General features: G+C 61.1%; 41 protein-coding genes and 2 pseudogenes (1 of these 43 running past the window's edge). 19 read left to right on the top strand and 24 right to left on the bottom strand.

What is annotated here, in order from left to right; translation table 11 throughout:
- Positions 1-488 carry the 3' portion of a hypothetical protein gene (locus H043_RS0122465; RefSeq protein ID WP_027613753.1) on the top strand. Its footprint begins 4 nt before the window's first position, so the window shows 488 of its 492 coding nt (coding positions 5-492); the start codon falls outside the window, past its left edge; it ends in the stop codon at positions 486-488.
- A gap of 130 nt (positions 489-618) precedes the next feature.
- On the opposite strand, the gene H043_RS0122460 is transcribed toward H043_RS0122465, so the two are convergent.
- Positions 619-837 (bottom strand): hypothetical protein, encoded by a 219-nt coding sequence (locus H043_RS0122460; RefSeq protein ID WP_027613752.1) that lies wholly within the window; start codon positions 835-837, stop codon positions 619-621.
- An 18-nt stretch (positions 838-855) separates the two neighbouring features.
- A complete protein-coding gene (gene ccoN / locus H043_RS0122455; RefSeq protein WP_027613751.1) occupies positions 856-2,283 on the bottom strand; it encodes a cytochrome-c oxidase, cbb3-type subunit I in 1,428 nt (475 codons plus the stop codon).
- 344 nt (positions 2,284-2,627) lie between these two features.
- Here ccoN and H043_RS0122450 point away from each other — a divergent pair, with 344 nt between their 5' ends.
- The 3 genes from H043_RS0122450 (at position 2,628) to H043_RS0122440 (ending at position 6,059) form a co-directional block, all read left to right on the top strand.
- Entirely contained in the window at positions 2,628-4,301 is a 1,674-nt protein-coding gene (locus tag H043_RS0122450; RefSeq protein WP_027613750.1) for a nitrite/sulfite reductase, read from the top strand.
- Complete coding sequence (locus tag H043_RS0122445; protein ID WP_027613749.1) at positions 4,298-4,777, top strand: DUF934 domain-containing protein; 480 nt, start codon at positions 4,298-4,300, stop codon at positions 4,775-4,777. Before H043_RS0122450 ends, H043_RS0122445 begins: the two co-directional genes overlap by 4 nt.
- A gap of 307 nt (positions 4,778-5,084) precedes the next feature.
- Positions 5,085-6,059 (top strand): hypothetical protein, encoded by a 975-nt coding sequence (locus H043_RS0122440; protein ID WP_027613748.1) that lies wholly within the window; start codon positions 5,085-5,087, stop codon positions 6,057-6,059.
- Between the two features lie 132 nt (positions 6,060-6,191).
- On the opposite strand, the gene H043_RS0122435 is transcribed toward H043_RS0122440, so the two are convergent.
- Complete coding sequence (locus tag H043_RS0122435) at positions 6,192-8,552, bottom strand: tetratricopeptide repeat protein (protein ID WP_027613747.1); 2,361 nt, start codon at positions 8,550-8,552, stop codon at positions 6,192-6,194.
- Positions 8,553-8,767: 215 nt separating this feature from the next.
- Here H043_RS0122435 and H043_RS0122430 point away from each other — a divergent pair, with 215 nt between their 5' ends.
- The gene (locus tag H043_RS0122430) at positions 8,768-9,445 is read left to right on the top strand and encodes a DUF3313 domain-containing protein (RefSeq protein ID WP_027613746.1); all 678 of its coding nucleotides are present in this window, start codon (positions 8,768-8,770) and stop codon (positions 9,443-9,445) included.
- 136 nt (positions 9,446-9,581) lie between these two features.
- Here the strand turns inward: H043_RS0122430 and H043_RS0122425 are convergent, their stop codons facing one another.
- The 14 genes and pseudogenes from H043_RS0122425 to H043_RS0122365 all read right to left on the bottom strand — a co-directional run bounded on the left by H043_RS0122425 (position 9,582) and on the right by H043_RS0122365 (position 25,622).
- Entirely contained in the window at positions 9,582-12,086 is a 2,505-nt protein-coding gene (locus tag H043_RS0122425) for a fused MFS/spermidine synthase (protein ID WP_027613745.1), read from the bottom strand.
- A 193-nt stretch (positions 12,087-12,279) separates the two neighbouring features.
- The gene (locus H043_RS0122420; protein WP_027613744.1) at positions 12,280-13,869 is read right to left on the bottom strand and encodes an arylsulfatase; all 1,590 of its coding nucleotides are present in this window, start codon (positions 13,867-13,869) and stop codon (positions 12,280-12,282) included.
- A gap of 71 nt (positions 13,870-13,940) precedes the next feature.
- Entirely contained in the window at positions 13,941-14,963 is a 1,023-nt protein-coding gene (locus H043_RS0122415; RefSeq protein ID WP_027613743.1) for an HAD family phosphatase, read from the bottom strand.
- A complete protein-coding gene (locus H043_RS0122410) occupies positions 14,960-16,393 on the bottom strand; it encodes a BatD family protein (protein ID WP_027613742.1) in 1,434 nt (477 codons plus the stop codon). Before H043_RS0122410 ends, H043_RS0122415 begins: the two co-directional genes overlap by 4 nt.
- Entirely contained in the window at positions 16,390-17,970 is a 1,581-nt protein-coding gene (locus H043_RS0122405) for a VWA domain-containing protein (protein WP_027613741.1), read from the bottom strand. Before H043_RS0122405 ends, H043_RS0122410 begins: the two co-directional genes overlap by 4 nt.
- A 1-nt stretch (position 17,971) precedes the next feature.
- Positions 17,972-18,964 carry a VWA domain-containing protein gene (locus H043_RS0122400; RefSeq protein ID WP_027613740.1) on the bottom strand — a complete coding sequence of 331 codons (993 nt, stop codon included), beginning with the start codon at positions 18,962-18,964 and terminating at the stop codon, positions 17,972-17,974.
- Positions 18,951-19,199: a DUF4381 family protein gene (locus H043_RS30810; RefSeq protein WP_256214454.1), complete on the bottom strand. Its 249-nt coding sequence runs from the start codon at positions 19,197-19,199 to the stop codon at positions 18,951-18,953. The genes H043_RS0122400 and H043_RS30810 overlap by 14 nt, the downstream gene beginning before the upstream one ends.
- A gap of 165 nt (positions 19,200-19,364) precedes the next feature.
- Positions 19,365-19,793: pseudogene (locus H043_RS30805) on the bottom strand (DUF4381 domain-containing protein); the annotation flags it as partial.
- The gene (locus H043_RS0122390; RefSeq protein WP_027613738.1) at positions 19,790-20,725 is read right to left on the bottom strand and encodes a DUF58 domain-containing protein; all 936 of its coding nucleotides are present in this window, start codon (positions 20,723-20,725) and stop codon (positions 19,790-19,792) included. The gene H043_RS0122390 and the pseudogene H043_RS30805, both read right to left, overlap by 4 nt.
- Positions 20,722-21,702: a MoxR family ATPase gene (locus tag H043_RS0122385; protein WP_027613737.1), complete on the bottom strand. Its 981-nt coding sequence runs from the start codon at positions 21,700-21,702 to the stop codon at positions 20,722-20,724. Before H043_RS0122385 ends, H043_RS0122390 begins: the two co-directional genes overlap by 4 nt.
- Before the next feature lie 22 nt (positions 21,703-21,724).
- On the bottom strand, positions 21,725-22,675 hold the full coding sequence (locus H043_RS0122380; protein WP_027613736.1) for a transporter: 951 nt from the start codon (positions 22,673-22,675) through the stop codon (positions 21,725-21,727).
- 12 nt (positions 22,676-22,687) lie between these two features.
- Positions 22,688-24,064 carry a DUF1254 domain-containing protein gene (locus tag H043_RS0122375; protein WP_256214453.1) on the bottom strand — a complete coding sequence of 459 codons (1,377 nt, stop codon included), beginning with the start codon at positions 24,062-24,064 and terminating at the stop codon, positions 22,688-22,690.
- 46 nt (positions 24,065-24,110) lie between these two features.
- Entirely contained in the window at positions 24,111-24,902 is a 792-nt protein-coding gene (locus H043_RS0122370) for a hypothetical protein (RefSeq protein ID WP_027613734.1), read from the bottom strand.
- 294 nt (positions 24,903-25,196) lie between these two features.
- A complete protein-coding gene (locus H043_RS0122365) occupies positions 25,197-25,622 on the bottom strand; it encodes a YciI family protein (RefSeq protein ID WP_027613733.1) in 426 nt (141 codons plus the stop codon).
- A 770-nt stretch (positions 25,623-26,392) separates the two neighbouring features.
- Between H043_RS0122365 and H043_RS0122360 the strand changes: the two genes are divergently transcribed.
- The 8 genes from H043_RS0122360 to H043_RS0122325 all read left to right on the top strand — a co-directional run bounded on the left by H043_RS0122360 (position 26,393) and on the right by H043_RS0122325 (position 40,244).
- Positions 26,393-26,869: a hypothetical protein gene (locus H043_RS0122360; RefSeq protein WP_007969182.1), complete on the top strand. Its 477-nt coding sequence runs from the start codon at positions 26,393-26,395 to the stop codon at positions 26,867-26,869.
- A gap of 216 nt (positions 26,870-27,085) precedes the next feature.
- Entirely contained in the window at positions 27,086-27,586 is a 501-nt protein-coding gene (tpx, locus tag H043_RS0122355) for a thiol peroxidase (RefSeq protein ID WP_027613732.1), read from the top strand.
- 175 nt (positions 27,587-27,761) lie between these two features.
- Entirely contained in the window at positions 27,762-29,069 is a 1,308-nt protein-coding gene (locus H043_RS0122350) for an MdtA/MuxA family multidrug efflux RND transporter periplasmic adaptor subunit (protein WP_027613731.1), read from the top strand.
- On the top strand, positions 29,066-32,167 hold the full coding sequence (locus H043_RS0122345) for an MdtB/MuxB family multidrug efflux RND transporter permease subunit (RefSeq protein ID WP_027613730.1): 3,102 nt from the start codon (positions 29,066-29,068) through the stop codon (positions 32,165-32,167). The genes H043_RS0122350 and H043_RS0122345 overlap by 4 nt, the downstream gene beginning before the upstream one ends.
- Positions 32,168-32,309: 142 nt before the next feature.
- The gene (locus H043_RS0122340; RefSeq protein WP_027613729.1) at positions 32,310-35,417 is read left to right on the top strand and encodes an efflux RND transporter permease subunit; all 3,108 of its coding nucleotides are present in this window, start codon (positions 32,310-32,312) and stop codon (positions 35,415-35,417) included.
- Positions 35,414-36,883, top strand: coding sequence for an efflux transporter outer membrane subunit (locus tag H043_RS0122335; protein WP_027613728.1), 1,470 nt, complete (start codon positions 35,414-35,416; stop codon positions 36,881-36,883). Before H043_RS0122340 ends, H043_RS0122335 begins: the two co-directional genes overlap by 4 nt.
- 288 nt (positions 36,884-37,171) lie before the next feature.
- Entirely contained in the window at positions 37,172-39,253 is a 2,082-nt protein-coding gene (locus tag H043_RS0122330; RefSeq protein WP_027613727.1) for a bifunctional diguanylate cyclase/phosphodiesterase, read from the top strand.
- Between the two features lie 244 nt (positions 39,254-39,497).
- Entirely contained in the window at positions 39,498-40,244 is a 747-nt protein-coding gene (locus H043_RS0122325) for an SDR family oxidoreductase (protein ID WP_007968514.1), read from the top strand.
- 134 nt (positions 40,245-40,378) lie between these two features.
- Here H043_RS0122325 and mapR read toward each other — a convergent pair whose 3' ends face one another.
- From mapR to H043_RS0122310, 3 genes are all read right to left on the bottom strand, one after another.
- Positions 40,379-41,788 (bottom strand): GntR family transcriptional regulator MpaR, encoded by a 1,410-nt coding sequence (gene mapR, locus H043_RS0122320; RefSeq protein WP_027613726.1) that lies wholly within the window; start codon positions 41,786-41,788, stop codon positions 40,379-40,381.
- 141 nt (positions 41,789-41,929) lie between these two features.
- Entirely contained in the window at positions 41,930-43,360 is a 1,431-nt protein-coding gene (gene ccoG, locus H043_RS0122315) for a cytochrome c oxidase accessory protein CcoG (RefSeq protein WP_027613725.1), read from the bottom strand.
- 195 nt (positions 43,361-43,555) lie between these two features.
- Positions 43,556-43,804: a DUF3203 family protein gene (locus tag H043_RS0122310; RefSeq protein WP_027613724.1), complete on the bottom strand. Its 249-nt coding sequence runs from the start codon at positions 43,802-43,804 to the stop codon at positions 43,556-43,558.
- Between the two features lie 123 nt (positions 43,805-43,927).
- On the opposite strand from H043_RS0122310, the gene H043_RS0122305 reads away from it, so the two are divergent.
- On the top strand, positions 43,928-44,440 hold the full coding sequence (locus tag H043_RS0122305; protein WP_027613723.1) for an MgtC/SapB family protein: 513 nt from the start codon (positions 43,928-43,930) through the stop codon (positions 44,438-44,440).
- Positions 44,441-44,480: 40 nt separating this feature from the next.
- Here H043_RS0122305 and H043_RS30505 read toward each other — a convergent pair whose 3' ends face one another.
- Entirely contained in the window at positions 44,481-44,639 is a 159-nt protein-coding gene (locus tag H043_RS30505; protein ID WP_003224520.1) for a hypothetical protein, read from the bottom strand.
- Positions 44,640-44,856: 217 nt separating this feature from the next.
- On the opposite strand from H043_RS30505, the gene H043_RS0122295 reads away from it, so the two are divergent.
- The 3 genes from H043_RS0122295 to glgB all read left to right on the top strand — a co-directional run bounded on the left by H043_RS0122295 (position 44,857) and on the right by glgB (position 52,621).
- Positions 44,857-46,854: an alpha-1,4-glucan--maltose-1-phosphate maltosyltransferase gene (locus tag H043_RS0122295; RefSeq protein ID WP_027613722.1), complete on the top strand. Its 1,998-nt coding sequence runs from the start codon at positions 44,857-44,859 to the stop codon at positions 46,852-46,854.
- Positions 46,855-47,045: 191 nt separating this feature from the next.
- Positions 47,046-50,387, top strand: coding sequence for a maltose alpha-D-glucosyltransferase (treS, locus tag H043_RS0122290; protein ID WP_027613721.1), 3,342 nt, complete (start codon positions 47,046-47,048; stop codon positions 50,385-50,387).
- 2 nt (positions 50,388-50,389) lie between these two features.
- Positions 50,390-52,621 carry a 1,4-alpha-glucan branching protein GlgB gene (gene glgB / locus H043_RS0122285; protein WP_027613720.1) on the top strand — a complete coding sequence of 744 codons (2,232 nt, stop codon included), beginning with the start codon at positions 50,390-50,392 and terminating at the stop codon, positions 52,619-52,621.
- 91 nt (positions 52,622-52,712) lie between these two features.
- Here glgB and H043_RS0122280 read toward each other — a convergent pair whose 3' ends face one another.
- Both H043_RS0122280 and H043_RS0122275 read right to left on the bottom strand, forming a co-directional pair.
- On the bottom strand, positions 52,713-53,783 hold the full coding sequence (locus H043_RS0122280; protein WP_027613719.1) for an autotransporter outer membrane beta-barrel domain-containing protein: 1,071 nt from the start codon (positions 53,781-53,783) through the stop codon (positions 52,713-52,715).
- Positions 53,784-54,051: 268 nt separating this feature from the next.
- Positions 54,052-54,834, bottom strand: a complete 783-nt coding sequence (locus H043_RS0122275) for an endonuclease/exonuclease/phosphatase family protein (protein ID WP_027613718.1) — start codon at positions 54,832-54,834, stop codon at positions 54,052-54,054.
- A 700-nt stretch (positions 54,835-55,534) separates the two neighbouring features.
- Between H043_RS0122275 and H043_RS0122270 the strand changes: the two genes are divergently transcribed.
- Together H043_RS0122270 and H043_RS0122265 are read left to right on the top strand one after the other, a co-directional pair.
- Positions 55,535-55,906: a hypothetical protein gene (locus tag H043_RS0122270; protein ID WP_027613717.1), complete on the top strand. Its 372-nt coding sequence runs from the start codon at positions 55,535-55,537 to the stop codon at positions 55,904-55,906.
- Positions 55,907-56,047: 141 nt separating this feature from the next.
- Positions 56,048-56,407 (top strand): DUF6124 family protein, encoded by a 360-nt coding sequence (locus tag H043_RS0122265; RefSeq protein ID WP_027613716.1) that lies wholly within the window; start codon positions 56,048-56,050, stop codon positions 56,405-56,407.
- A gap of 203 nt (positions 56,408-56,610) precedes the next feature.
- On the opposite strand, the pseudogene H043_RS30500 reads toward H043_RS0122265, so the two are convergent.
- Positions 56,611-57,671 (bottom strand): annotated as a pseudogene (locus tag H043_RS30500) (hypothetical protein); the annotation flags it as partial.

Raw genomic sequence — 57,671 nt, 5'->3', positions numbered from 1 at the left:
ACGACGTACAACAACTGGGCGAAATGCTTCGTCACTATGCCGAGAGTGAAGCGCACAAGAAGCAATTGTTCGAAACGCAGTCACAGGCGTGGGCCAGCCGCATCACCGAGCTGTTCGGCCAGATCCAGCAATGGCTGGAACCGGTGCAGGCACCGAACCTGCTGGAGGTGAGCCGCGAGGCTTACGTCGCATTCGGGCCGAGCACGCCGGTGGAAACCTCGACCTTCAAGACTGAAAAACTGAGCATCGTGATTGCCGGCAAACCGGTGGAATTCGTGCCGGACGTGATGGGCAGCGCCGGGCAGATTTCCCTGGCGGTGATGGGCCTGACGGCGGCGCGCTATGGCAGCATTTCGCTGGTCGGGCTGCCGAACGGCGAGTGGCAATGGCGCAAGACCAATGGCCTGAAGGATCCCGACACCTTTGTGTTTGATGCGGATTTTCTCGCACAGCAGTTGCAGAGCCTGATTCCGCGCGATCGCGCCTAGATCTCAGGATTTGCACAAGTCCCCTGTAGGAGTGAGCCTGCTCGCGATAGCGGTATATCAGTCACCATACAGTTGGCTGAATGACCGCAATCGCGAGCAGGCTCACTCCTACAAAGGGGCGGTGGTGGGGTTACATCTCGAGGTTGATCCAGCCCGGTTTCGCCTCTTCCGGCGCCACGGCTTTCACGGTTTTACCGGTGGCCAACTCAACCCGCCGTGCCACCTCCGGATCATCAGCAAACGGCACCATGCTCGCATCATCCAGGCTCTCTGAAGTCTGATGGCGCAGGCAGTACTCCACCGCCAGCCACAGAAACACCACCCCCAGCACATTCAAGAAAATATCCATCCTCTGCGGCTCCCTGCCTCAGGCGATCTGCGCCTGGCTGCGTGCCAGCGCCACGTCGGCGACCCGCACCGTGCGCCAGACGTTGTAGGCCATCAGCAGCATGCCGCTGAGGAAGAACACCCCGCCGGCAAAGCGCACGATGAACCCCGGATGACTGGCCTGCAGCGCCTCGACAAACGAGTAGGTCAGCGTGCCGTCCTCGTTGATCGCTCGCCACATCAGGCCCTGAGTGATGCCGTTGACCCACATCGAGGCGATGTACAACACGGTGCCGATGGTCGCCAGCCAGAAGTGCAGGTTGATCAGCGGCGTGCTGTACATCTGCTCGCGGCCGAAGACTTTCGGCACCATGTGGTAGGTCGCGCCGAAGGTGATCATTGCCACCCAGCCCAAGGCCCCGGCGTGAACGTGGCCGATGGTCCAGTCGGTGTAGTGGGAGAGGGCGTTGACCGTTTTGATCGCCATCATCGGCCCTTCGAAGGTCGACATGCCGTAGAACGCCAGCGACAGCACCAGGAAGCGCAAAATCGGGTCGGTGCGCAACTTATGCCAAGCACCGGACAAGGTCATCATGCCGTTGATCATCCCGCCCCAACTCGGCGCCAGCAGGATCAGCGACATCGCCATGCCCAGCGACTGCGCCCAGTCCGGCAGCGCGGTGTAGTGCAAGTGGTGCGGGCCGGCCCAGATGTACAGGGTGATCAGCGCCCAGAAATGCACGATCGACAACCGATACGAATAGACCGGGCGATTCACCTGTTTCGGCACGAAGTAATACATCATTCCGAGAAAGCCCGTGGTCAGGAAGAAACCCACCGCGTTATGGCCGTACCACCACTGCACCATGGCGTCGGTCGCCCCGGAATACACCGGATAGGATTTGAACCAGTCCACCGGGATCGACAGGTGATTGACCACGTGCAGCATGGCGATCACCAGAATGAAAGCGCCGAAGAACCAGTTGCCGACATAGATGTGTTTGGTCTTGCGCTGCACCACGGTGGTGAAAAACACGATGGCGTACGCGACCCAGACCACCGCCATCCACACCGCACCGGAGAATTCGATCTCGGCGTATTCCTTGGTGGTGGTGTAGCCCATTGGCAGGGTGATCAGCATGATCACGATCACCGATTGCCAGCCCCAGAAGGTGAAGGCCGCGAGCTTGTCCGAATACAGCCGCACCTGGCAGGTGCGCTGCACCGCGTAGTAACTGGCGGCGAATTGCGCGCTGCCGGCGAAACCGAAAATCACCAGGCTGGTGTGCAATGGCCGCAAGCGGCCGAAGGTGGTCCAGGGCAGGTCGAGGTTCATGTCCGGCCACACCAGTTGCGAGGCGATCCAGACACCCATCGCCATGCCGACGACACCCCAGAAAACCGTCGCGATAACGAATTGGCGGACGACCTTGTAGTTATACGCCTGTCCGATTGTTGCTGTGCTCATGGTCAGTTCATCCACGGTTGCAAAGTCTTGCCAGGCCACCCTGGTCTGGCACGAGCTGCACTGTAGGAATACCACTGGAAACAAAACAGGCTCAGGAATCTTTCATTTGTACGGATCAGATTGAAGTGCTGCCTGCGGCGTTCTGCCGCGCCCTGATATGGTTTTTATGACTTCAGGTGAATCTGTTGCGTGCTGCGCTGCTCGTCCATAGTGCCGTTACGAAAACTGTGGGAGCGAGCCTGCTCGCGAATGCGGTGTGTCAGCCAACAATGCAGTTGCCTGACACACCGCATTCGCGAGCAGGCTCGCTCCCACAGAATTAACTGATGAGGCGGGGCAGGCACATGTATCAATACGACGATTACGACCGCGCACTGGTGTTCGAGCGCGTTGCGCAGTTTCGCGATCAGGTCGAGCGCTTCATGGCTGGAGAGTTGAGCGAGGAAGAGTTCCTGCCGCTGCGTCTGCAAAACGGCCTCTACCTGCAGAAGCACGCGTACATGCTGCGGGTGGCGATTCCCTACGGCACCCTGAGTGCCGAACAGATGCGCACGCTGGCGAGCATCGCCGCCGATTACGATCGCGGCTACGGCCACTTCACCACGCGGCAGAACCTGCAATTCAACTGGATCGAACTGGCGCAGGTGCCGGACATCCTTGAACGCCTGGCGCAGGTCAACATGCACGCGATCCAGACCTCCGGCAACTGCGTGCGCAACATCACCACCGAAGCCTTCGCCGGGGTCGCGGCGGACGAGTTGATCGACCCGCGCCCGTTGGCAGAAATCCTCCGCCAATGGTCGACGATCAACCCGGAATTCCTCTTCCTGCCACGCAAGTTCAAGATCGCCATCTGCTCGGCGAAGCAGGACCGTGCGGCGATCATGATGCATGACATCGGCCTGTATCTTTATCCGGGGCGAGACGGGCAGATGCTGCTGCGGGTGATCGTCGGCGGCGGGTTGGGGCGCACGCCGATCCTCGGTCTGCAGATTCGCGAAGGCTTGCCGTGGCAGCATCTGCTGTCCTACGTCGAAGCGATCCTGCGGGTCTACAACCGCCATGGCCGGCGCGACAACAAGTACAAGGCGCGGATCAAGATTCTGGTCAAGGCGCTGGGCATCGAGGCATTCGCCAAAGAGGTCGAGGAAGAATGGCAGCACCTCAAGGACGGCCCGGCGCAGCTGACCGAGGCTGAATACGAGCGGGTCGCCAGTGCCTTCGTGCCGCCGATCTATCACACCCTGGCTGACACCGATCTGGACTTCGGCACGCGTCTGGCCGAAAGCCCGGCGTTCGCCCGCTGGGTCGCGCGCAACGTGCAGCCGCACAAGAAACCGGGTTACACCAGCGTGGTGCTGTCGACCAAACCGGGTCTGAGTGCACCACCGGGGGATGTCACTGGCCAGCAGATGCTGGCGGTAGCCGACTGGTCGGAGCGTTTCGGTTTCGGCGAGATTCGCATTGCCCACGAACAGAATATTGTCCTGCCCGATGTGCAGAAGTCCGATCTGTATGAACTCTGGCAACTGGCCTGTGAGCACAATCTGGGCAGCGCCAACGTCGGCCTGCTGACCGACATCATCGCCTGCCCAGGCGGCGATTTCTGCGCGCTGGCCAACGCCAAGTCGATCCCGATCGCCCAGGCGATTCAGGCGCGTTTCGACAACCTCGACTACCTGCACGACCTGGGCGACATCAGCCTGAACATCTCCGGCTGCATGAACGCCTGCGGCCACCACCACATCGGCAATATCGGCATTCTCGGCGTCGATAAAAACGGCAGCGAGTGGTACCAGATCACCCTCGGCGGCGCGCAGGGTAAGCACAGCGCACTGGGCAAGGTCATCGGCCCGTCGTTTAGCGCGACCGAAGTGCCACAGGTGATCGAGCGGATCATCGGTACGTTTGTGCGTTATCGCGAAAGCGAGGAGTTGTTTGTCGACACCGTGGCGCGCATTGGCCTGGAGCCTTTCAAGGAACGCGTCTACCCGAAAGTGCTGGAGGCGTCGGCATGAACAATCTGCTGCGTCTGGAGCAAGGTGTCGCACGCCTGATCGAGGACGACCCATGGACGCTGGTTCGCGAGCCGGAGCAGGGCAGGCCGCAAGGGTTGCTGATCCTGCCGCTGGCGCACTGGCTGCAATCGCCCTCGACCCACGCGGTGTGGCTGGGGCCGGACGATGAAGTTGAAAGCGTGGTGCCGTGGCTGGCCTCGCTGCCGCTGATTGCCCTGGACTTTCCGAGCTTTCGCGACGGTCGCGCCTACAGTCAGGCGTATCTGCTGCGCAGCCGGTTTGGCTGGGCCGGCGAGTTGCGGGCGATTGGCGATGTGCTGCGAGATCAGCTCAGCCATATGCTTCAGTGCGGGTTCGACAGCTTCGCGGTGCGCGAGGATAAGTCGGCCGAGGATGCGCTGAAGGGACTGGCGGGGATGAGCGTGCTGTACGGCCGCTCGGTGATCGAACCACGGCCGTTGTTCCGCAGACGCTGAATATCCATTGCTTGATAGATACTTTGTGGTGAGGGGATTTATCCCCGATGGGCTGCGAAGCAGACCTAAAATCTGCCGAAGCATTTCTTCAGCTAAAACCTTTTGGCTGGTTCTGCGGCCGCTGCGCAGCCGGTCGGGGATAAATCCCCTCACCACAATTGTCTAGCGGCCCCTTCTATACAGGGGAAACCCTTACATCCCGCACCATTCCCGGATTTTTCCTTGGGTCGATGCTGGCCTTTTGGTAGAGTCCCCGTCGCCAGCGGGTTTTCGGCTGGACGACGGAACGAAGAAGGGAGTCTGTTTTGTGACTGCGGGTAAAAAAATCCTCGGTCTCACCGCGTTGCTTTTGATGCTGACGCTGTGGGCCAGTTACTTCTATGTGTTCAAGGAAAACCGCGACGGCCAGTTGGGCGGCGCCGGTGAAAGCACCGCGTGGTGCGGCGCGCCGCCGTCCACCGAAGCGGCGCTGTTGGGCAAGGATCAACTGACCTTGCGCGTCACCAACAACCTGCGCGGCGAGTTCATGCTCAGTGGCTCGCTGGTGGTCTCCGAACGCACCTTCAACCGCTACGATCTGGGTCGCAACGAACTGCGTCTGCGCCTGGAGCCGTTGCAGTGGTCGTACGGCGTGACGCCGATCTTCCTCGAACAGGTCAAGGTTCAGCCGCTGAGCCGCAACCTCGCCTCACCGACCAAAAGCGCCTACGCCGAGCTTGAGCCACGGCCCATCGGCGTCCAGGGCCAGGTTACCGAATTCCCCTTCGACACCTATCGCTACGGCTACAAACCGGTGCTGTATTACCTCAAGGGCAGCGAGCGCATCGACCTGCGCTTCAAGAACATCACCACGCTGATGGAGATGTCCAACACCTTTACGCCGATTCAGAAATACAACCGCGTCGAGTACATCAACGAGAAGAACTCGATGATCCGCGACGAGGATTACAAGGCCTACGGCCCGCACGAATGCGCGTTCAGCGTCGAGCGCAAAGGCTCGTTCAAGGTCGTGGTGCTGTTGTTGCTGCTGGTGCTGTGCCTGCCGCTGTTGCACGTGTTCTATCGCGACGAGCCGGGGATCGACTTCCTCGCCACGCTGGTGACGATTGCCGTGGTGCGGGTGCTGCTGGTGGGGCCGGTGCAGGACTTCCAGCTGTACAACATCGACTTCCTGTTCGGCGCGTCGATCCTGCTGGTGGGCTCGGTGTCGCTGATCAAGGCGATGCGCGCCAACAGCCGCCGGGAGATGGCGTTGAAGAGCGGCGCGACGTCTTCGTGGTAACACTCAGTGTTTGAGACCAATCACTGACCCTGTGGGAGCGGGCTTGCTCGCGAATGCGGTACATCAGTCACCCTTGATGTTGGCTGAGAGAATGCATTCGCGAGCAAGCCCGCTCCCACAAGGGATCAGCGCTCACTTCAGCGCCGGATCGCCCATGTTCATCTTCTTCCAGCCCTGCAACAGCACCTGCGCTTTCGGCTCCTGGCCGTTCTCCAGGTAGTACTGGATCAGCGACAGCCGCGCATTGCGGTTCGCCGGTTGCACCTTGAGCAAACGCTCCAGCTCAGCACACGCCTCGCTCACCTTGCCGCTGTCGTGCAACGCCACCGCCAGCACGTAACCGTATTGCGCGTTCTGCGGCTCCAGTTGCGCGGCTTTGTGCAGCGCGCCCATGGCTCCGGCAGTCTTGCCGGCGCGGATCAAGGACAGGCCACGGGTGTGCTGCAACAACGCAGCCTCCGGGTGCGCCTTGAGGCTGTCGTCCAGCAGGCTCTGCGCTTCCTGACCTCGGCCATTGGCCTCCAGCCATTGCACCAGCGTCACCAGTGCCGGGTAGAAATCCGGATCGCGTTTGAGTGCCGTGCGCAGCAACCCTTCGACTTCGGATGCGCGGCCACTGGCCTGATACAACATCGCCAGGTTCAGGTTGGCCTCGGCCCGTTCCGCGAGACTGTTCTGCACCGCCTCATACTCGGCAATCGCCGCGTCCCAATTGTCCTGCGCGGCGCCGAGGCCGTTGTTGCGCGCGACGCTGAGCAGGTCACGCGCCGCGACGATGCGCACGGCTTTCACCGGATCGCCGAGCAGTGGCGTCAACAACGATGCGCGCTCGATGGGTGGCAGGAAGGCACTGATCGCCCGCACTGCGCTTTCGCGAACCTGCGGCGCCGGATTCTGCAGATCCCGGGTGGCCAGTTTCAGCGATTGATCGCTTGGGTACAGCGGCAGTTCGGCGAGTAACGTCGCACGCTGAATCGCCGGCAGATCGCTGCGCTGCAACTGCTCATGCAAGGCGTCCGCCGCACCCGGCTGGCCGTTGCGGATCAGCCACAGGCTTTCGTCATAGCGTGGTGTCTGCAGTGTCGAGGCGGAGGCATTCCACAACTTGAACTGTGCGCTGACCTTGTCACCGGCCTTGCCCTGATGGCAGCTGAGACACGCATCGGGCGTACCGAGTTTTTGCGCGCGTTCCGGGTTGGGGATGCTGAAGCTGTGGTCATGGCGCCAGTCGTTGCCCATGTAGAACTTGCCGGGCATGTGGCAATCCACGCACTGCGAGCCGGGCTGGCCCGGGGTGTGGCGGGTGTGTTCGATGGAATCGTAGTTCTTCGCTTGCAGGCCCTTGCCGTCGACGCCAGCGACCGAAGTCTTGCCCGCCGTGTTGTGGCATTGCAGGCACACGGCGTTGCCCGGCGCCTTGAGTTCAGTGCTGTGCGGATTGTGGCAGTTGCTGCAGCGCACACCCTTGTCGAACATCTTGCTTTGCAGGAACGAGCCGTGTTCGAACACTTCATCCTTGATCTTGCCGTCCAGCGCATACAGTTCGCGGGTGAGGGTGCTCGGCAGGTAGTCGTCCATCAAGCGCTTGCCGACGGTGTAGCCATCGCCCAGCGGCGCCCGGCGCGCATGGCAGCGGGCACAGGTTTCGATCTCGACGCTGGCGTTCTTGTCCTTGAGGTCGACGACGAAACCCTTGTGGATCAGGTCGTCTTTTTTCTGCGCCCATTGCAGGTGATTGGAGGCCGGACCGTGGCAGGCCTGACAGCCGACACCGAGGCTGTTCCATTGGCTGTTGAACGTGTTGCTGGCCGCATCGAAATTGCGCTTGAAGCCGGTGGTGTGGCACTCGACGCACATGAAGTTGGCGTTCTGGCTCGGCTTGCTCCAGTGCAGCGGATTCTTGAAGTTCACGCCCTGGCCGGGGTAGAGGTGAAACCAGCGGTGTTTCTCGGTATCCCACGCCACGCCGAGCGCCTGTAAACGGCCTTCGCCGACCTCGATCAGGTATTGCTGCAACGGGGCGATGCCGAAGGTGTAGGCGACCTTGAAATCGGCGTTCTTGCCATCGATGCCCGGCGTATTGACCCAGAACTCGTCACCCTTGCGTGAGAAACGGGTGGTCTCGTTTTCGGCCTTGAAGGTGACGTTGTTGAAGTCGCCAAGCATGGTTTCGCCATTCGCGGCCTGCATCGCCAATTGGTGATGCGAGCCTTGCCAGTCCTTGACCTGCTCGGTGTGGCAGCCCTGACATTGTTGTTCATCGACCATGGTCGCGGGCTGCTGCGCCACAGGTTGCGGTCTGGCGACGACAGGCGCCGCCGCGCTGATCGGCGGTGCCGTGTACGGCGCGGGCGTGGGGCTGAACAGAAACCAGCCAATTCCCGCCACTGCGGCCAGCAGCACACCGATGGTGAGGGGGAACAGGTAACGTGAAAGGGGCTGTCGGGATGAATCAGGATCAGGCAGTACGACTTTATTTTTATGCTTGGGCATTACGACTTCCGTGGTCCAGGTGCATTGGCCTGCTGGCGTGCGTTCAAGCTCGATGCAGCTTTGCCGGATGCCCGGCGTCTGTCAAACGTCGGTTGTGAAGCAGGCCCCGAAGTTGTGTGAATTTTCCGGTTTTGCAGCGCAATCGGCGGGGTTTTAGCTATACCTGTAACTCCCCCATACGCAATACATTCAGGCCTTCTGACAGGAGTTACAGCATGAAGCTAGCAGTAATGATGGGCACCCTCTGCATCGCCACCTTGGGCGTGGTGGGTTGCTCCAGCAAAACCGTCGCTCCCGATGAGTATTCCGGCTTTCTCAAGGACTACAGCCAGCTCAAGGAGGCCAAATCGCCTTCCGGTGCCGAAGTGATGCGCTGGATTGATCCGAAGGTCGACATCAGCAGGTTCACCAGCGTGTACGTCGAGCCGACCCAGCTCTATCCAAAACCACAACCGACCGCGAAGATTTCGCAGCAGACCCTCAACGGCATCACCTCCTATTACGACCAGGCGCTCAAGCGTGAAATCAGCAAGGATCTGCCGTTGGCCAACGGCCCCGGCCCAGGGGTGATAGTGGTGCGGGCGGCGATCACTGCCGTGAGCAGCAAGACCGAAGGCCTGCACGCGTATGAAGTGATCCCTGTCGCTCTGGTCGCCGCAGCGGTCAGCACCGCCAGCGGTATTCGCGATCAGGAAACCACCCTGGCCACCGAAGCGGTGTTCCTCGATGGCGGCAACAACAAAGTGGTGGCGCAAGTGGTGCGCAAAGGCACCGGCAAACCACTGGAAAATGACACGCAGGCGATGAAGGCCACCGACGTCAAACCGGTGATTGATGGCTGGGCCAATGACATGCATCAGATGTACCTGAAGCTCAAGGCCAGCTCCAAATAATCCAGCGAGGCGTAGGCCCATTCGCGAGCAAGCCCGCTCCCACCTTGAGATCTGCGCCGGACACTCAGCCTGTGTCCACTGTAGATCCCCTGTGGGGAGCGGGCTTGCTCGCGAAAGCGGTCTTTCAGGCACCCCATTACTGCCCGGTAAACCAGCGGAAGTACGGGTTGCCGCCATCCCAACGCATCACTTCACGCATATCCCGCCCCCAGGCATCCCGATCCCCGTCATACGCATGCAGGCTCGCGCGGTAGAACTGCAGCAGACGCTGGCGGTGGGTCTCCATTCGCTCAGTGAACCCGGTATCGGCATTCACCAGCGGTGGCGGCACATACAGATCCAGCAGCGCTGGCAGCACCCGGGTGATTTCCTTGCTGCGCACCCACGGCGCGTATTCGATTCGGGGCTGATCGTCCGTCACCGCCGGCGCGTTTGCGGCAAAGCGTTCAAGGCCTGCGCGGTCGGTGACCCAGGTCGCGAGCAACGCTGGTGCCGAGCCAATCCCGACATCCTGCAAAGCGCTGCGTACGCTGGCTTGCTGGAAGCGCTCGGTGATTTTCGCCGCGTCCAGTTCCATCGGCTGCTGCGAACCGACCAGCAGCATCTCGTGGAACTCGCTGGTCCACAGCGAGGCATACGGGAACACGTCGAGGAAGCTGCGCACCAGTGAGCGAGAGTCATCAATGTTTTGGGTCGGCAACGGCAGCCATTGCGCGACGATGCCTTGTTGTTCAAGACGACTGGCTGCCAGTTGATAAAAGTCGCGGGAGTACAGATTGACCACGCCGGCCGCCGACGGCGGTGGCGGTTCGAGGGTGATCAGGTCATAGGTCTGCGGACTGCGCAATAGTTCCTGACGACCATCGCGCAGGCGTACTTCGACGCCGGGATCGTTGGCGGCGTTGAAGTTGCCCTTGAACAGAGGCGCGGCCTTGACCACCGATGGCAGCAGTTCGGCGACCACCCTGTGTTCCAGCCCCGGATAGCGCAGCAGGGCGCCGGCGGTGATCCCGGTGCCGAAACCGATCACCAGTGTCGAACGTGGCTCGCCGTTGTGGATCAGCAACGGCAACAGGGCCTGGATGCGCATGTAGCGCAGCGACGGCATGGCATCGCCGGTATTGGACACGCCTTGAATGTACAGGCGGTGGAAGCTGTTCTCACCACGGCCCTGAGCGACCACCGCCACGGTGCCGCCACGACCTTCTTCGTAGAACGCCAGCGTGCCGTTGCGCGCACCGGGCAACAGACTGGCAAGTTTGTCGACCGGCGTCAGCACAGCGAACGCAATCGACACCAGCCCCAGCGCGACCACCGCCTGACGCCGGCCTTTTTTGACGTGGTGGCCCTTGCGCACGGCCACGTAGCCGATGCCGGCCGCGATGATCGCCAGCAAGCCCAGCGTGCGCACCAGCCCCAGTAGCGGGATCAGCAGGAAACCGCAGAGCATCACCCCGATAATTCCGCCCAGGGTATTGAACGCGACCACGGCCCCGACATCGCGACCGACGCGTTCACGCCCCACACTCAAGCGCAGCGCCAGCGGAAACGCCGCGCCGAGCAAAAGCGTCGGCACAAACACGATGCTCAGCGCCGCCACCGCAAACCGTGCGCTCATGCCAGCCAGCTCGCTGGCGCCCAAGGCCAGCACCCAGCTCTCGGCGTGACTTTGCGCCCCTACCAGCCAGCGACCGAGCAGGGCGATTTCCAGCAAGGCAATCAGCCCGGCACCGGCAATCAACAGTCCGAACACGCCCCACGGATCGCGAATGCGCTCGACGCGGCGGGCAAGCAGGGCGCTGCCGATGAACAGCCCGGTCAGGTACGTCGCGAGCACCACGGCGAACGCGTAGGTGCGGGTGCTCATGAACTGCACGATCGACTGCGACCAGACCACTTCATACCCCAGCGCCACGCCGCCGGCGATGGAGTACAGCCACAGTGCGGTGCGGTCCGCGGCTTTCTCGGTGTGATGTTTGACCTCAGCCGCCACCGGCGTCGGCTGCTGACGTTGCAACCACAGCGCAGCGGCTGCGGCCAGCAGATTGAGCATTGCGGCAAACAGCGAACTGCCGCGCACGCCGAGGGTGGCGATCAGCACGAACGCGGCGAGCAGGGTGCCGACAATCGCGCCGAGGGTGTTGGCCGCATACAGCTGACCGCCGGCCCTGCCCGGATCCGCGGCCAGCGAGCGCACCAATACCGGGAGCGTGCCGCCCATCAACACCGCCGGAATCCCCACCAGCGTGAACGGCAAGCACCAGGCGAGAAGGCCGACATGACCTTGCAACCAGGCAAACGGGCTCGCCGCCAGGCTCATCGCAACCGTGGTGCCAACACCAAGAATCGCCACCAACACTTCCAGCCCGGCGTAAAGCAGCACCGGTTGCTGAAAGCGATCAGCCCAGCGCCCGAACAGCCAGCCGCCAATGGCCAGCCCGGCAAAAAACGCGCTGATGCCGGTGGTGATGGCATAGACCTCGACGCCGACCACCAGCGACAACTGCTTGATCCACAGCACCTGATACACCAGCGCGGCGGCGCCGGAGATGCACAACAGCAGGGCGGGGATCAGCAGCGCCGGGGTGGCGGCTTGAGTGGTGGGTATGGCCGACGGCTTGCTGGCGATACGTGAGGACATGCGGATTGCCTTATTTCAATTCGGAAAATGCTGTGTCGGTGCCGGCCTCTTCGCGAGCAGGCTCGCTCCCACAGGGGATTTGTATTGGACGCAAGTCCAGTGTGGGAGCGAGCCTGCTCGCGAATGGGCCGGCGCGGTCTCAGGTGAAAATCAGGGCCGCCCGCCCCTGCGGGCGGGCGGCAGTTCAACGGTCTTACTGCGCAGCCGGAGCCGCTTTCATTTTCTCTTCAATCTTCGCGTCAACCGCAGCACGGATCTGGTCGATGCTGAAGCTCGCCGGTTTCTGGCTCGGCGGATACTCGATGAAGGTCTGCAGGAAGCGCGCTGCCTTGGTTGTCGCAACGGCAACCAGGTAAACGTTTTTGGTCGACCAGTCGTAGTATTGATCGGAAACCACGTCGGCCCGCTCGTACGGGTCCATTCTCAGGTTGAAGATCTTGGGCACGCGCAAGGGCGTGAACGGATTGCTCCACACCGCAAAACCACCCGGCGCTCGCTGCTCGGCGAAGACGGCCTTCCAGTTACCAAAGCGCATTGAAACCAGCATGCCGTCGTCGTTGAAGTAGTAGAACTCCTTGCGTTCACCGTTGGGTTGCTGGCCGGTCAGGTAGGGCAACTGGTTGTAACCGTCCAGATGCACTTTGAAGTTGTTGCCTCCGGAGGTCGGCGCCCAGCCCTTGAGCAGCTTGTCTTTGACCTCGGCGTCACCGGCAGCCGCGAGCAAGGTCGGGAACCAGTCCAGGCCCGAGAACATCTCGTTGGACACTTCACCCGGCTTGATCTTGCCCGGCCAGCGAACCATCGCCGGCACCCGATAGGCGCCTTCCCAGTTGGAGTTTTTCTCGTTACGGAACGGCGTGGTCGCTGCGTCCGGCCATGAGAACTGATTCGGGCCGTTGTCGGTGGTGTAGACCACGATCGTGTTGTCGGCGATTTTCAGGTCGTCGAGGGTCTTGAGCAGTTTGCCGACATCTCCGTCGTGTTCCAGCATGCCGTCGGCGTATTCGTTGCCGGGCATGCCGCTCTGGCCCTTCATCGAGTCACGCACGTGGGTGAACAGGTGCATGCGCGTGGTGTTCATCCAGACGAAGAACGGCTTGTCGGCCTTGGCCTGTTTCTCGATGAACGCTTGCGCGGCAGCGGTGGTTTCGTCGTCGATGGTTTCCATGCGCTTGGTGGTCAGCGCGCCGGTGTCCTCGATCTTGCCGTCGGCGAAACTGTGGATTACGCCCCGTGGCGAGTTGGCTTTGACAAAGTCCGGGTCATCCTTGGGCCAGTAGGGGCGTTCGGGTTCTTCTTCGGCGTTCAGGTGATAAAGGTTGCCGAAGAATTCGTCGAAACCATGGTTGGTCGGCAGGTATTCATCTTTGTCCCCAAGGTGGTTCTTACCGAACTGGCCGGTGGCGTATCCCTGAGACTTGAGCGCCTGAGCGATGGTGATATCGCGCTTTTGCAGGCCGACAGTCGCTCCCGGCGCACCGACTTTCGACAGGCCGGTACGCAGCGGCGTCTGGCCGGTGATGAACGAGGATCGTCCGGCGGTGCAGCTGTTCTCCGCGTAATAGTCGGTGAACATCATGCCTTCTTTGGCAATCCGGTCGATGTTCGGGGTCTTGTAGCCCACCACGCCCATGGAGTAGGCGCTGATGTTGGTCTGGCCGATATCGTCGCCGAAGATCACCAGAATGTTGGGTTTCTCAGCCGCTGTGGCGGTTGCCGACAGCGCCATCACCGAGGTTGCCACCAGGGCGAGTTTCGGTAGCCACTTGCGTATGCGAGTCATCTGACTTGCTCCTTATCGCGGGGGTCGTTGTTGCGACTTACGTTTCTTGCAGTCCTGCATCACGCTTTTTCTTATTGCACCTGCCCGGTTGCCGGTGGATCGAACGGGTAGATCCGGCGCCATTCGGTCGTCATGTCCACCACGGTCCAGCCACGGGAATTCGCTTCGTCGAGGGCTTTGTCGAGTCGCCCGATATCGGATTTTCGGTCGTAGGCCCACTCGCGTCTGGCGTCGGTGTGGTGCACCAGCCCCATGAAGCGTTTGCCGGGGCCGGCGGCGGTCCACTGCAGCATTTGCAGGTCGCCGTCGGAATTGCCGATCGCGAGGATCGGCCGTTTGCCGATCACTGCATCAATGCTCTCCGGTTTGCCCGGGCCGTCGTCGTTGTGTGCCAGTTTCCGGGTGCGCAGGATCGAGGCCTGGCCGTCCTTGAACTGGAACGCGGTGACGAACGTGGTGCCGATCACCTGTTCCGGCGGGATGCCGTAGACCTTCTCGGCAAAGGCGCGCATGAACGCGGTGTCGCCGCCGGAAACGATGTAGGTTTTGAAGTCCTGGCTGCGCAGGTAGTCGAGCATTTCCAGCATCGGCTGGAAGATCATTTCGGTGTAGGGCTTGCCGGTCTTCGGATGTCGGGCCTGACTCAGCCAGGTCTTGGCGTAGTCGTCGAAAGCCTCGGTGGTCATGCCGGTGTGGGTGGCGCCGAAGATCTTGATAATCCCGTCCATGCCGGCGGCGGCCAGTGCCTTATGATCATTTTCCAGCACGGCTTTGAATGGCTGGGTGGTTTTCCATTCCGGGTGCTGCGGCGCATTGCGCTTGACCTCATCGAGGGCGAACAGCAACTCGAAATACACCGGCTGCTCGCTCCACAGGGTGCCGTCGTTGTCGAACACGGCAATGCGATCGGCGGGTTTGACGAAATCTTTGCCGGACTGATCGGTGACCGCTTGCACAAACTCGATGATGTGTTTTTTGGCCGGGCCGTCGTTCCATGACGGCAGTGGCTCGCTGGCCTGGGCCAGCAGTGGCAATGCCAGCGCAAACACCAGCGCAAGGCTGAAACGTTGACGCTGCTGCGGTGGATGGGTCATGGGAAATCCCTTTCATGAACGGGGTTGAGCGGGCGCAGGGCCGGGGCCGGTTTGCGCTGCTGTTGTTCGGCCTGACTGTGAAGCGTAGTCAACGATTCATGCAGTTGAGCGAGTGTTTGTGCAGTCTGTGGATCACGTCCATAAAGCCCGCGCAACAGGCCTTGCAGGCGCGGGCCGGCATTCACCAGTTGCAGCCCGAGGCGACTGCGCCGCAGCCACAGATACAAGGCGCTCAATTGCGCCGGTTGTGCCTGCAGCTGCGGGTTGATCTGCTGCCAGGCGAAGTCCGCCGATTGCTCCCAGGCCAGTTGCCGCGCGTACTTGCGCGCCTGCCATTGGTGCCGTGCACGCAACAGCGCCGGACGCAGCCAATAACCGACGCCAATGCACACGGCGAGCAGCGCCAGCCACAGCAACCAGCGCGTGGAAAAATGCGGGTTGTTGCGGCCGAGCTGCTGGAGATCGTCGGTGATCGAAAACACCGGTTTGTAGGCGCTGTTGGCTGCGGCTTCGAAGGTCACTGCCGGCACTTGCGCAATGCGGCTCTGCTGCGTTTTGACGTCCCACCATTTCACCGCGATGGCCGGCAGGGTGTAGGCGCCAGCCTTGTCGATGCGGTAGATGACGGCGTCGATCCGCTGACCGCCGAGCACGTTGCCGCGGCCGTCATCCAGGCGGGTGACTTGTGGGGCCTGCAGGTAACGACTCAGGCCGGCCACGTCAGCCAATGGCGGAACCGGGAGCGCCATCGCCAGTGCGCCATCGGCTTGCAGGAGCAGTTGCCGGGTGATGCTGTCACCGGTTTTCAACGGGGTTGCCGAGTTGGTCAGGCTTTGGCTCAGGCGCACACCGCTGGCCACCAGCGGCGTTTCTCCGGGTTTGAAACCGGGTGGCTGGGTGGCGCTGAAGTGCAATGGCTGGCTGTGTGCGCTGATCGCTGTGCTGGCCTGACCCGGTGTCGCACTGACCGTCAACGGCGGAATATCGAAGCGGCGGGCGACATTCGGGGTGATCAGGTAGCTGTAGCGCAAGCCGCTGAAAGATTGCCCGTCGATGGTCTGATTCAGGTGTTGGGCCTGGCCGTCCGGCGGCGTGACCAGGGCGCCGTCGAGTTTCAGTTCGGGCAGGGTGGCGGCGCTGGTGAACCAGGTGTCGGTGAGCACGTCGATTTGCAGCTCGACCAGACCGCCGACCATCGCGCCTTCGGCGGGTTGCAGGTGCGCCTGGATTTTCAGTTGGGGTTCGGCGGCAGAGGCATTCAGGCTGAGCAAGCCGGTCATGAGCAAGGTGCAGATTTTTTTGCTGGCAGATCTGGCCTCATCGCTGGCAAGCCAGCTCCCACAGGGGGTGTCTGTGTTTTCGCCAATCGAGTTAACAGCGCAAAACCTTGTGGGAGCTGGCTTGCCAGCGATGAAGCCAACCCGGTTCATGGCCTGGCCCCCGACTGATCCTGCAAACTGAATTTCTGCTTGAGAAACTTCGCCGGCGAGGTGCTCAGGTTCTGCAACCACAACGCATCGGACGTCGCTTGTTCAGTCTCGACCTTTTTGCTCTGGCCCTTGCCCGGCGCCTTGTCGAATTTCACTTCGTCCGGTTTGGTCTCGGGAGCGTTTTTCTCGGCGCTGTCGGTGTCCTTGAGCAACGCCTGCGCCAGCGCCAGATTGGCCGTGGCTTCGGGGAACTGCGGTTGCCGCTGCAAGGCCTGGGTGTAGGCGGCAATCGCCTGATCGAACTTGAAGCGCCGTACGTAAATGTTGCCCAGGTAGAACCACGCTTGCGCCGTGTCCAGTCGAGCAAAGTTCGCCAGTGCGAGGTCGTAGTCCGCCGCATGATAGGCCGCGACGCCTTTCCAGTACGGATCGACAAACAGCGCCGCCGCTTGCGGCCAATGCTCATGCTCGGCGGCCCAGCGCCCTTGCTGATCGCGGGTGAAGAACGCGTCGGTCAGTGCGCTGGCCTGGGCGGGTGCGGCAGGCCAGCCAAGGCTTGTGGCCAACAGCAGCGCCGGTACCCAGTTGACGCTCCAGCCCTTGCGCACACCGAGCAGCGCCAACAATAGAAGAGGCCAGCACAGCCAGTAACCGGCGTCCTTCCAGTGCAATTGCTGCTGTTCGGCGCTGGCACTCTGGAAGTGTTGTTGGGCGTGCAACTCGATCCAGTCCAGATCATCGTCGTCGAGGGTGAGGCTGCCCAGCGGCGCGCCCACAGCTGCGGCCAGTTTTTTGAGTCCCGCCGGATCGAAATGGCCGAGCAGCGGGCGCCCGTTGCTGTCGACTGCCGGCTGGCCGTTGGCGCCCTGAATCACGCCGCCATCCGCGTTGCCGACCGCCAGTAACAGTACCTGCAATTGGCTGTCGTCGAGTTGTTTGCCGAGACCCTCGAGCTGTGCAACGTCAGCGCCGTCGGTGATCAACAGCAGGCTGCCCGGGGTTTGCTCGGCGCTGAGCAGGCGTTTGGCCTGCTCGATGACGGCGCTAACGTCCTTGCCCGGTTTGTCGATGAGACCTGTGCCCAGCGCCTGAATGAAGGTGTCGAGCAGCGCCGGATCGTCGGTCGGCGGCAACACCAGATGCGCGCTGCCGGCATAGGCGATCAGTGCGGTGCGGGCGCCGGCGCGACGCTGAATCAGGTCGTGGAGTTTGTGCTTGGCCGCTTCCAGGCGCGTCGGTGGCACGTCGCTGGCGTCCATCGATGGCGACAGATCCACGGCGACGATCAGCGGCGCGCGATTCTGCAGAAAGTCCGGGCGATCCTGCTCCCAGGTCGGCCCGGCGGCGGCGAGCGCCCCGAGTGCCAACACCGCGCACAGCCAGTGCACCGGGCGCAGACGCTGCTGATCCGTTGGCGTGACCAGCAGGTGCGGCAGCAAGTGGTCGGCGATGTTGCTGCGCAGCCGCCGTTGCAAGTCGCGGCTGCGGCGCCAGAGCAGCGGCAGCAGCGCGGCGAACAGCGCGAGCAGCAACCACAGCGGGCGTAAAAAGTGGAAGTCGCTGAGATTGATCTCCATCTCAGGCCTCCTGCCGCTGGCGGGCCAGCGCCAGGCGCGGGCGCAGCAGGGCACCGAGGTGATACAGCGCCAACAGCGTCAGCGCCGCGCCCAGCGGCCAATGAAACAACTCGCGTTGCGGCTGATGGCTAAGGGTTTTCACTTGATGCGGCGTGAGGCGATCGAGGGTGCTGTAGACCTGATCCAGTGCCGTACGATCTTCGGCGCGGAAGAACTGCCCGCCAGTGGTTTGGGCGATCTGTTGCAGCCCGCGCAGATTGACCTGCGCCTCGCCGGACGCCGTCGGGTCGCCGATGCCGATGGTGTGAATGACCACGCCTTTGTTGGCGGCCATTTCCGCGGCGTGGTCGGGGGTGATCGCGCTGCTGGTGTCGTTGCCGTCAGTGAGCAGGATCAGCACCTTTTGCTGTTCGTGCGCCTGGTCGAGCAGCTTCAGGCTCAATCCGATGGCATCACCGATGGCGGTGTTGGGCCCGGCCATGCCGATACCAGTGTCGGCCAGCAACAGCGCAAGGCTGGCGTGGTCGAGGGTCAGGGGTGCCTGCGGATAGGCGCCGCTGCCGAACACGATCAGACCGATGCGGTCATCCTTGCGCTTGGCGATGAAGCCTTGCACCACCTGTTTGACGGCGGCGAGGCGATTGATTTTCTGGCCATCGGCATTGCTGAAATCTTCAGTCTCCATCGATTGCGAGAGGTCGATGGCGAGCATCAGGTCGCGTACCGGTTGCTGGCGTTCGATGGGCTTTTCGACGAACACCGGGCGCGCGGCGGCGAGCAGGATCATCGTCCACACCAGAAGATTGAGCAGCATTTGCCAGGGGTTCTGACGATTGCCGACCCGGCTCGGCGCTTCCCCGACGGCGCGGCTCATGGCGCCGAAAAACGGCACGCGCACGGCGCTGCGCGCCTCCTGATACGCCGGTAGATAACGCAAGGTCAGCCACGGCAATGGCAGCAGGAGCAACAACCACGGGTAATCAAGCTGCCACATGGTGCTGCTCCACCCAATGTTGGCAGGTGTCGAACAGCGCCTGGCGCTGTTCGGCGGGGAGGGCGCGCAAGGTGGCGTCGGGGGCGTAGGCGAGTAGGGCCAGTTGTGCGCTGAAGTCGTCGGGCAGCCTGGTTTTGCAGTGCTGCTGCAGAAAGGCTTGCCACTCATCTTTCCCCAGCGCCGCAGGACTCTGTGGGAGCGGGCTTGCTCGCGAAAGCGCTGTGTCAGGCGCCATCAATGTTGGATGTGCCGACGCCTTCGCGAGCAAGCCCGCTCCCACAGGGGTTGTGTTCCTGTTTCGGGATTGGGTTGGCATCGAAAGGGCCACGCGTTTGAGCAGTTCGGGCAACTCGCGCAGGGCATTGAGATCAGCACTGCGCCTACGTAATTGCGCCAGCCCTTGCGACTCATCTCTCCCCAGCGCCGCAGGACTCTGTGGGAGCGGGCTTGCTCGCGAAAGCGCTGTGTCAGGCGCCATCAATGTTGGATGTGCCGACGCCTTCGCGAGCAAGCCCGCTCCCACAGGGGTTGTGTTCCTGTTCCGGGATTGGGTTGGCATCGAAAGGGCCACGCGTTTGAGTAGTTCGGGCAACTCGCGCAGGGCATTGAGATCATCACTGCGCTCACGCAACTGCGCCAGCCGCACCAGCGCTTCGCGCCGATACTGATCCCGTCGCCACTGCACATAACGCCGCACGCCAACCATCAACGCCAGCACAACCAACAACGCCAGCAACAGCCACCAGCCCCAGGTCTGCGGCGCATAACTCACCGGCACCGGCAGGCTCAGCTCCTTGAGCTGGCTGATGTCGGGGATATTCGGGTTCATCGCCGTGGGCCGGCAGACTTGCCAAGCTCGGCGCGCAATTGCGCGTGGGCGTCTTCGGCGGTGCTGAACATCATCAACGGCACCTGACTGCGACGCAGCAGGGTGGCGACATCCTTGAGCCGGCCACCGAGGTAATCGCCCAATGGCTGATGCACACTGCGTTTCTCGACAGCCAGTTCCACCTGCAACTGACCCTGTGTAACGAGCAACCGACCATCGCTCGGCAGCTTCAAGGCCAGTGGATCGTAGACCTGCAGGGCAATTACATCGTTATGCGCGCGCAGTTGCCGCATCAATTGCAAGGTGCGTTCACCCGCCCCGGCGAAGTCGCTGACGATGCAGATCAAATGGTCATGCCCGGCCAGCGCCAGGCAACGCTGCAAGGCCTTGTCCAACTGGTCCTCGTCTTCGGCGTCGGGATTGGCCGCGTTCAGCGCCTGATTCTGTTGCGCCACGTGGCTGAGCAAGGCCTCGACCCGTTTGCGGCTGCGCAACGGCGCGATGCTGTCGATGCGCTGATCGTTGAACACCAGACCGCCCACCCGGTCACCGGCGTTGAACACCATCCACGCCGCCAGTGCCGCCAGTTCAGCGGCGAGGGCGGATTTGAAACTGCGTTGCGAGCCGAAGAACATCGACATGCGCTGATCGACCACGACCAATGCCGGGCGATCGCGTTCTTCAGTAAAAGTGCGAACCACCGGTTTGCCTGTACGCAGGGAAGCGCGCCAGTCGAGGTGGCGTAAATCATCACCGGGCTGATAGCGGCGCAACTCATCGAAGTTCAAACCACGGCCACGCAGGCGCGAGGCATGGTTTCCGGCAAGGATGCTACCCTGGGGCTGGCGCGCCAGAAAACTCAGGTCACGGGCCTTGAACTCCAGCGCCATCAATTGCGCCAGAGACACGTAGACCAGACCGTCCGTGTTCACGCCGGAATCGCCACTTTATCCAGCAAACGGTCGAGCACCTGATCAGCAGTCACGCCATCCGCGACCGCGTCGTAGCTCAATTGCAGGCGATGGCGCAGCACCGGATGCACCACGGCGCGCACGTTATCCGGCGAAACAAAATCCTGGCCCTGCAACCACGCGTCGGCCCGCGCACAACGATCCAGGCCGATGCCGCCACGGGGACTGGCACCGATGCTGATCCAGCGTCCGAGGTCTTCGTCGTAATCGGCCGGGTGGCGAGTGGCGTTGATCAGGTCGATCAGATAGCGGTCGATGGCCGGTGATACGTGCACCGCGCTGACCTCCTTGCGCGCAGCGAAAATCACTTCCTGTGACAGGCTGAAGCCCTTGCCCGGTGCGGTGTTCGCACCCTGGGCAAACTCCTCGGCGCGCAACAGGCGCAGCACCTGGCTTTCATTGTCGGCGCTGGGGTAATCCAGCAGCACCTTCATCAGGAACCGGTCCATCTGCGCTTCCGGCAACGGATAAGTGCCTTCCTGCTCGATCGGGTTTTGCGTGGCGACCACAATGAACAGCTCCGGCAGCACATGGCTGGTGCCGGCCACGGTAATCTGCCGTTCCTCCATGGCTTCCAGCAGCGCCGCCTGCACCTTGGCCGGGGCGCGGTTGATCTCGTCGGCGAGGATCAGATTGCCGAACAGCGGGCCTGGCTGGAAGCGGATCTCGTTTTGCCCGGCGACCTGATGCAGCACTTCGGCGCCGGTGATGTCCGAGGGCAGCAAGTCGGGGGTGAACTGGATGCGGCTCATCTTCGCGTCCAGATGCGTGGCCAGCGCCTTGACCGTGCGCGTCTTGGCCAGCCCCGGCAGGCTTTCGAGCAGCAAATGCCCGTTGGCCAGCAGGCCAAGGAGGATCTGCCGAATGACCTGATCCTGGCCGAGTACGGCTTCGGCGATGCTCGCTTGCAGGGCATTGAGGTCGGTGAGCGTGGTCATGGGACAGTCCTTTGTGGCCGGTCTAAAAAAACGCCAGGGTCATGTTGACGGCAATTCCGTTGCCTTCAGGGCGGTTCTTGGTGTCGAACTCCGGCACCCAACGCGCACTGATGTTGGCCTGAGCGTCAGCGAATTTTCCGGCCCAGGCGACCACCGGCCCGGCGCCGACGGAGCGTCCACGGAAGCCATTCAGGCTGTCGGCGGTCTGCCCCTTGTCGTCGGTGATTTGCTGGATATAACCCGCCGCCAGACCGGCGCTCCAGCCACTGCCGAAGCCATGAGTCCACAAGGCGTCGAGGGTGAAAATATTGCCGTTGCGGTAATCGGTGGCGGTGTTTTCGGTGTAGAACTCCAGGCCACTGGACAGGGTGAACTCGCCACCCTTGCCGTCCAGATGGGTGAAGGCCACGGTGGGCATGAACGTGTAATTGTTCTGCCCCGGGTTGGCCAGGCGATTGTCGTTGTAGGCGCCGGTCGGCACGTAGATCGGCAGGGAGAACGCGATGTGGTTCAACTCGTCGAAGTGGTAGCCGGCGGCAATCGGGGTGACCAGCGCGTCGGCGAACTGAGTCCCGGAATCGCTGGTGCCGAGGGTGCGTCCGCGCGGGCCGGTGATGGCTGCGTCAATGTCGGTGTACTGCACTGGAACGCCGATTGCCGAGGCGAAGTTCCATGGGCCTTTGCCGGTGTCCCAGATGTGCGTCAGGTTGGTCATGGTGTAGGACACTTTCATGTCGATCCCGGCACTGACTTCACCGGAAATCGGCGCGCCGCGACTGCCCTTGAGCGATCCGTCGTACCAGATGCTGGTGACCGAGACTACCCAGCCCGGTTCGGGCGGGATGATCCCGGCGTTGGAATACACCTGTTGCCCGGTGATTGGCCGGCCCACGCCACCTTCAGCTGCATAGAGTTGAGTACTGCCGATCATGCACAGCGCCAGCAGCGGACGCACAACGTAAGGCTTGACCATCACTGGCTCCGTTTATTGTTTTGAGTTGACCGGGTTGAGCAGCGGCATCTTCCATTCGCCGCTGGCCACTTCCGGCTTCGGCAGGTACAGGCGCAACACGCCGTAGAACGGCCCGTTCGGTGCCGGCAGCCAGTTGGCCTGCTTGTCCTTGCCGGGATTTTTGTGCTGCACGTAGAGGGTCAGCCCGCCGTCGGCATCGAGCTTCAAGTCGGGCAGCATCCGCGAGTTGATCAGGTAGCGATTGAGCGGGTTGGCCACCAGCAATTTGCTCTTGCCGTCATACATGGTCAGCGACCAGAAGGCGTCGGCCGGGGGCAGGGCGCCTTTGTCGAAATGCAGGGTGTAGTCGTGTTTCGCCGCGTCGACCGGCTGGCCGTCCTTGTCGACGAAATAACCGATGTAGTTCGCCTCTTCGGCAGAGTTGCCGAAAATGCTCATGTTGGCGCCGGCGTAGCGATACAGGTAATTGCCCTTGAGGTGATCGCGGGTGCCAAACAGGTCACCACTGCTGATTTCGTGCGTGTCGACCTTGTCTTTCTTGAACGCGGCGAATTCCGCTTTGGCATCACTGATGCCGTCTTCAAGGGCCTTGCGTTGCTCGGCGCTGAGCTGTTTCAGGTCGAATGGCTGACCGGCACCGATGCCGATTTTGGCGAAGCGCGCGAGCAGGTCTTTTTCGACGTCCTGCGGCGGAGTGAAGGCGAGCATGAAGTTCAGGTAGCGAAACAGCTCCGGCGTTTCGCTCATGGTCGGCGTCGGTTTCGGCCAACTGACTTTCGGTGCTGGCGCCGGAGCTTTCTGTTTCACGTATTTGCTCAGCGGCTCGACCTTGTAGCCTTTCTGGATCTGCCTGACCTTGCCCAGATCTTTTTCGTCGAACAGCTGCGTGCGGTACAGCGCGTAGGCGATGTTGCTTTCGCTGCGCACCAGGCGGTCGATGTTGATCGGCTGCTGACCCTGCCAGTCAGGCCCGGCGATCATGAAATGGCCACCGTTATTCCCGGTGCTGCGGGTGCCCAGATAAGCGAAGTTCTGCGTGTAGGCGTCGATCAGTTGTACCGAGTAATAACGGTGCTCTTCGATCGGCGGCAAGGTCAGGATCAGCGGTTCGCTGCGCAAGTCCATCCAGACGAACGAGTAGGGCGTGTCGGCGTTCGGCGTGACGAACGCGGTGTCCTTGGCGGTGAAGGCCTTGGCGGTATTGCCGATCTGGTTGAACGGTGCCTTGAAGTTCGGGCTCTTGCTGTCCACGGCCTGGGTGTAGAGGGTCTTGTACATCTCCACGACCGGGAAGCCATACAGATAAGCGTCCTTGGCGATGCCTCGGGCTTCTTCGGGGCTGGCGCTGAAACCCTGAGCACCGACGCCGCAGCTGGCGAACAGGGTCATCAGACTGAAACCGGCCGCGCGCAAAGCAATGTGCATGGGTATTTCCTTATTTTCCGAATGTCACGTTGATCCCGGCGAACAGGGTGAACTGCGGCACGCCATCGCCTTTGCGTTCGACGGTCCACTGCGGTTCGAGGAAGGCGTTGAGAATGTTGCTGCCGGACTTCCAGACCTTGCCCGCACCCAGCCCGATCGGGATGTAGTGGGTGTTGTTCTTCAGGTCGAAGGTCCAGGTGCCGGTGGAGCGCAGATACCAGCCTTTTTCCAGGTTATGGATGATGAACGGCTGCATGGTTGCGGTTTCGACGTGGGCACGGTCGTGGTCGCCGGCGAACGAGCTCTGGTACTGCACCAGCGCACCGAGCAAGCCGCGCGGCGACGAATCGATCGCTACCGCAGCGAGGCCGGCCTGCCATTTACCGGTGCCCAATTCATCCTCGGCAGCGGTCGGCGCGGTGATCTGCGGGCCGATGCCCAACTGCACGCCGTCGGTCTTGAGCAGGAAAATGTCGAACAGATTGAGATCGCCGATGCCGGTGCTGTAGCCGCCGTGCGGATCGGGGCGGGTGCTGATCGGCATGGTTGCGCGCAACAACTGCGGCACGCCGATGACATCGTTGGGCGCAATCGGCAACGTGCCGCGCAGCAAAGCATCGTTGGTGTGCAGGTTGCTGTCGAACAGCTTCGGTGTGTAGTAATCCTGCAGGTTGGCGCCGGGCGCCAGGTTCAGCGGGTTGTTGCTTTTGTTGGCCTCTTCGGCGTTATTCGCCAGAGCACAAAACACAGGCGCCAGCGAACTCGCCAGCAGCAAGGCGTGAATCCCCAGTTTTTTCGACATGATCCCCGTTTCCCTGGTGGCTACTGCATGGACGTCCCGGCGCTTCTCGGCCGTTGGACGTATTCCCTTTCTTATCAAGCCTGTAGGACACGTCTGAATGACGCTAGCAGCTAATGGGGAGTTAGCCAGTCGAAGGGATTAATTCTTTGGTTTTGTCTACAGAGTCACATTAAAGGTGGGCGTCAAGATTTTTCGCCCCTGTAGGAGCTGCCGCAGGCTGCGATCTTTTGATTTTGCTCTTTAAGGTCAACGTCAAAAGATCGCAGCCTGCGGCAGCTCCTACAGGGGCAGGGTTTATCCGTTTTTCTTTGCTTGTTCGCGGATCCGCTCTTCCTGCGCTCGGGCTTCGGGGGTGAATTCGGCGCCGAAATCTTCGGCAGAGAAGATCTGGCGGATTTCGATATCAGAGTCGCCCGGCATGGGGTTTGGGCAGCGCTTGACCCATTCGATGGCTTCTTCTTTCGATTTCACTTCCCAGATCCAGTAGCCGGCCACCAGCTCCTTGGTCTCGATGAACGGGCCGTCGATGACGGTGCGTTTGTCGCCGGAGAAATGCACGCGGGCGCCTTTGCTGCTCGGGTGCAGGCCATCGGCGTCGATGAGGATGCCGGCCTTGACCAGTTCTTCGTTGAAGTTGCCCATGGCGGTGATCAGCTCTTCACTGGGCATGATGCCGGCTTCGGAGTCGGCGCTGGCTTTGACAAGGATCATGAATCGCATGGTGGTTTCTCCAGGGAATGGGGGGATTCATGGTTTAGTCGAATGGGCCGCGCATGAATCGACAGGTGTCTGAATAAAAGACGCAAAGCTGCGCTTTAACAAACGCAATCCGACACGCTGCACTGCCAAGGTAGGAGCTGCCGCAGGCTGCGATCTTTTGATCTTGTCGTTAAAAACCAATATCAAAAGATTGCAGCCTTCGGCAGCTCCCCGTGCATATTTCAATTCAGGATGTTTAAACGTTGTTTCGATTTTGCGGAACGTTCCCACCAGGTTTTCAGGTTGTCCGTCGGACGTCGGGTCTCTAGCCTGTGCTCGTCGCTGCCAATTCAGCGACCGGGACTGGAAACCCCGATGGGTATTAGTGGCGCGTACACGCCTTTCATAACGTATCCTTGCGCACTTCGAATGTGTGCACTCCGTTATGGCGGCTGTGCGCGGGGGACCTTCGGGTCGTCCGGGTCGCCGCTGCCCGGGTTTCCAACCTGCGTACAGCTGCCACCTCTTCGTCCGGAAACCGAAGGGGGCAGCTCCGACTATTCAGTGGAGTTACACCTATCATCCGACCACGAATAACTGCACAACCGTGACAATTGCAGGAGCAAAGGTTTCGGGAAAGTCAATTGTGCAGAACCCGGCGAAATTCAATGAGATGCGAGGTCTTTCTTTCATCGAAAGACAGGCAGCGCGTACGCAAAGTAGTCCGAAGGACGGTATTTTCATGCCTGCGGATTTACAAGCCATGCTCGAAGCGAATACCGAGGCCCCCCATGATAAGAAAAATGTTTACAAATAGACGTCTTGGCCTATGGCTGGTGGCAGTTTTATCCGTCAATGCGATTTTTTTGGCTTTTCTGATTTTTGGCGATATTGCGAAGGGACACAATATGAAAATGCTCAAAACTAAAGAACCGTTGCTGATTGAAGGGCCAAATGGCGACGAGAATTACTATGTCCTGCCTTTGGGTACTACCCTTTATCACGATAAAAGCTTTCCTGAAGGGCATGACCGTTATGTGGTGTATCTCAATCATAAAGGTGCAATTGCACACGAAGAAGTACCCATGAAGCCTGAGTATGGCGGTTCATTTATAGATCCGCTGTGGCTGACCAATGTTGATGAGGAAACCTTGAAAGAAATTTTCAAACGGTTTCCGCTCTCCAAAACCGATATTGCCGCTGCTATCAAGGCCAATGAAATAACCAAGGATGATCTTGCCGACATCATCCGATCCATGCCCGACTGACCAATTCTTTTAGCTGTCAGTGAAACGAAGCTGTGATCTTTTGATCTTGATGAAAAGATCGCAGCCTGCGGCAGCTCCTACAGGAGAGGTGGGTTGTATACAATTTTTTGCGCAGGCCCCTGACAATTTTCAGTCAGGGCATAGGTCGTCGGACAATTTCGTGGTTAACTTCGGCCTCTTGCATGCTCAATAACCACGTTAAGAAGGACTAAAGTCATGGCTCAAGTCACCCTCAAGGGCAACCCGGTTCAAGTCAACGGCCAGTTGCCACAAGCCGGTTCCAAGGCGCCAGCCTTTTCCCTGGTTGCCGGCAATCTGTCCGACGTCACCCTGAAAGACTTCGCCGGCAAGCGCAAAGTGCTGAACATCTTCCCAAGCGTTGATACCCCGACCTGCGCCACCTCGGTGCGCAAGTTCAACGCTCAGGCCAACGAACTGGCCAACACCGTGGTGCTGTGCATCTCGGCTGACCTGCCATTCGCCCAAGCCCGTTTCTGTGGCGCCGAAGGCCTGGAAAACGTGCAGAACCTGTCGACCCTGCGCGGTGCCGAATTCATCGAAAACTACGGCGTAGCCATCGCTGAAGGCCCGCTCAAAGGCCTGACCGCCCGCGCCGTGGTGGTGCTGGACGAGAACGACAACGTGCTGCACAGCGAGCTGGTCAAGGAAATCGCTGAAGAGCCGAACTACGACGCAGCACTCGCCGTTCTGAAATAAGCGCTTTTACAATTGTTAACGGCCTGGCCCTGTCCAGGCCGTTTTCATTTGTGTATCAGTGTTTTGCCTCACACCTTGAAACGTAAGTTGAAGGTAAATTGCCGGTAAAGCTGCTTTGCTTAAATCCGATCAGTGCTTATCGTTCAGCCTCCCGTAAAAGAAGCCCACGCGCCCAATGGTTAATCAATCCATGCAATCGTCCCCTCGCAACTCCCGTCGCTGGCTGATCAGCCTGCTCGTCCTGTTGGTCATCGCCGTCCTGTGCTGGAAATTCTGGCCCGCCGGTTCGGCCCACAAGGAGGGCGCCGACAAGGCGGCGAGCGGCCACGCCGGACGTTCGGGGATGATGCGGCCGGGCTTCGGCGGCGCGGCCGGGCCGATTCCGGTGCGGGTGGCGCCGGCGGTCACGGGGGACTTCCCGCTGTATTACAAGGCACTGGGCACGGTGACCGCGCTCAACACCATCAATGTGCGCAGCCGGGTCGGCGGTGAACTGGTGAAGATCAACTTCGAGGAAGGGCAGATGGTCAAGGCTGGCGACCTGCTGGCAGAGATCGATCCGCGTCCGTACCAGAACGCCTTGCTCCAGGCTGAAGGCACCTTGCTGCAGAATCAGGCGCAGTTGAAAAACGCTCAGGTCGATGTCGAGCGTTATCGCGGTCTGTACAAGGAAGACAGCATCGCCAAGCAGACCCTGGACACCGCCGAAGCGCTGGTCGGCCAGTACCTGGGCACGGTCAAGACCAATCAGGCAGCGGTCAACGACGCCAAGCTCAATCTCGAATTCACCAAGATCCGCGCACCGATTGCCGGTCGCGTCGGTCTGCGTCAGGTCGACGTCGGCAACCTCGTCGCCGCCAACGACACCACGTTCCTTGCGGTCATCACTCAGACCCAACCGATCAGCGTGGTCTTCACCCTGCCGGAAAACAGTCTCGAAACCGTATTGGCGCGCTACCACAGCGGCGCCAAACTGCCGGCCGAGGCATGGGATCGCGGCGATACCAAAATCCAGGCCAGCGGCGTGCTGCAAAGCCTCGACAACCAGATTGACGTCGCCACCGGCACCCTGAAATTCAAGGCCCGTTACGATAACCGCGACCAGTCGCTGTTCCCCAATCAGTTCGTCAACGTCCATCTGCTGGCCGATACCTTGAAAGGCGTGGTACTGGCACCGTCGGCGGCGATTCAATTCGGCACCAACGGCACGTTCGTTTACGCGTTGGACGGCGACAAGAAAGTCACCATCCGCCAACTGAAGATCGGCGCCAGTGACGGCACCAACACTGTGGTCACCGAAGGCCTCGCCGCGGGCGATCGCGTGGTGCTGGAAGGCACCGACCGCCTGAAGGAAGGCAGCGAAGTGGAAGTGGTCAACGACAGCAATGACGTGCCGACCACCCCGACCGGGCACCTGCAGGGCAAACCCGCCGCCAGTGCACCGGACGCAGCCGCGGCTGACAAGGCCAAGAAGGGCGCATGAACATTTCGCGGCTGTTCATCCTCCGTCCGGTAGCCACCACCCTGAGCATGCTGGCCATTGTGCTGGCCGGCCTGATTGCTTATCGCCTGCTGCCGGTCTCGGCATTGCCGCAGGTCGATTATCCGACCATTCGCGTCATGACCCTGTACCCCGGCGCCAGTCCGGACGTGATGACCAGTGCCGTCACCGCGCCGCTCGAACGTCAGTTCGGGCAGATGCCGGGCCTGACGCAAATGGCCTCGACCAGTTCCGGCGGCGCTTCGGTGCTGACCCTGCGCTTCAGCCTCGACATCAACATGGACGTCGCCGAACAGCAGGTGCAGGCCGCGATCAACGCCGCGACCAACCTGCTGCCGACCGACTTGCCGGCGCCGCCGGTGTACAACAAGGTCAACCCGGCGGATACCCCGGTGCTGACCCTGGCGATCACCTCGAAAACCATGCTCCTGCCCAAGCTCAATGATCTGGTCGATACGCGCATGGCGCAGAAGATCGCCCAGATCAGCGGCGTCGGCATGGTCAGCATTGCCGGCGGCCAGCGGCAGGCGGTGCGGATCAAGGTCAACCCGGAAGCCCTCGCGGCGAACAGCCTGAACCTGGAAGACGTGCGCACGCTGATTGGCGCGTCCAACGTCAACCAGCCGAAAGGTAACTTCGACGGCCCGACCCGGGTCTCGATGCTCGACGCTAACGACCAACTGACGTCGCCCAAGGACTACGCCAACCTGATTCTCGCCTACAAGAACGGCGCGCCGCTGCGTCTGAAGGATGTGGCGGAAATCGTCGACGGCGCGGAGAACGAACGTCTCGCCGCGTGGGCCAACCAGAATCAGGCAGTGCTGCTCAATATCCAGCGTCAGCCAGGCGCCAACGTCATCGAGGTGGTCGACCGGATCAAGGCGTTGCTGCCGAGCATCACCGACAACCTGCCGGCCGGGCTCGATGTCACCGTGCTCACCGACCGCACCCAGACCATCCGCGCCTCGGTCACCGACGTGCAGCACGAACTGCTGATCGCCATTGTATTGGTGGTGATGGTGACGTTCCTGTTTCTGCGGCGTGCCAGTGCGACGATCATCCCGTCGGTTGCGGTGCCGCTGTCGCTGATCGGTACGTTTGGCGTGATGTACCTGGCCGGCTTCTCGGTCAACAACCTGACCTTGATGGCGCTGACCATCGCCACCGGTTTTGTGGTCGACGATGCGATCGTGATGCTGGAAAACATCGCGCGTTTCATCGAGGAGGGTGATAGCCCGATGCAGGCAGCGCTGAAAGGCGCGAAGCAGATCGGCTTTACCCTCATTTCGCTGACCCTGTCGCTGATCGCGGTACTGATTCCGCTGCTGTTCATGGCTGACGTGGTCGGACGACTGTTTCGCGAGTTCGCCATCACTCTGGCGGTAGCGATCCTGATTTCCCTGGTGGTCTCGCTGACCCTGACGCCGATGATGTGCGCGCGCTTGCTCAAACGTGAGCCGGAAGCCCACGAGCAGGGCCGCTTCTACCGGGCCAGCGGCGGCTTCATCGACTGGATGATCGCCGCGTACGGGCGCAAGTTGCAGTGGGTGCTCAAACACCAGCCGCTGACCCTGTTGGTGGCTATCGGTACGCTGGCGCTGACCGTGTTCCTTTATATGGTGGTGCCCAAGGGCTTCTTCCCGGTGCAGGACACCGGGGTGATCCAGGGCATCTCCGAAGCGCCGCAGTCGATTTCCTTCGCGGCCATGGGCGAGCGCCAGCAGGCGCTGGCCAAGGTGATTCTCGAAGATCCGGCGGTCGAGAGCCTGTCGTCCTACATCGGCGTCGACGGCGACAACGCCACGCTCAACAGCGGTCGCTTGCTGATCAACCTCAAACCCCACGGCCAGCGTGACCTGAGCGCCACCGAGGTGATCGCGCGCCTGCAACCGCAACTGGACAAACTGGTCGGTATCCGCCTGTTCATGCAGCCGGTGCAGGATCTGACCATCGAGGATCGGGTCAGCCGCACCCAGTACCAGTTCAGCATGTCCTCACCGGATGCCGAACTGCTCAGCCAGTGGAGCGGGCGTCTGGTCGAGGCCCTGGCCCAGCGTCCGGAACTGACCGACGTTGCCAGCGACTTGCAGGATAAAGGCCTGCAGGTCTATCTGGTGATCGACCGCGATGCGGCTTCGCGCCTCGGTGTCTCGGTGCAGAACATCACAGATGCGCTGTATGACGCCTTCGGTCAGCGGCAGATCTCGACCATTTATACGCAGGCTAGCCAGTACCGCGTGGTGCTGCAGGCGCAGGCCGGGGAGAAGATCGGCCCGGCGGCGCTGGATCAGATTCACGTCAAGACCACTGACGGTGCGCAGGTGCGCCTGTCGAGCCTGGCCCATGTCGAAGAGCGTCAGGCGCAACTGGCAATCACCCACATCGGCCAGTTCCCGGCGGTGATGATGTCGTTCAATCTCGCACCTGGTGTGGCGCTGGGGCATGCGGTGGACATCATCGATCAGGTGCAGAAGGACATCGGCATGCCGATTGGCGTGCAGACCCAGTTTCAGGGTGCGGCCGAAGCGTTCCAGGCGTCGCTGTCGAGCACATTGCTGCTGATTCTGGCGGCGGTGGTGACCATGTACATCGTGCTCGGCGTGCTTTACGAAAGTTACATTCACCCGATCACCATTCTCTCGACCCTGCCGTCGGCGGCGGTGGGTGCCTTGCTCGCGTTGCTGCTCAGCGGCAACGATCTGGGGATGATCGCGATCATCGGCATCATCCTGCTGATCGGTATCGTCAAGAAAAACGCGATCATGATGATCGACTTCGCCCTCGACGCCGAACGCACCCAGGGCATGGCGCCGGAGCAGGCGATCTATCAGGCGGCGCTGCTGCGCTTCCGGCCGATTCTGATGACCACTCTAGCGGCGCTGTTCGGCGCGGTGCCGTTGATGCTCGCCACCGGTTCCGGGGCTGAGTTGCGTCAACCACTGGGTCTGGTGATGGTCGGCGGCTTGCTGGTGAGCCAGGTGCTGACCCTGTTCACCACGCCGGTGATCTACCTGTATTTCGACCGCCTCGGTCGGCGCTTTGGCAAGACCGATGCCGACCGTGATGAGGTGGTTGTATGAATTTGCAGCACCTCATCCACTGTGGGAGCGAGCCTGCTCGCGAAAGCGCTGGATCAGTCACCATCAACGTTGAATGTCAGACCGTATTCGCGAGCAGGCTCGCTCCCACAGTGGGTAGGTGTGTGGATGGGGCTTGCGGTCAATGAACCTCTCCGGTCCTTTCATCAAGCGCCCGGTCGCGACCATGCTCCTGAGTCTGGCGATCATGCTGCTGGGCGGTGTCAGTTTCGGCCTGTTGCCGGTATCGCCGCTGCCGCAAATGGATTTCCCGGTGATCGTGGTCCAGGCCAGTCTGCCCGGCGCCAGTCCCGAGGTGATGGCGTCCACGGTGGCGACGCCGCTGGAGCGTTCGTTCGGGGCGATTGCCGGTGTCAACACCATGAGCAGCCGCTCCAGCCAGGGTTCGACCCGGGTCATTCTGCAATTCGACCTCGACCGTGATATCAACGGCGCGGCGCGGGAAGTGCAGGCGGCGATCAACGCTTCACGCAACCTGTTGCCGAGCGGGATGCGCAGCATGCCGACCTACAAGAAGGTCAACCCGTCGCAGGCACCGATCATGGTGCTGTCGCTGACCTCGGATGTGCTGGAAAAAGGCCAGCTCTACGACCTGGCCTCGACCATCCTCTCGCAGAGCCTGTCCCAGGTGCAGGGCGTAGGTGAAGTGCAGATCGGCGGCAGTTCGCTGCCGGCGGTGCGTATCGAACTTGAACCGCAGGCGCTGAACCAGTACGGCGTGGCGCTCGACGATGTGCGTAAGACCATCGCCGGGGCCAACGTGCGCCGGCCCAAGGGCTCGGTCGAAGACGGCGAGCGCCTGTGGCAGATCCAGGCCAACGACCAGTTGGAGAAAGCCAAGGATTACGAGTCGCTGATCATCCATTACAAGGACGGTGCGGCCCTGCGTCTGAAAGACGTGGCCAAAGTCAGCGACGGCGTCGAAGACCGTTACAACAGCGGTTTCTTCAACGATGACGCGGCGGTGCTGTTGGTGATCAACCGCCAGGCCGGTGCCAACATCATCGAGACGGTCAACGAGATCAAGGCGCAGTTGCCGGCGTTGCAAGCGGTGCTGCCGGCCAGCGTCAAACTGAACCTGGCGATGGACCGCTCGCCGGTGATCAAGGCCACGCTGCACGAAGCGGAAATGACCCTGCTGATCGCCGTGGCGCTGGTGATTCTGGTGGTGTTCCTGTTTCTCGGGAATTTCCGCGCCTCGCTGATTCCGACGCTGGCAGTGCCGGTGTCGCTGGTCGGCACCTTTGCGGTGATGTACCTCTATGGCTTCTCGCTGAACAACTTGTCGCTGATGGCGCTGATTCTGGCTACCGGACTGGTGGTGGACGATGCCATCGTGGTGCTGGAAAACATTTCCCGGCACATCGACGAAGGCGTCAAACCGATGCAGGCTGCCTACCTCGGGGCCAAGGAAGTCGGATTCACCTTGCTGTCGATGAACGTGTCGCTGGTGGCGGTGTTCCTGTCGATCCTGTTCATGGGCGGGATTGTCGAGAGCCTGTTCCGCGAGTTTTCCATCACCCTGGCAGCAGCCATCGTGGTCTCGCTGGTGGTCTCGCTGACCCTGACGCCAATGCTCTGCGCGCGCTGGCTCAAGCCGCACACGCCGGGCCAGGAAAACCGCCTGCAACGCTGGAGCCGTCGCGCCAACGACTGGATGGTCGGCAAATACGCGACCAGCCTCGATTGGGTGCTGCGCCACCGCCGTCTGACTTTGCTCAGCCTGATCATTACGGTCGGGGTCAACGTCGCGCTGTACGTGGTGGTGCCGAAGACCTTCATGCCGCAGCAGGACACCGGCCAGTTGATCGGTTTCGTCCGGGGTGACGACGGTCTGTCGTTCAGCGTGATGCAGCCGAAAATGGAAACCTTCCGCCGTGCCGTGCTCAAGGACGAAGCAGTGGAAAGCGTCGCCGGGTTCATCGGCGGCACCAACGGCACCAATAACGCGTTCATGCTGGTGCGCCTGAAGCCGATCAAGGAGCGCAACCTGTCGGCGCAGAAAGTCATCGAACGCTTGCGTAAGGAAATGCCCAAGGTGCCCGGCGCCCAGTTGATGCTGATGGCGGATCAGGATCTGCAATTCGGCGGTGGTCGCGAGCAGACCACCTCGCAATACAGCTACATCCTGCAAAGCGGCGATCTGGGGGCGTTGCGCGAGTGGTACCCGAAAGTGGTGACCGCGCTGCGCGCACTGCCGGAGCTGACGGCGATCGACGCCCGCGAAGGACGCGGCGCACAGCAGGTGACGTTGATTGTCGACCGTGATCAGGCCAAGCGCCTGGGAGTCGACATGAACATGGTCACGGCGGTGTTGAACAACGCCTACAGCCAGCGGCAGATTTCGACGATCTACGACAGCCTCAACCAGTATCAGGTAGTGATGGAGGTCAATCCGAAATACGCGCAGGATCCGGTGACGCTCAATCAGGTGCAGGTGATTACCGCTGACGGTGCGCGGATTCCGTTGTCGACCATCGCCCATTACGAAAACAGCCTGGAAGACGACCGCGTCAGCCACGAAGGCCAGTTCGCCTCCGAAAGCATCGCGTTCGACATGGCTGAAGGCGTGACCGTGGAGCAGGGCAGTGCTGCGATCGAGCGGGCGATTGCCAAGGTCGGTCTGCCGGAAGACGTGATCGCGAAAATGGCCGGCACCGCCGATGCCTTTGCCGCGACGCAGAAGAGTCAGCCGTTCATGATCCTCGGTGCGCTGCTCGCGGTGTATCTGGTGCTGGGTGTGCTGTATGAAAGCTACATTCACCCGTTGACGATTCTCTCGACCTTGCCGTCGGCCGGGGTCGGTGCGCTGTTGTCGATCTATGCGCTGGGCGGCGAGTTCAGCCTGATCTCCCTGCTCGGCTTGTTCCTGCTGATCGGGGTGGTGAAGAAAAACGCGATCCTGATGATCGACCTGGCGCTGCAACTGGAACGCCATCAGGGCCTGTCGCCGCTGGAGTCGATCCGCAGCGCCTGCCTGCAACGGCTGCGGCCGATTCTGATGACCACCCTGGCGGCGATCCTCGGCGCCTTGCCGTTGCTGCTCGGCCGCGCGGAAGGCGCAGAAATGCGCCAGCCGTTGGGCCTGACCATTATCGGCGGCCTGATCTTCAGCCAGGTCCTGACCCTTTACACCACGCCTGTGGTTTACCTCTATCTCGACAAGCTGCGCCACCGCTTCAACAAGTGGCGTGGCGTGCGTACTGACGCCGCTCTGGAAACTCCGCTATGACTGACCGTTCGCTTCTCAATCTGGCCACTGCGCGCGGCTCGCGCCTGTTGAGCCTGTCGCTGTGCGTGGCGATGCTCAGTGCCTGCGCCGTCGGCCCGGACTATCAGCGTCCGCAGACCGCCGAGGTCGCGCAATACAAGGAGGCCAAGGGCTGGCGTCAGGCCAATCCGAGCGATTCGCTGGCGCGCGGCGCCTGGTGGGAGCTGTACGGCGATCAGCAGCTCAATGGCCTGATCGAAAAACTTAACAGTTCCAACCAAACCGTCGCGCAATCCGAAGCCCAGTTCCGTCAAGCCCAGGCCTTGGTACGTAGCGCCCGTGGGGCGTTTTATCCCAGTGTCGACCTGAGCGTGGGCAAGACCCGTTCCAGCCAGGGCACCGGCAGCAGCAGTTCGAGCCTGAGCAGTTCCGCCAGCGGCATTCGTGACACCTACAACGCGCAATTGGGTGTGAGTTGGGAGGCTGATATCTGGGGCAAATTGCGCCGAGGTCTGGAAGCCAACGAGGCCAGCGCCCAGGCGAGCTTCGCCGATCTGGCCGCGATGCGCCTGAGCCAGCAGTCGGAGCTGGTGCAGAATTACTTGCAACTGCGGGTCATCGACCAGCAGAAGCGCCTGCTCGAAGCCACCGTCGCGGCCTACGAAAAATCCCTGCAAATGACCCAGAACCAGTACCGCGCCGGGATTTCCGGGCGCGATGCGGTGGCGCAGGCGCAGACCCAGTTGAAAACCACTCAGGCCGATCTGGTCGACCTGATCTGGCAGCGGGCGCAGTTTGAAAATGCCATCGCCGTGCTCACCGGGCAGGCGCCGGCCGAATTCAGCATCGCTGAAACCCAGAACATTCCGAATCTGCCGCAGATTCCCTTGAGTCTGCCTTCGCAACTGCTGGAGCGGCGTCCGGACATCGCTTCGGCGGAGCGCTCGGTAATCGCCGCCAATGCCAATATCGGCGTAGCCAAAGCCGCGTATTACCCCGACCTGACCCTGAGCATGAGCGGCGGCTACAGCAGCAGTACCTCGAAAAATCTTTTAACGCTGCCGAACCGTTTCTGGTCGGTCGGGCCGAAACTGGATTTGCCGATATTCGACGGTGGTATTCGTTCGGCCGAGGTTGACCGTACCGAGGCGGTGTATGACCAGACCGTCGCCAAGTATCGCCAGACCGTGCTCGACGGCTTCCGCGAAGTGGAAAACTATCTGGTGCAACTGAAGGTGTATGAAGACGAGGCGGCGGTGCGTCAGGAAGCACTGGATGCTGCACGCGACTCGCTGCGCCTGACCCAGAACCAGTACAAGGCCGGGTTGATTGCCTACATCGATGTGGTTGTGGTGCAAGCTACGGCGCTGAGCAACGAGCGGACTGTGCTGAACATTCTGCAGAACCGCTTGATCGCCAGTGTGCAATTGATTGCGGCGCTGGGTGGCGGCTGGGACGGACAACTCAATGTCAGCGACAATCGCTGATCCGTTAGAGCGAGCCTGCTCGCGAAGGCGTCAGTTCGGTCGATATCTGCGATGAACGTGCTGGCTTTTTCGCGAGCAGGCTCGCTCCCACATCAATCGCGCTGATTGCCGGAATCCTGGGAACGAGGCCCGGGCCAGAGCCTCGCAAAACCATCAAACAAGCGTTTCATCGGCTTGATGGCAAAATGATTACTTTGTCAGTGCGTTCTTCTGCGCAATCAGTACAATCGCCGCATTTGCCCGGCCGAGAATGGACGCAGTACGGCGCGGGTGGTCGCGAGAATCTTCATGCTCATCGGTAATTATTCCTTCACCCTGGTTTTCATTTCTTTGTGTGTGGCGATCCTCGCGTCCTACACCGCGCTCGATCTGACCGGGCGCATCGCCAGCGCCCGTGGGCGCGCAGTGCATTTCTGGACGGCCGGCGGTGCACTGGCGATGGGGGTCGGCGTCTGGTCGATGCACTTCATCGGCATGTTGGCCTTCAAGCTGCCGATCGACTTGGGCTACGACATTGCGATTACCGCGCTGTCGCTGCTGATTGCCGTGCTGTCCTGCGGGTTTGCCCTGTGGCTGGTCAGCCAGCCGAAACTGCCGATTTGGCAATTGGCCTTTGGCGCTTTGGTCATGGGCGCCGGCATCAGTGCAATGCATTACACCGGCATGGCCGCGCTGCGCATGACGCCTGGCATCGATTACGACCCGACCCTGTTCGGCGCCTCATTGCTGATCGCGGTCGGGGCCTCGGCGGCGGCGTTATGGATCGCCTTCCGCCTGCGCCAGCACTCGCCTTATGTGCGTCTGATTCGTGGTGGTGCGGCAGTGATCATGGGCATCGCGATTGTCGGCATGCACTACACCGGCATGGCCGCCGCGCAATTTCCTGACGGCAGTTTCTGCGGTGCAACGCTCGACGGCCTCAAGGGCAACGGCCTCGACAATCTGGTGCTGATCACCACGCTGGCGGTGCTGTCGATCGCCTTGCTCACTTCGATTCTCGATGCGCGCCTTGAAGCGCGTACCGCCGATCTGGCGCATTCGCTGACCCTGGCCAACCGTGAACTGACGCAACTGGCATTGCACGACACTCTGACCGGCCTGCCGAACCGCATGCTGCTGGACGACCGGATCAATCAGGCGATGAAGAAGGTCGAGGAGCAGGGCGGTTGTTTTGCGTTGATGTTTATCGATCTGGACGGTTTCAAACCGGTCAACGATGCCTTCGGCCACCACATGGGTGACCAGTTGCTGCGTGAAGTCGGGGTGCGCCTGCGCGAAGATCTGCGCAGTCAGGATACGCTCGCGCGAATTGGCGGCGACGAGTTCGTGCTGCTGGTGCGTCTGAGCGAACCCGACGATGCTCTGGGGCTGGCCGCGCGTCAGGTCGGGTTGCTCGGTCAGGCGTTCCGCGTGGCCGAGCACGACTTGCAGATTTCTGCCAGCGTCGGCATTGCCCTGTACCCGGGCAACGGCCTGAGCGCCCAGGAACTGCTGATGAATGCCGACGCGGCGATGTATCACGCCAAGGGCAGCGGCAAAAACGGTTACAGCTTCTTCGATGCTTCGATGAACAGCAACGCGCGCAAGCAGTTGCAGCTGTTGCAGGATCTGCGCGCCGCGCTGGAACACAGTCAGTTCAGCCTGTATTTCCAGCCCAAATTCGACGCCATCAGTGGTCGTCCGGTCGGTGCCGAAGCGCTGCTGCGCTGGCAGCATCCGACCCAGGGCATGTTGCTGCCCGACAAATTTATCGATCTGGCAGAGAAGACCGGCCTGATCATCGCCATCGGTGAATGGGTGCTCAATGAAGCTTGCCGGCAGATGCGCGAATGGTACGTGCTCGGTTACACCGACTGGCGCATTGCGGTGAACCTCTCGGCCTTGCAGTTCTGCCACGCGGGGCTGGTGCAGAGCGTGGCCAAGGCGCTGGCGACCCACCACCTGCCGGCCAACAGCCTGACCCTGGAAATCACCGAAACCACGGCCATGAGCGACGCGGATGCGAGCATGAAGGTGTTGCAGGAGTTGTCCGACATGGGCGTCGACCTGTCGATCGACGACTTCGGCACCGGTTATTCGAGCCTGATGTACCTCAAGCGTTTGCCGGCCAACGAGCTGAAGATCGACCGCGGTTTTGTCCGGGATCTGGAGCATGACAGCGATGACGCAGCCATCGTCTCGGCGATTGTGGCGTTGGGCCAGGCACTCGGTTTGCGCATTGTAGCCGAGGGCGTGGAGACCGGCGTGCAGCAGGATTTCCTGACGCAGTTGGGCTGTGATTCGTTGCAGGGCTATCTGTTGGGGCATCCGATGCCGGCGGACGCGTTCATGCAGAACATTGCCCGTGGAGAGGCTTTGGCGGCAGTCTGACTGCATTCTGTGGCGAGGGAGCTTGCTCCCGTTGGGGCGCGAAGCGGCCCCGTTTTTACTCGGTTTCACTGTGTTGCCCGGAGTCACGGCTGCTTCGCAGCCGAGCGGGAGCAAGCTCCCTCGCCACAAAAAAACATCTCAGTCTCATGCAGGGTTTTGTCTTTGACAGAGCCCATGCAAAACCGCCCAATGGCGGTTATTCTTCAACCCGACTGTTACGTGTGCATTGGGGGGAAGGGCCAGCATGGATAAAGTCATGGTAATCACCGGTGGCGGGCGCGGAATTGGCGCCGCTACGGCGTTGTTGGCTGCCGGGCAGGGCTATCGGATCTGCATCAACTATCAGTCGGATGAACAGGCCGCGCAAAGCGTGCTGGAGCAAGTGCGGGCGCTGGGGGCGCAAGCCATTGCGGTACGCGCCGATGTCAGCATCGAAGACGAAGTGATCGCGCTGTTTCAGCGGGTCGACACCGAATTGGGGCGGGTCACCGCGCTGGTGAACAACGCCGGCACTGTCGGGCACAAGTCGCGGGTCGATGAAATGTCCGAATTCCGCATTCTCAAAATCATGAAAACCAACGTCTTGGCGCCGATCCTCTGCGCCAAGCACGCGATCCTGCGCATGTCACCCAAGCACGGCGGGCAGGGCGGCAGCATCGTCAACGTCTCCTCGGTCGCCGCTCGCCTGGGCTCGCCCAACGAGTACGTCGACTACGCCGCGTCCAAAGGCGCACTCGACACCTTCACCATCGGTCTGTCCAAGGAAGTGGCGGGTGAGGGGATTCGGGTCAACGCGGTGCGTCCGGGCTATATCTATACCGATTTCCATGCACTGAGTGGCGATCCGGATCGGGTCAGCAAGCTTGAATCGGCGATCCCGATGGCCCGGGGCGGGCGCCCGGATGAGGTGGCGGAGGCGATTGTCTGGTTGCTGTCGGACAAGGCTTCTTATGCGACCGGGACGTTTGTTGATTTGGGTGGAGGGCGTTAAGTCCAGAGAGTTTCGCTGTCAGGTCGGCCCTCTTCGCGAGCAGGCTCGCTCCCACATTGGTTCTGTGTCCTGCACAAATCCAGGGTGGGAGCGAGCCTGCTCGCGAAGGCAATAGCCCAGACAACACAGGGCTGTCAGAACGACCGCACAATCCGCCCCAACGTCTCCATCGCCTTCTCCGAATCCTCGGTCCACGGGCTGCCGTAATTCAGGCGAATGCAGTTCCTGAACCGCTGAGTCGGCGAGAAAATCGGCCCCGGCGCGATGCTGATGCCCTGCGCCAACGCCATCTGAAACAACTTCAACGAATCCATCTGCGGTGGCAGTTCCAGCCACAGGAAATAGCCGCCGGCCGGTTGACTAACGCGGGTCTGCGCCGGGAAAAAGCGGGCAATCGCTGCGAGCATCGCGCTTTGCTGTTCTTCCAGGGCGTAGCGCAGTTTGCGCAGATGGCGGTCGTAGCCGCCGTGTTGCAGGTAGTCGGCGATGGCCGCTTGCGCCGGCATCGAGGCACACAGCGAGGTCATCAGTTTCAGCCGTTCGATTTTCTGTGCGTAACGCCCGGCGGCGACCCAGCCGATGCGGTAGCCGGGGGCCAGGCTCTTGGCGAACGAACCGCAGTGCATCACCAGCCCTTCGGTATCGAAGGCCTTGGCCGGTTTCGGTGCCTGCTGACCGTAATAGAGTTCGGCGTAGACATCGTCCTCGATCAGCGGCACCTGATGCCGGCGCAGCAGTTCCACCAGTTCCTGTTTCTTCGCCTCGGGCATGGTCGCGCCCATCGGGTTCTGGAAACTGGTCATGCACCAGCAGGCCTTGATCGGATGGCGCTCCAGGGTCTGGGCGAGCACGCCGAGGTCGATACCGTCGCGCGGGTGCACGGGGATTTCCACGGCTTTGAGTTTCAAGCGCTCCAGCACTTGCAGGCTGGCGTAGAACGCCGGGGCTTCGATGGCCACCAGATCGCCCGGCTCGGTCACCGCTTGCAGGCACAGGTTCAGCGCTTCGAGGGCGCCGTTGGTGATCAGCAGTTCTTCCATCGGCAGCATCAGCCCGCCGACCATGTAGCGCAGAGCGATCTGCCGGCGCAGTTGCGGATTGCCCGGCGACATGTCGGTGACCACCATGCGCGGGTCCATCTCCCGCGCCGCACTGGCCAGCGAACGTGACAGCCGTTGCAACGGGAACAGGGTCGGGCTGGGGAACGCCGAGCCGAAGGGCACGGTGCTCGGATCCTTGATCGATTCCAGCACCGAGAACACCAGTTCGCTGACGTCGACTTCGGTGGAGTCGTTGACGTGGCTGCTGATCACCGGCTCCGAGAACGGACTCGGTGCGTGGGTGTTGACGAAGTAACCGGAGCGCGGCCGTGCGCGGATCAGACCGCGACGTTCCAGCAGGTAATAGGCCTGGAACACCGTGGACGGGCTGACCCCGTAGGTCTGGCTGGCGTAGCGCACCGACGGCACCCGTTGCCCGGGGCCGAGCACGCCGGAGCGGATCAGTTCAGCGATGTCGTCGGCGAATTTTTCGTAGCGTTTCATCTTGGGTCCGGGTTGGGTTCATTCTGGAAGACCGCGGTGCCTTCATTCGCGAGCAGGCTCGCTCCCACACTGGATATCAGTGTCCACAAAACCCTGTGGGAGCGAGCCTGCTCGCGAATGGCCGCGCCGCAGTCTAAGGGATCAGCGATTCATCGGCGCCACAAACCTGCTTTTCGCCACGCTATAAATCTCGGGCTCGTTGCTGTCGGCGATCTTGAAGCTCAAGGTCTGCGAGCTGCTGGCCGGACGTTCGGTGGTCATCGCCACCGACACCGGCACATCGACAATCTCCCCCGGCGCCAGGCTGAGTTCGGTCTTGCCCTGCAACTGGAAGCCGTCGCCGTCCACCAGGCTCAGGTGGTAGTCCTGACGCTGTTGGGTCTTGTTGATGACCTTGAGGGTGTAGATGTTCTCGATCTGGCCCTGACCGTTTTCGCGGAACAGCCCGCGATCCTTGGTCACGTCCAGCGAGACCATCGGCCGTTCGACCAAGGCCAGCGCCAGGGCGCCGATCATCACCAGCAGCACCGCGACGTAACCGATCAGCCGAGGCCGCAGCAGATGGGTCTTGCCGCCCTGCAATTCGCGCTCGGAACTGTAGCGGATCAGGCCGCGCGGGTAATTCATTTTGTCCATGATCGAATCACAGGCGTCGATGCACGCTGCGCAGCCGATGCATTCCATCTGCAGGCCGTCGCGGATGTCGATGCCGGTCGGGCACACCTGCACGCACAACTGGCAATCGATGCAATCACCGAGGCCGGCTTCGGCGGGTTTCACGTCGCGTTTGCGCGGGCCACGGTTTTCGCCACGGGCGACGTCGTAGGAAATCGCCAGGGTGTCCTTGTCGAACATCACGCTCTGGAACCGCGCATATGGGCACATGTGCATGCACACCGCTTCGCGCAGCCAACCGGCGTTGATGTAAGTGGCGGCGGTGAAGAACAGCACCCAGAACAGACTGACCCCGCCGATCTGCAGGGTGAACAGCTCTTCGGCCAGCGGCCGGATCGGCGTGAAGTAGCCGACAAACGTCAGCCCGGTCATCACGCTGATCGCCAGCCACAGGGTGTGCTTGGCCGCGCGCCGGGCCAGTTTGTTCAGGCCCCAGGGCGCCGCTTGCAGTTTGATCCGCTGGTTGCGTTCGCCCTCGGTGACTTTTTCGCACCACATGAAGATCCACGTCCACGAGCTCTGCGGGCAGGTGTAACCACACCAGACCCGGCCGGCGAACACGGTGATGGCGAACAGACCGAACGCAGCAATGATCAGCAGCGCCGAGAGCAGGATGAAATCCTGCGGCCAGAAGGTCGCGCCGAAGATATGGAATTTGCTTTCGGCCAAGTCCCACAGCACGGCCTGACGACCGCCCCAGTTCAGCCACACGGTGCCGAAGAACAGCAGAAACAGAAAGCCTGCGCCGCTGATGCGCAAGGTACGGAACAGGCCGGTGAAACTGCGGGTGTGGATGTGATTGTCGGTGGAGCCGGCCTTCGCCTTCATCGGGCGACCAGGCACATTTTTTATGGTGGGGCTTGCTTCTACGGTTCGGACGGGGATTTGTTCGCTCATGGTCATTCGCTCATCAGCCTCCATCAGGCGGACGAACTATGAGCGCCGATCTGTTTGCATAACAGACTCAGCTATTTGAATAAAAAGCGTATCAGATGGCGTTTGGTACACATCCTGCGACAACTTGAAGCAGCCCGCAGGCGCAGGCGCAAACGCCTATCGCAGGCGTCTGCGCCGGATGTTGATCCGGGTCAGTCAAATCACCGAATCACTCTCGTCGGCCTTCAGGTGCTTGCGACCGTCTTTCGCGCCGGCGACGGTCAAGGCATCCGCCTCTGCTTCGGTGATGTAAACGCGCCGGCCTTCAATCTCAACGAACGACATGGCTTTTTCGCTATCGGTTTTGACTTCCAGCGTGTCGCAGATACGAATTTCTTCACCATTTTCGACGGTGAAAAAACACACTTTTGCTTCGGGATTGGATTCATCGATTCGAACGGGCATGAGGCTGTCCTTTTTTCATGAGTACCTGAAAGGTTAGGGCGCGCGCTTTGCCGATCGTTCTGCGCAACTGATTAATGGTCGCTGCTGTCCATCCACTAACGACCAATAAGAAAGGAGGGAGCGATGAACGCCTGGTGGCATGAAGTGTGGGTGACGCTGCAAGCGGAGTTCGCCGATGTCGGCGATGCCTCGCAACTGACGCGCATCACCGTGCGCCTGTTGATGGCGGCGGTGCTGGGCGGAATTCTCGGTTTCGAGCGGGAGCACAAGGGCAAGGCCGCCGGGGTGCGCACGCACATGTTGGTGGCGTTGGGGGCGGCGCTGTTTGTGCTGGTGCCGCAGACCTCAGGGGCCGAATCCGATGCGATGAGCCGGGTGTTGCAGGGAGTGATCGCCGGGATCGGCTTTCTCGGTGCCGGGACGATTTTGAAGAATCAGGAAGGTGACGAAGGGCACGTGAAAGGACTGACCACGGCAGCCGGGTTGTGGATGACGGCGGCGATCGGCGTGGCGGCCGGGTTGGGCAGGGAAGCGACGGCGCTGCTCAGCACTTTGTTGGCGTTGGGGATTTTCAGCGTGATGCCACGGGTGGTCAGGATGTTTGAGAAGGATGGGGAGAAAAACCAGCACCTGTAACCGATCGTTCCCATGATGGTGGGAACGATCGGCTGGGTGCTTAGACGATCACCGGTGGCATCGTCGTCGGCGGCTCTTCCTTCGGCGGTGGCGTGGTGCCTGGGGGTTCCTGCTCGGGGATCGGCTGTGGCTCGGTCTCGGGCAGGGTGGGTTTGTCGATGTTCGGATCAGGCGTTTCGGCCGGGATCGGGATGTTCATCTGTAGACCTCCGTGTGGCACATGGCGTGAGAAGTGCTTAAGTGGATTGACCACCGTGTGATGAATTCGATCCGCTTTTCTGTCCAGACAAATCCCTGTGAACTTTTCCCCGCGCCGGTCGCTCGGAACCTAAGTGAGTTCAAGTCGGGGCCGGTGCCTCATTGTGAACACTGTTCCGGCACAAGAGCGTCCTTGGGGCGTTAAGGAGAGATGCTCGATGTCTGCTGAAAAACCTTCAGAGCAGAGCTACAACCCTCACATGCCGCTGTCGCAGGCGTTGCTGCTGCCGCGCATCGTGATCGAAAACACCATGCCGACCCTCGATGGCGGGCAGTTTGCCGTGAAGTCGATTGTCGAGCGTGACGTGATCGTCACCAGCAAGGTCTTCGCCGACGGCCATGACAAGCTGGCGGTGCGCATCCGCTGGCGTGCGGAGGGCGAAGAGAGCTGGCACAGCGAGGTGATGAACGAGCTGGGCAATAACAGTTGGCAGGGGCAGTTTCGTCCGGACCGCCAGGGTCGCTATCTGTACTGCATCGAAGCGTGGATCGACCATTTCGCTAGTTTCCAGTACGAACTGGAGAAGAAGCACAACGCCGCCGTCCCGGTGTCGCTCGAACTGCAGGAAGGCCGCAGCATGGTGCAGCAGGCCGCCGAGCGCAGCGACGGTCAGCTCAGCGAGCAACTCGCCGCCTTGCATCATGAATTGTCCGGCCTGCTCGAAACCGAGCAGGTGGCGCTGTTTCTGCACTCGCGCAGTGCGCAATTGATGGCGCAGGCCGATCACCGTGCCTATCTGAGCCTGAGCGCCGAATTCCCGGTGGATGTCGAACGGGAACTGGCCGAGTTTGCCAGTTGGTACGAGCTGTTTCCGCGCTCGATCACCGACGATCCCAAGCGTCACGGCACCTTCAACGACGTGCACTCGCGACTGCCGATGATTCAGGACATGGGTTTTGACGTGTTGTACTTCACGCCGATCCACCCGATCGGCCGCGCCCACCGCAAGGGCCGCAACAATTCCCTGACCGCAGGTCCCGATGATCCGGGCAGTCCGTATGCGATCGGCAGCGAGGAGGGTGGTCATGAGGCGATTCACTCGCAACTAGGCACCCGCGAAGACTTCCGCCGGTTGGTGGCCGCCGCCGCTGAGCATGGCCTGGAAATCGCCCTCGATTTCGCCATTCAGTGCTCGCAGGATCACCCGTGGCTCAAGCAGCATCCGGGCTGGTTCAACTGGCGCCCCGACGGCACGATCAAATACGCGGAAAACCCGCCGAAGAAATACCAGGACATCGTCAACGTCGACTTCTATGCGCCGGACGCCATCCCCAGTCTGTGGGTGGAGCTGCGCGATATTGTGGTCGGCTGGGTCAACGAAGGCGTGAAGATCTTTCGCGTCGACAATCCGCACACCAAGCCGCTGCCGTTCTGGCAATGGCTGATCGCCGATGTGCGGGCGCTGCACCCGGAAGTGATTTTCCTCGCCGAGGCGTTCACCACACCGGCGATGATGGCGCGGCTGGGCAAGGTCGGTTATTCCCAGAGCTACACCTATTTCACCTGGCGCAACACTAAGTCGGAGCTGGCGAGCTACTTCAGTGAACTCAACGAGTCGCCGTGGCGTGAATGCTACCGGCCGAACTTCTTCGTCAACACGCCGGACATCAACCCGGCGTTCCTGCATGAGTCGGGGCGGCCGGGGTTTCTGATCCGCGCGGCGCTGGCGACCATGGGCTCAGGCCTGTGGGGCATGTATTCCGGTTATGAACTGTGCGAATCGGCGCCGGTGCCGGGCAAGGAGGAATACCTTGATTCGGAGAAGTACGAGATCCGCGTCCGCGACTTCAATGCGCCGGGCAACATCATTGCCGAAATCGCCCAGCTCAACCGCATCCGCCGGCAGAACCCGGCGCTGCACACGCATCTGGGGTTGAAAATCTACAACGCCTGGAACGACAACATTCTGTACTTCGGCAAGCGCAGCTTTGACGGCAGCAATTTCATTCTGGTGGCGGTGAGCCTCGATCCGCACAACGTGCAGGAAGCCAATTTCGAACTGCCGCTGTGGGAGATGGGCCTGCCCGACGACGCGACCACCCACGGTGAGGATTTGATGAACGGGCATCGCTGGGACTGGCATGGCAAGTATCAGTTCATGCGCATTGACCCGGCGTACCAGCCGTTCGGGATTTGGCGGATTACTGCCGCGTAAGACCTTGCTCAAAAACTTGTGGTGAGGGGATTTATCCCCGACTGGCTGCGCAGCAGCCACAAAGAACAACTGGGTAAAAACTGAATAAAAGCAGGGCCGCTTCGCAGCCCGTCGGGGATGAATCCCCTCACCACAGAGCCCCTCATCACAGGGCATCCGTGTGGTCTGACAGAATTGAACAGGAGTTTCACATGGCGAAGAAACCCAAGGCAGCCACCTTTATCAAAGACCCGCTCTGGTACAAGGATGCGGTGATCTATCAAGTTCACGTCAAATCGTTTTTCGACTCCAACAATGACGGGATCGGCGACTTTCCTGGCCTGATCGCCAAACTCGACTACATCGCCGAACTCGGCGTCAACACCATCTGGCTGCTGCCGTTCTACCCGTCGCCACGTCGCGATGACGGCTATGACATCGCCGAATACCGCGGTGTGCACAGCGACTACGGGACCATGGCCGACGCCAAGCGCTTTATCGCCGAGGCGCACAAGCGTGGTTTGCGGGTGATCACCGAGTTGGTCATCAATCACACCTCGGATCAGCACCCGTGGTTCCAGCGGGCGCGCAAGGCCAAGCCCGGTTCGGCGGCGCGGGACTTCTATGTGTGGTCGGATGACGATCAGAAGTACGACGGCACGCGGATCATCTTCCTCGACACCGAAAAGTCCAACTGGACCTGGGACCCGGTCGCCGGCCAATACTTCTGGCACCGTTTCTATTCGCACCAGCCCGACCTGAATTTCGACAACCCGCAAGTGATGAAAGCAGTGCTGTCGGTGATGCGTTACTGGCTGGACATGGGCATCGACGGTCTGCGCCTCGACGCGATTCCGTATCTGATCGAGCGCGACGGCACCAACAACGAAAACCTGCCCGAGACCCACGATGTCCTCAAGCAGATCCGTGCCGAGATCGATGCCAATTACCCGGACCGCATGCTGCTGGCCGAGGCCAACCAATGGCCGGAAGACACCCAGCTGTACTTCGGTGACACCGATGCCGAGGGCGTCAACGGCGACGAATGCCACATGGCCTTTCACTTCCCGCTGATGCCGCGTATGTACATGGCGCTGGCCCAGGAAGATCGCTTCCCGATCACCGACATTCTGCGGCAAACCCCGGAAATTCCTGCCAACTGCCAGTGGGCAATCTTCCTGCGCAACCACGATGAGTTGACGCTGGAGATGGTCACCGATAAAGAGCGCGACTACCTGTGGAATTACTACGCCGCTGACCGCCGCGCGCGGATCAACCTCGGCATTCGTCGGCGCTTGGCGCCGTTGATGGAGCGTGATCGTCGCCGCGTCGAGTTGCTCAACAGCCTGCTGCTGTCGATGCCCGGCACGCCGACGTTGTATTACGGCGATGAAATCGGCATGGGCGACAACATCTATCTCGGCGACCGCGACGGCGTGCGCACGCCGATGCAATGGTCGATCGACCGCAACGGCGGATTCTCCCGCGCCGATCCGGCCAGTCTGGTGCTGCCGCCGATCATGGACCCGCAATACGGTTATCTGTCGGTCAACGTCGAGACCCAGGCCGGCGACCCGCATTCGCTGCTCAACTGGACGCGGCGCATGCTCGCTGTGCGCAAGCAATCCAAGGCGTTCGGGCGTGGCACGCTGAAGATGCTTTCGCCGAGCAACCGGCGGATTCTGGCCTACACCCGCGAGTTCACCGACGCCGACGGCAAGCACGAAATCATTCTTTGTGTGGCCAACGTCTCGCGCAGCGCGCAGGCGGCGGAACTCGATCTGTCGGCCTACGTCGGCATGGTCCCTGTGGAGATGCTCGGCGGTAATGCGTTTCCGCCGATCGGCCAGTTGAATTTCCTCCTGACCCTGGCGCCGTATGGTTTCTACTGGTTCGCCCTGGCTGCGGAAAACCAGATGCCGAGCTGGCACGTGGAACCGGCGCAGAGCCTGCCGGACTTCACCACGCTGGTGCTGAAAAAACGCATGGAAGAACTGCTCGAAACGCCGACCCGCAACACCCTGGAGCAGAGCATCCTGCCGAGCTGGCTGCAGAACCGCCGCTGGTTCGCCGGCAAGGACGCGGCCATCGAGCAGGTCAATCTGGCCTATGGCGTGCGCTTCGGCGATGCGCAGCATCCGGTGCTGCTCAGCGAAATAGAAGTCACCAGCGCCGGGCAGACCAGCCGCTATCAACTGCCGTTCGGCTTCATCGCCGAAGATCAGGTCGGGCCGGCGTTGCCGCAGCAACTGGCATTGTCGCGTGTTCGTCGCGGGCGTCAGGTCGGTCTGATCACTGACGCGTTCAGCCTCGAAACGTTTGTCCACGCGGTGCTGCAAGGCATGCAGAGCAACACCGTGCTCAACTCCGAACAGGGCGAGATTCGTTTCGCGCCGACCGCGCAGCTGGAAAAACTCGGCCTCGGTGCCGAATCCGAGGTGCGTTATCTGTCGGCCGAGCAATCGAACAGTTCGGTGGTAATCGGCAACAGTCTGGTGCTGAAGCTGATCCGCAAGGTCGCTTCGGGTGTACACCCGGAACTGGAAATGAGCGCGTACCTGACCGAGGCCGGTTTCGCCAACATCTCGCCCCTGCTCGGCTCGGTGATTCGCCGCGATGGCGCGGGCGAAGACAACCTGCTGATGATCGCGCAAGGCTATCTGAGCAATCAGGGCGATGCCTGGGAATGGACGCAGAACAACCTCGAACGGGCGTTGCGTGATGAGCTGGCGGACGCGATGTCCGAGCAGGAACAGCATTACAACGCCCTCGGCGAACTGAAGGACTTTGCCGGCATGCTCGGCCAGCGTCTGGGCGAAATGCACCAGGTGCTGGCGGCGCCGAGCGACAATCCCGACTTCGCTCCGAAAACCACTAGCGCCAAGGACGCCCAAGCCACCGGCAAGGACGTCGCGGCGCAGGTCGAGCATGCCTTGAAGCTGCTCAAGCAACATCAGAGTCACTTGAGCGCGGCGGATCAGAAAATGGTCGCGCGGCTGCTCGACAACAAAAAAGTCATCCTCGGCCATGTGCAGGAACTCGCGCAGAAAGCCGTTGGCGGCTTGCGGATTCGCGTCCACGGTGACCTGCACCTGGGTCAGGTGCTGGTGATCAAGGGCGATGCCTATCTGATCGATTTCGAGGGTGAACCGGCGCGGCCGCTGCACGAACGGCGCGGCAAACACAGTCCGTACAAGGACGTCAGCGGCGTGCTGCGTTCCTTCGATTACGCGGCGGCGATGACCATCAACGTGCACAACGTCGATCACAGTCCAGAGTCGGAAGCGGCCCGCCATCGCGTTGCCGAGCGCTACCTGCGTGAGGCGCGCGAGGCATTTGTTCAGGCATATCGCCAAGCGGCGGCTAGTCTTGATCATGCTTGGCAGGATCCTGCGGGTGCCGACGCTGCGCTTGCGCTGTTCGGCCTGGAGAAGGCGGCCTATGAAGTGGCCTATGAAGCCGAAAATCGCCCCACGTGGCTGCCCGTGCCGTTGCACGGTTTGTATGGGTTATTGACGGGGCTTAAACCCTTTTCCGATCTTGGTGGAGAGTAGTCATGAGTTTCTCGAACAAGGAACAGGGTCACGCTAAAGAAGCGTTATTGCCGGCGGCGCGGGACATCGACGCCCTGGTGCGCGCTGAACACCACGACCCGTTTTCCATTCTCGGCCCGCACGGTGATGGTGCCGGAGGGCAGTTCATCCGCGCTTATCTGCCGGGTGCGTTGAAAGTCGAAGTGCTGGACAAGGACAGCGGTGAAGAACGCGGCGAACTGCAAGACACCGAAACACCGGGATTGTTTGTCGGTCACTTCGATCAGGCGCGGCCGTACCTACTGCGCACGCGCTGGGCCGGTGGTGAACAGGTCGCGGAAGATCCCTACAGCTTTGGCCAGTTGCTCGGCGAAATGGATTTGTATCTGTTCGCTGAAGGCAATCACCGCGACCTCAGCAGTTGCCTCGGCGCGCAACTGACCACCGTCGATGGCGTCGACGGTGTGCGTTTTGCCGTGTGGGCGCCGAATGCCCGGCGGGTGTCGGTGGTCGGTGATTTCAACGTGTGGGATGGTCGCCGCCATCCGATGCGCCTGCGGCATCCATCCGGGGTCTGGGAGTTGTTCATTCCGCGCCTGCAAGCAGGGGAGTTGTACAAGTACGAAATCCTCGGCGCTCACGGCATCTTGCCGTTGAAGGCCGACCCGATGGCCTTGGCCACCAGCCTGCCGCCGGACACCGCTTCGAAAGTCGCCGCGCCGCTGCAGATCAACTGGCAGGATCAGGACTGGATGAGCGGCCGCCGCGAGCGGCAGAAGCATTCAGCGCCGCTGTCGATCTACGAATTGCATGCCGGCTCGTGGCAGTGCGAACTGGACGATCTGGGCGAAGTCGCTCGCCAGTACACTTGGCCGGAACTGGCCGAACGACTGATTCCTTACGTCAAGGAACTGGGTTTCACCCACATCGAACTGATGCCGATCATGGAGCACCCGTTTGGCGGCTCATGGGGTTATCAGTTGCTCTCGCAATTCGCCCCGAGCGCCCGTTACGGCACGCCGGAGCAGTTCGGCGAGTTCGTCGACGCCTGCCACCGCGCCGATATCGGCGTGATCCTCGACTGGGTGCCAGCGCATTTCCCTACCGATACCCATGGCCTGGCGCAGTTCGACGGCACCGCGCTGTACGAATATGGCAACCCGCTGGAAGGCTTTCACCAGGATTGGGACACGCTGATCTACAACCTCGGGCGCACCGAAGTTCACGGCTACATGCTGGCGTCGGCGCTGCACTGGTTGAAGCATTTCCACATCGACGGTCTGCGCGTTGATGCGGTGGCCTCGATGCTTTATCGCGACTATTCGCGCAAGGCCGGCGAATGGGTGCCGAACCGTCACGGCGGGCGCGAGAATCTGGAGGCGATTGATTTCCTTCGTCACTTGAATGACGTGGTCGAGCTGGAGGCTCCGGGGGCGCTGGTGATCGCCGAGGAATCCACCGCATGGCCGGGCGTCAGCCAGAGCACCCAGCAGGGCGGTCTCGGTTTCGCCTACAAATGGAACATGGGCTGGATGCACGACTCGCTGCACTACATCCAGCAGGATCCGGTGTATCGCGCGCACCATCACAATGAATTGAGTTTCGGCCTGGTTTACGCCTGGTCCGAGCGCTTCATCCTGCCGATCTCCCACGACGAAGTGGTGCACGGCAAGCACTCGCTGATCGACAAGATGCCCGGCGATCGTTGGCAGAAATTTGCCAACCTGCGCGCCTACCTGAGTTTCATGTGGACCCATCCGGGCAAGAAGCTGTTGTTCATGGGCTGCGAATTCGGCCAGTGGCGCGAGTGGAATCACGATCAGCAACTGGACTGGTACCTGCTGCAATACTCGGAACACAAAGGCGTGCAGAAACTGGTCGGCGACCTCAACCGTTTGTACCGCGAGGAACCGGCGCTGCACGATCAGGATGATGCGCCGCAGGGTTTCCAGTGGTTGATCGGCGATGATGCGATCAACAGCGTGTACGCGTGGCTGCGCTGGAGCAAGGACGGAAAACCGGTGCTGGTGGTGGCCAACTTTACTCCGGTGCCGCGTCAGTCGTACCGGGTCGGGGTGCCGTTCGCCGGGCGCTGGAACGAACTGCTCAACAGCGATGCCGACACCTACGCCGGGTCCAATTATGGCAATGGCGGCGGGGCGTTTACCGAAGAGGTGCCGAGCCATGGCCAGTCGTTGTCGCTGGAGCTGAATCTGCCGCCGCTGGCGGTGTTGATTCTCAAGCCGGAGGGTTGATCCGGCACCGTGGTGCTGCAATTCGCGAGCAGGCTCGCTCCCACATTGAATGCATTCTCCTGTGGGAGCGAGCCTGCTCGCGATGGCGTCTTCACCACCGCATCCGCACCCCCAGACTGCCAATCAACCCGTTCAGATCGTTGTCATCCACGTCACTGCTGTAATCGGCGCTGACATACAGGCTGACCGCCGGCGTCACTCGCGCCACCAACCCCAATCCCAACTCGACCGTTGATGACTTGCGGCTGCTGCTGATCTTGTCGACCTGATCGAGAGTCACCGTGTTGCCGGTATACACCGTATGCCAGAGGTTGGTACGCACATAGGGTTCCACTGGCAGGCCGTTCACATCGTAACTCCCTTTGAGGCGGGCGCCGACGCGGCCGCTCCACGCCGACAGATCCGTTGAGGAAGCATTGCCGGAACCCGCGTACGGCGTGTCGAGGGTGATGCGCTGATTGATCAATTGCGCCTGGGGTTCAACCACCCAGTTCCCGCCCAGGCCGATCGGATACCCACCTTCGACCGAGAAGGTCATCGCACTGCCTTCGGTGGCCTGGCGCGCGCCTTGTTCGTTGCGACTGAAACCGCTGACCCGGCCACCGCTGGCCGACAGGTCGACATGCCAGCCCTGCGCGCCAGTCAGACGGTAATAAGCACCGAGGCTCTGGCCTTGCAGGTTCAGGGTGTCGGTGGTCGGATCGGCGAGGGCGCGGCTGCTGATCAGGCCGGCGCTGTTGGCCTGGATCTGGTTGTATCCGCCAATCAGGCCGAGCGTTTGGGTGTGACCGCCGGCGCTTTGCACGGTGAGCACGGGTGGGCCTTTGAAGTCGCCGTTGCCGGGGGTGGCAAAACCTGGCGAAAGTACGTCGGTTTGCGCTTGCCGGGCGCTTTGTCCGTACAACCGGTCCCAGGCTGCTGGCGCCAGATCTTCGGTGATCAGGTCGGCGCCGCGCAAATCGGGACGTGGACTCAGGCGTTGTGGCTCGGGGGTGACAACGGTCGCCGGCAGGGTCAGAACGGGCATGTCCTGGCGATACCAGGGAGTGGTTTCATCCGCCGCAGGTCCGGCCTGCGCCTCCATGGATGAGCACAGCAGAATCGAACTCGACACTGTGCAAAACGTCACTTTGATCTCTTGTGGGGTGAATGAGCTTTTCATGGAGGTCTACCTTGCAAGCGCATGCGGGCTCTCTTTTCTGGCGTCTCTCCTACCCCGAACGAGGGGCGACCGAATGGAGCGGGGCGAACCGCGGCGCTCGATTTCGCGAGTGCCGTAAGGATCGCCCCGGTTAGTGATTCCGGGGGTAGTAAGGTAGAGATAAGAAGAGTGATGCCCATGCGTCAAGAAACTGCACGATGAGCGGTACAGCTAAATCAGGCGCTGCAAGCGTTTGTTTTTCTGCACATATCCAAGTCATTGTCTGTGCTTACAAATGCACTTCCACCGCCAGCGGCAAATGATCCGACAAGTGCGTCCACGGTTTGTTGCCAAGGATCTGCGGGTCGTGGCTGCTGGCATTGCGCAGGTAGATGCGGTCCAGGCGCAGCAGTGGAAAACGCGCGGGGTAGGTCTTGGCCGGGCGGCCGTGGTGGCGTTCGAACGCTTCGTGCAGGTAATCGCGGCGGGCGAGGGCGGCATTGCCCTGCAACTGCCAGTCATTGAAGTCGCCGGCAATGATCACCGGTGCATCGTCGGGCAATGATTCGAGCAACTGGCAAAGCAGCTGCAACTGCAATTGGCGGTGGCTTTCCAGCAGACTCAGGTGCACGCAGATTGCGTGCACTTCGGCGTGGCCCGGCACGTCCAGCACGCAGTGCAGCAGGCCTCTGCGCTCGGGGCCGGTGATCGACACGTCGAGGTTGCGGTATTCGCGGATCGGGTATTTCGACAGCAGGGCATTGCCATGGTGACCATCGGGGTACACCGCGTTGCGCCCGTACGCAAAGTCGCTCCACATGCTGTCGGCGAGAAATTCGTATTGCGAGGTTTGCGGCCATTCCTGGTAGCGATTGGAGTGGCGTTCGTGTTCGCCCACCACCTCCTGCAGAAACACCAGATCAGCCGAGGTGCTGCGCACCGCTTCGCGCAGTTCCGGCAGGATGAAGCGCCGGTTGAGGGCGGTAAAACCCTTGTGAGTGTTGACCGTCAGCACGCGCAGGCGATGGATGACGGGTGCGTCGACGGCGTGACGCTTGGGATCGCTGGACACGTTCACTCCTCTGAAAAAACGGCTTCCTGTTCATGCGACTGGTCTGTGAGCGGGCAGTTCCTTCCAGATGCCCCAGGCCGTAATACAAATCACCAGAGCCGCCAGGAAACCTGTGGGAGCGAGCCTGCTCGCGAAAGCGGCCTGCCGATCGACCAATCTCCGACTGAATGCACTCGGTCAAATGGTGGGAGCTGGCTTGCCGCCGATGACGGCTCACAAGCCGACCAACCTCCCACTGAATGCAAGCATTCCAACTGTGGGAGCAGCGGTGCGACGATTCGACTTGCTCGCGAAAGCGGCCTATCAGACAAAATCAAAACAACAGAGCAAACCCCGCACATAAACATAATCCGGCAACCACGTTTAAAGTACACGAACCGTTACGCCATAACGGCTACAACGCCTTGCGCCGTTACCTACGCGTACGCCAGAATCCGCCGGCTTACACGGCTATGCGTTGGGCTTATCGTTTCCCTGTCACTGGAAAACAGTGATCGGGTTTGGTAGCCCATTTCGGTACGGTCGTATGGCGTCACCTTATGTAGCCTCTTTTGGGGGCTCAGTTTATGGTGGACATGCGTGGGGCTCATTCGTGAGCGCCGGGTTCCGTATCGACCGGTCTACCAACCCGCGCATGGCCGCCACCCATCGTTTGGTAGCGAGGGTGATGGCTCCTATTTCTCGATACGGAGTTTCATCCATGTTCAAAGCCACACCCAACCCCCCGGATACCTCGATCCCGTACGACCCAGCCCTCGACCCGCAGAAGATAAAAGCGGCAACCGACCGCGCCATAAACTTCTACCTCAACCCCGGCGCCCTGAAGATCTCGATCCCTTCGGCCTCGTCATGCAAGGCGAACAGAATCTTCCTCATCGACCCCACCGTGGACGAAGAAACCTTGCTCGTCGAAGCCTGCGAATCCCTGGCCGCCGCCAGTGACATGGCCCGCGATATCGGCGACGTCGTCGACCACCCACAGCGTCGAGCCATGCTGATGCTGCATCAGGTGATCATGCTCAGTGAACTGATGGTCAACCGGGTGCTGGACAGCCGCCGCGTCCCGAACTAACTGCCCGGTCCCCCTGTAGGAGCTGCCGCAGGCTGCGATCTTTTGATCTTGATCTTTAAAAGCAACATCAAAAGATCGCAGCCTTCGGCAGCTCCTACAGGAAGTCATTCTTCCAAAGTGCCTCGATCGGAGTTCCAACTGATGCCCGAAACCCCACCCAATCCGCCAATCACAGACCCGCTATCACCCTACGAATCCCTCAACTCCAGAAAACTCCACGAAGCCGCCGAACGTGCCCTCGACCACTACCTGGCCCCAGCGCAAATCATGGACACACCCTACACCCCCAGCAGCATGTTCCTGGTCAACCCACAAACCGACACCGAATCCCTGCTGGCCAACGCCTGCGAATCCCTGGCCTCGGCCACGGTCATGCTCGGTGATTTCGCCGGCACGCTGGAGGGGCCGAGTCGTAATACGGTGTTGGGCATTGCGCAGGTGGTGATGCTGGGGGAGTTGGCGGTGAATCAGGCGCTGGATAATGTTGTGCCCAAGGAATAGGCGCTGACAGTTCTGGCCTCTTCGCGAGCAAGCCCGCTCCCACAGTGGATCTGCGTTGGTCACTGCTTAAGTGCCCGGCAAAGATCCCTTGTAGGTGTGAGTTTGCTCGCGATTGTCATTAAATAAATCCTTCTCTGAGCCCCGTTATCCAGGCGCCTACCCATCATGGAGAGGCGCTTGGTGTGGCTTGCGGTTTTTTCGTTTCAAACAAATCGCAGTTCGAAAGTACCGTACACCTCAGTAGGTGTGGTGTCGGAGGAGACAACGAAAGTATAAATATTTCGGGAGTTAATCCTGACGGTAAAATGATCGGTCGGACCGACAGTCACTGGTTTCCCTGCGGTGACTGGTATCCACATCCAAGTGAAACTGTCCCACATCCCGCCAGCCCCCCGCCTTAAATTAAAATTTACTCTTCGTATCGATTTAGAGAAGGTTGTGACGATAGAAATCGTTTTGTCACGATAAGCCTCAAAGCTCAAGGTTGCGCCGGATGTGTGCTGTTGCCGGTCCGTCCCGTCGAGCCGCTGTGTGTATAGCGCATGGGAAAGAATCACGCTTGTGGATTTGATCGTGTAAGTGCGCACTGGAAACTCCACCGCCTCACTCTCCACCGTGCTCTGACCAAGCGCCGCTTTAAACACCAATTCCAGATCGCTGCCATCCTGCAGAGCTTTGATCTCATCGGCTGGAAGCGGAGCAGTGAAGAACCGGTCAGCAATCCAGTCGGGGGTGGTGAAGGCCGTCGGCGCGCTCCAGATCTCGCGCTCGTAGGCGCTACCGTCGGCATTGGTCCCGCACAGGCGCAACCAGACGTATTGGTTGAGGGCGATCAGCGGCCAGTCACCCATGCGTACGGAAGCTTGGGTCAGGTTGCCGGTATGCAGTTCCGGGCCGGCGCCGTCGTTGTCGGCCTGCTCGATGGTGGGGCTGTCCAACGCGCTCTGCGGCATTGCTTGCACCGTCAGGTCAAATACCCGGGACGGTGTCGGATGACCATCAATGATGACGACGTAGGAGATTTTTACCTGCTTACCCAGATTGAACGCCACCACGCTGTTGGGGATCGCAAACTCAAGCCCTTCGCTTACCGCGCGCGGCGCTGAGGTGTGCGACCCGCCGGCCGGCGTGCCGTCAGCGCCAGTCCAGGTGACGCTGATTTCATGGTTTGGCAGCAACGCGGTGTTGTCCGGCACCACGATGGTCAAGGTGTCCCTGACCAGCAGCGGGTTGAGTGCGCTGTCGCCGTTGTTCTCCTTGATCG

This window comes from Pseudomonas sp. URIL14HWK12:I6, assembly GCF_000514195.1.
Lineage (GTDB): Bacteria > Pseudomonadota > Gammaproteobacteria > Pseudomonadales > Pseudomonadaceae > Aquipseudomonas > Aquipseudomonas putida_A.
The sequence above is the reverse complement of the archived record's forward strand: the minus strand, read 5'-3'. Positions and strand labels throughout refer to the sequence as shown.

Bases quoted from the DNA above. Each gene is read 5' to 3' on its own strand.
- H043_RS0122310 (WP_027613724.1), bottom strand. From the start codon at position 43,804: ATGCCCGTTCGAATCGATGAATCCAATCCCGAAGCAAAAGTGTGTTTT.
- H043_RS0122410 (WP_027613742.1), bottom strand. From the start codon at position 16,393: ATGAACCGGGTTGGCTTCATCGCTGGCAAGCCAGCTCCCACAAGGTTT.
- H043_RS0122345 (WP_027613730.1), top strand. From the start codon at position 29,066: ATGAACATTTCGCGGCTGTTCATCCTCCGTCCGGTAGCCACCACCCTG.
- H043_RS0122340 (WP_027613729.1), top strand. From the start codon at position 32,310: ATGAACCTCTCCGGTCCTTTCATCAAGCGCCCGGTCGCGACCATGCTC.
- H043_RS0122325 (WP_007968514.1), top strand. From the start codon at position 39,498: ATGGATAAAGTCATGGTAATCACCGGTGGCGGGCGCGGAATTGGCGCC.
- H043_RS0122365 (WP_027613733.1), bottom strand. From the start codon at position 25,622: ATGCGATTCATGATCCTTGTCAAAGCCAGCGCCGACTCCGAAGCCGGC.
- H043_RS0122360 (WP_007969182.1), top strand. From the start codon at position 26,393: ATGATAAGAAAAATGTTTACAAATAGACGTCTTGGCCTATGGCTGGTG.
- H043_RS0122305 (WP_027613723.1), top strand. From the start codon at position 43,928: ATGAACGCCTGGTGGCATGAAGTGTGGGTGACGCTGCAAGCGGAGTTC.
- H043_RS0122445 (WP_027613749.1), top strand. From the start codon at position 4,298: ATGAACAATCTGCTGCGTCTGGAGCAAGGTGTCGCACGCCTGATCGAG.
- H043_RS0122335 (WP_027613728.1), top strand. From the start codon at position 35,414: ATGACTGACCGTTCGCTTCTCAATCTGGCCACTGCGCGCGGCTCGCGC.
- H043_RS0122375 (WP_256214453.1), bottom strand. From the start codon at position 24,064: ATGACCCTGTTCGCCAGCTGCGGCGTCGGTGCTCAGGGTTTCAGCGCC.
- H043_RS0122430 (WP_027613746.1), top strand. From the start codon at position 8,768: ATGAAGCTAGCAGTAATGATGGGCACCCTCTGCATCGCCACCTTGGGC.
- ccoN (WP_027613751.1), bottom strand. From the start codon at position 2,283: ATGAGCACAGCAACAATCGGACAGGCGTATAACTACAAGGTCGTCCGC.
- H043_RS0122435 (WP_027613747.1), bottom strand. From the start codon at position 8,552: ATGCCCAAGCATAAAAATAAAGTCGTACTGCCTGATCCTGATTCATCC.
- H043_RS0122265 (WP_027613716.1), top strand. From the start codon at position 56,048: ATGCCCGAAACCCCACCCAATCCGCCAATCACAGACCCGCTATCACCC.
- H043_RS0122405 (WP_027613741.1), bottom strand. From the start codon at position 17,970: ATGGAGATCAATCTCAGCGACTTCCACTTTTTACGCCCGCTGTGGTTG.
- treS (WP_027613721.1), top strand. From the start codon at position 47,046: ATGGCGAAGAAACCCAAGGCAGCCACCTTTATCAAAGACCCGCTCTGG.
- H043_RS0122280 (WP_027613719.1), bottom strand. From the start codon at position 53,783: ATGAAAAGCTCATTCACCCCACAAGAGATCAAAGTGACGTTTTGCACA.
- H043_RS0122450 (WP_027613750.1), top strand. From the start codon at position 2,628: ATGTATCAATACGACGATTACGACCGCGCACTGGTGTTCGAGCGCGTT.
- H043_RS0122385 (WP_027613737.1), bottom strand. From the start codon at position 21,702: ATGACCACGCTCACCGACCTCAATGCCCTGCAAGCGAGCATCGCCGAA.
- H043_RS0122425 (WP_027613745.1), bottom strand. From the start codon at position 12,086: ATGTCCTCACGTATCGCCAGCAAGCCGTCGGCCATACCCACCACTCAA.
- H043_RS0122420 (WP_027613744.1), bottom strand. From the start codon at position 13,869: ATGACTCGCATACGCAAGTGGCTACCGAAACTCGCCCTGGTGGCAACC.
- H043_RS0122270 (WP_027613717.1), top strand. From the start codon at position 55,535: ATGTTCAAAGCCACACCCAACCCCCCGGATACCTCGATCCCGTACGAC.
- H043_RS0122370 (WP_027613734.1), bottom strand. From the start codon at position 24,902: ATGTCGAAAAAACTGGGGATTCACGCCTTGCTGCTGGCGAGTTCGCTG.
- glgB (WP_027613720.1), top strand. From the start codon at position 50,390: ATGAGTTTCTCGAACAAGGAACAGGGTCACGCTAAAGAAGCGTTATTG.
- H043_RS0122330 (WP_027613727.1), top strand. From the start codon at position 37,172: ATGCTCATCGGTAATTATTCCTTCACCCTGGTTTTCATTTCTTTGTGT.
- H043_RS30505 (WP_003224520.1), bottom strand. From the start codon at position 44,639: ATGAACATCCCGATCCCGGCCGAAACGCCTGATCCGAACATCGACAAA.
- ccoG (WP_027613725.1), bottom strand. From the start codon at position 43,360: ATGAGCGAACAAATCCCCGTCCGAACCGTAGAAGCAAGCCCCACCATA.
- H043_RS0122350 (WP_027613731.1), top strand. From the start codon at position 27,762: ATGGTTAATCAATCCATGCAATCGTCCCCTCGCAACTCCCGTCGCTGG.
- mapR (WP_027613726.1), bottom strand. From the start codon at position 41,788: ATGAAACGCTACGAAAAATTCGCCGACGACATCGCTGAACTGATCCGC.
- H043_RS0122380 (WP_027613736.1), bottom strand. From the start codon at position 22,675: ATGGTCAAGCCTTACGTTGTGCGTCCGCTGCTGGCGCTGTGCATGATC.
- H043_RS0122295 (WP_027613722.1), top strand. From the start codon at position 44,857: ATGTCTGCTGAAAAACCTTCAGAGCAGAGCTACAACCCTCACATGCCG.
- tpx (WP_027613732.1), top strand. From the start codon at position 27,086: ATGGCTCAAGTCACCCTCAAGGGCAACCCGGTTCAAGTCAACGGCCAG.
- H043_RS0122415 (WP_027613743.1), bottom strand. From the start codon at position 14,963: ATGACCCATCCACCGCAGCAGCGTCAACGTTTCAGCCTTGCGCTGGTG.
- H043_RS0122400 (WP_027613740.1), bottom strand. From the start codon at position 18,964: ATGTGGCAGCTTGATTACCCGTGGTTGTTGCTCCTGCTGCCATTGCCG.
- H043_RS30810 (WP_256214454.1), bottom strand. From the start codon at position 19,199: ATGGCGCCTGACACAGCGCTTTCGCGAGCAAGCCCGCTCCCACAGAGT.
- H043_RS0122460 (WP_027613752.1), bottom strand. From the start codon at position 837: ATGGATATTTTCTTGAATGTGCTGGGGGTGGTGTTTCTGTGGCTGGCG.